We start from the raw sequence: 57,671 nt of genomic DNA, 5'->3' as shown, positions 1-57,671 counted from the left end.
TCGGTTCTTTCGTGTCCTTGTAGATTTCCAGAAGAGAACCTTCCGCTTTTCTATCCTTATTCTTCCCGAAAAAGAGGGCGATCTGTGCGCGGATTTCCGGGTCGTTGAAGTTTTCGTTCAATCTCGCGAGAAGAAAGGTCGTCGCTTCTTCTTGCGGTGGAAATTCTCCGAGTGCGTCCAAAACTCCGACGGTAAGATTCGAATTTTTTGTGAAGTCCTGCGTTCTAAGAATTTCAAAAAGAATCGGGGCTCCCTTTTCGAGTTTGAGTTTTTTTGTCGCGTAGATCGATTCTCTCTGAATATCCGGTTGTTCGCTCTTTAAGAGTTTCAGGATTTGATCGCTGAACTGAGTCAGCTTGAGTTCGGAAACCGTTCGAATTGCATAGACCTTCATCATCCAATCCGGATCTTTTTCCAAAATTTTTCCGAGTTGATCGATGAGAACTCCGGAATGTTCGGAAGGGAAGTCTTCCAATTCCCGAAGTGCCATGGCCCTTTCCTTGGTCGTTCCGAACTTCAATACTTGAAGTAGGATGTCCTTCTTCTTTAGGATTTGTTCTTCGGAGAGTTTTGTAGGTTTGGATTGGGGCGCGGAAGAAATCGTCTGATTCACAAATAAAATCAGAAGAATAGTTGCAAAAAATGGAATGTATTTCACGAGGTTTCGAACGATCTTTTTCGAATTATTTCTGGAGTTTGGAATTTTGTTCTTCCAGTTCTTGGATTTTTCTGTTGAGTTCATTGATTAAGTGTTGGTTTTCTAAATTTTGGCGGAACTTTTCGATCAGGAATCGAATGTCTCCGGTGAGTTCTTCGATATTCCAAGGTTTCTCCACATATCGGCTCAGTCCTCCGTAATTGATCGCGTGAATCGCGGAATCCAAACCTGCCTGACCCGTGAGCATGATCTTGATGGAATCGGGAAGTCTTCTGTGAACTTCCTCTAAAAACTGAGACCCTTTCATTCCCGGCATCACCTGATCGGCGATGATCACTTCGATCACAAAGCCGGACTGTTGGATCTCTTCCATCAGAGCCAGACCTTCTTCCGCGCTACTCGCGGTTTCGATTTCGTGACTCTCTCCAAATTCGTTTCGGAGTTGCTGTTGGATCGTTTCCAAGACCGATACTTCATCATCGACACAAATGATATAACCTTTATTCATAATCCCGTTCCCATACCGGAAAGTCTCTTCAGAAAGAGAATTGCGTCGCTTTCTCTGGAAATGTCAAGAGGTTATATCGATCGTAGCGAGAATTACAACGAAGGAAAATCGGACTCACTCCGAGACGATCGCTTGGATCCGAGAAGAAATGGAGTTCATTCCGTCGAATTCCGGATGTGCGTTGCAAAATTGGATCCAACGTTGCCTGTCGATTCGAAGAGGATCGTCCAAGATCAAACCGGAACGAACGTCCTTTTTTTCCACGTCCGAAAGGTCAGACACAGGATCGGATCGAAAAAGTTCCGGAGACTCCCGTTTCAGAATTTCTAAAATGGAGAATCTTCGTTCCCAAGAGTTCGATTTCTGATAACGGATTCCCAAAAGGCTTTTTTTCCTGGAAAGTTGGACACGATCGAAGGCTTCGTAACCGGTCGACCGACAGTGAGTTCTGCCTCCGCTTCTCTGAAAATCCACACCTTTGAAAATCATTCTTCCGTATGCGAGATGTTTGGCGAAGGAGACGGCGATCCCGGCCATATTGAGGGACGGGTTTTCGAAAATCGGAGCCTCAGGAAAGAAGAGGGAGCGTAACGTTTGATCCAAAGGATGGGTTGAAAAATAAATCCACTTCGGATTCGGAAGATCAAAAAGATAAGAAGAACCACCAAACCAGGTAAGAATCGGAACGTTCGGAGGAAGAATGTTTCGAAAGTGAAATAACGTTCCTCTGGAAGAATCGATGCTCAAAACAAGGTCCGGGAGAATGCCCGAGCTGATGAGCCAGCCAAGCGAAGTATCGGAAGCAAGGAGATGAAATCGATTTCGGTTTTGAAGAATCCAATCGGTCTCTCCTTCCAAAGAAGGACTCGCTCCGGTGAAGAGTAAGGTCTGGTCTTGGAAAAAATTCTTCTTTGCTCCGGAAAGAATTTTGGAAGAATTCAGATTCTCGAAGAGACTCAAAACGTTTCGGATCTCGTTTCGAACCCAGATTTTTTGAAAGTACGTTTTGGCGCTTTGATTCTGAGTCGTTTGAGAATTTTGTTTGAGTGAATCCAAAAACCGAAGCGCGAGATCCGGAAATTTTCTGCTATAGACCGGATGTAAGAAGGGGGTGACCTGGTTCGTGTTTTCGAAAAGCCAGTGCGTGAGGGGTTTTTCTAAGAACGTTTCCAGACCGAAGATCATTCGAATTTCATGGCCGTTTTCCGAGTAAGAGCGTAAGAGACGCTCGAAGAATTTTTCCGCGATCGGTTTGAGAGAAGAAATCGGTTCTACGATGAGAAGTCGAACGGGTGTTTTTCGTTTTTTGAGATAGGATTCTACGTGATAACCGAGAGCAAAACCGAAGACAAGAATCGTCTCATAAGGAGAATTCGGAACCGGGATTTGTTCGGAGAGACGTTCTCCTTCCGATGTAGGATTGAATCGAGAATGAAAAAGGAAACCCGATTGGGTTTCCTCTAAGTTCAGGGTTCCGTTTGGATTGGAAACGAGACGGTAGATAAGCGAAAGACCTCTTAGTCCTCTTTTTTCTCGGCTACTTCTTCCTCTTCGTCGTCATCGTCGAGTTTTTCCTCGTCTTCATCCTCATCGTCGTCCTCGTCATCATCCTCGTCTTCGTCATCATCCTCGTCTTCATCCTCATCTTCGTCGGAGTCGAGACCGTCTTCGTCTTCGTCACCGTCTAAAATTGGGCGAGGGGCTTCTTCCGGAATGAAATCTTCTTCGGTGTCTTCTTCCGCGATCGGAGCTTGAGGAGCTTCGAAAAGTCCGTTAAATTTAGAATAAGACGCATTTGTAATGTTTGCTTCTTGATCGAGCTGGATTCTTTCTTCTTTTGTGAAGTAGGCATACTGAACTTCTTCCGTTGCGAGGGCAAACATCGCCTGAACGGCTAATTTTCTTGCTTTGATCTTTTTGGGGAGTTCCAATCTCTCGATTCGGTCCAATGTATGGAATCCGGCAACGGCTTTTTCGTATTTGTTGCGTTTGGCGAGTTCGATGAGAGTTACGATGTCAAATTCAGGATTAAGTTGGTTCATTCGGATTCCCTGGTAGATTCGAAAGGACGTTCAAAATACCAGGAAATCAAGGGTAGAGGACTTGTCAAACGCTTATCGTCCTCATTTCAGAGAAAACTCTTTTTTGGGAACCTCCAAAAAAAACTGTGAAACTTGTTTAATTATGTCGCATTAGATGTTCCTCTCACTGTCTTTCCACTTGGTAGAAAGTGTGCTTGGGAGATTCTTGGGGTCTCGGTTTATTCCTTGAATTTAGAGGCGGAACGCTTTCCTTTGGTATTATCCATGAATTCGGAACCAGATTTCCGTCCTTTCTTTCCCTTCTTTACTGGAAATTATGTAGCATTGATGAAACGATTTGCCCTTTTTATACTTTTAACCCTTTTGACACTTCAATGTGCGCCCTCCGAACAGCCGAACTTGGGAATCCAAAATTTCCAGGGGATGACTTTGGACGGAAAAACGATTCAACTTTCCGATATAACCGCGCCTCGTTTGGTTTTGAATGTCTATGGCCCGAATTGTGTTCCTTGTATCAAAGAACTCCCAGCGCTCAACTTTCTCTATCAAGAAATGCAAAAGGATCCCAAGATCCAATTCTATATGGTCGTGGATCCGGCTCTTTTCTTCGATGACCCGGAAACGATGTCGGAAGAGGAACTTCTCACAAAAGCAAAACCGTTGGTTCAGGAAGAGGCTCGTAAGTTTGGAATTCAAGTTCCGATTCTTCTGATGAAAAAACCGTTCCGTGTGAGTCGCTCCAATTCGATCGTAACGGGAACTCCGGAAACCCTTCTTTTCAAAACAAAACCGCTCGTTCTCTATTATAATTTTATTGGTCCGATCAGCGAAGAAGCGAATCCAGCCAAACTCTCTACGGATCAGAAAGTTCTCTTTTTCAAAAGGATGGCCGGGTCTTCATGAGAAGTTTGATCGTTCGTTTTAAGGACTGCGAAGGTCCTGGGATTCTCTTGGATTCTTTGAAAGAAAGAAATTATAGAATTTCGTATCACAACGCGTACGATACAAGAATTCAACCCATTCCCGACGCTCACTTGATTTTCGACCTCGTTGTCTTATTGGGTGGCCCGCAGTCGGTCGCCGATCCCGCTCTTTTTTCCTTTTTCGAACCTTGGTTCAATCTGGTGCGTTATGCGTCCTCTATGCCCAACCGAAAGGTGATCGGAATTTGTCTCGGTTCTCAAATCATAGCAAAAGCGTTAGGTGGAGAAGTGAGTGTAGGAGAGAAGGGACCCGAGGTCGGATTCTCCAATGTGAGCGTCCAAGAAGCGCATCCTGTTTTGAACGGAACTTCTTCCTTTCCCGCCTTTCATCTTCACGAGGACGTTTTTACGATTCCGAAGGGCGGCAAACATCTTCTAAAAAGTGAGATGTATCCCAATCAGATGTTTTCCTTCCAAGATAGAATTTTCGGAATTCAATGTCACCTGGAAGTTACGGCTCCTATGCTCCAGGTTTGGAAGGGAGTTCACGCGGATTTTATTCGTTCTGCGGGTTGGGTTCCTGGACCCGATACGGAGTCTTTGAGGTCTCAGATGGAGACTTCAGGACGTAGCATATTCAACGCGATTCTCGACCTATGAAACTCGAAAATCCAAAAGTAACATTTCAATAACGTAATACGGAAAACTGATATGATTCAAAGCATTCTCCGGGTAATCCTTGGAAGTAAATTCGAAAGAGATATAAAGAAACTCATCCCGATCGTTCAACAGATCAATTCTCTGGAAGACAAGATGAAAGCGTTGAGCGATTCGGATCTTTCTTCGCAGACGATTCGGTTTCGGGAAAGACTCGAGAAAGGAGAAACGCTCGACTCGATTCTTCCGGAGGCGTTCGCCACGGTGAGAGAAGCGTCTCTTCGTACGATGGGAATGCGTCACTTCGACGTTCAGATGATGGGTGGGATCGCGCTTCACGGCGGGAACATCGCGGAGATGAAAACGGGTGAAGGGAAAACTCTGACTTCCACTCTTTCGGTTTATCTGAACGCACTCGCAGGACACGGGGTTCACGTAGTTACCGTTAACGATTATCTCGCAAAGCGGGACGCGAACTGGATGAAGCCGATCTACGACTTTCTCGGGATTTCCGTCGGTGTGATTCAACACGATATGGATCACGAACAGAGAAAGATCGCTTATTCTGCGGACATCACCTACGGAACGAACAACGAATTCGGTTTTGATTATCTCAGAGACAATATGGTTTCTCACAGGGATCACAAGGTCCAGAGATCTCATTTTTACGCGATCGTGGACGAGGTCGACTCGATCCTGATCGACGAAGCGAGAACTCCACTGATTATATCCGGTTCCTCGGATGAAACCACGGACAAATATGTTCGTATCAATAAGATCATTCCTAAGCTAATCGAAGGCGAGGACTACGAGGTCGATGAAAAGGCGCGTAACGTGCTTCTTTCGGAAAGAGGGGTTTCTCACGTGGAAGAAATCCTCGGGATCGACAACCTCTACGCTCCCGAAAACGTGGATTTGGTTCACCACGTTCATCAGTCTCTCAAAGCCCACAAGATCTTTCAGAAAGACGTGGACTACGTTGTCCAAGGCGGTGAGGTGATCATCGTAGACGAATTCACCGGACGTCTTATGGCTGGAAGGAGATATTCCGACGGTCTTCACCAATCTCTCGAGGCAAAAGAAGGCGTTACGATCGCAAAAGAATCTCAGACCCTGGCTTCGATCACGTTTCAAAATTATTTCAGAATGTATGACAAACTCGCGGGGATGACCGGAACCGCGGACACCGAAGCGGAAGAATTCAGAAAGATCTACAACCTGGACGTCATCGTAATTCCGCCTAACGTGACGGTTCAAAGAAAAGACTTTCCCGATCGAGTTTACAGAACCGAAAAGGAAAAGTTCGAAGCCATCCTCGGAGAAATCCGCGATCTTCAGAGCAACAAACAACCGGTTCTTGTGGGAACGATTTCCATCGAAAAGTCCGAAGTTCTTTCCAGAATGCTTTCCTCCGCGGGAATTCAACACAATGTCTTAAACGCAAAGTTTCACGAAAGAGAAGCTGAGATCGTTGCAAACGCGGGAAAACCGGGCGCGGTCACGATCGCTACCAACATGGCGGGCAGGGGAACGGATATCGTCCTCGGTGGAGCGCAACTCTACAAAGAGAATCTGGAAACCTGGAAAGACGAAGACGATCTCGTACGACAATTCAAGGAAGCCATCTTAAAACAAAATCTGGATCTGGCGGAAACGATCGCGCAGAAAATGGATTCCGGCGCGAAACAAAAAAGAGCCTCCGAAATTCTCGGGTCCATCAAAATTTGGAAAAAGAACCACGAAGAAGTTTTGAACGCGGGCGGTCTTCATATCCTCGGAACCGAAAGACACGAAGCAAGACGGATCGACAATCAGCTTCGCGGACGTTCCGGTCGTCAGGGAGATCCGGGTTCCAGCAGATTCTACCTTTCCCTCCAAGACGATTTGATGAGAATCTTCGGTTCCGATCGTATTTCCGGACTGATGAAATGGGCGAACATGCCGGAAGGTCAAGAGATCGAGAGTAAGATGGTGAGTAACGCGATCGCAAGAGCTCAGAAACGAGTCGAAGGTCATAACTTCGATATCAGAAAACATCTTCTCGAATACGACGACGTCATGAACCGTCAGAGAATCGTAATCTACAAAATGAGAAACGAAGTCCTCGAGAACGAAGACATCGCTCCTCTGATTCTCGGGTTTATAGAAGAATCCGTCGAGAATCAAGTCGTCACTCATTGCGAAGGAAGTAATCCTTCGGCGTGGAATCTGGAAACACTCAACGAGTGGCTGGAAGGTCTGGACCTCGACGTCAAAATCAAAGAAGAAGATTTCAAAAAAACGAAGAATCCACAACTCGCACTTTTTGAGACGATCAACGCCGCGGCGAAAAAACGTTACGAAACGAGAACGGAAAGTATCGGAAAGGACATCTGGAAACTTTTGGAAAGAAATATTTTCCTCGATATCCTCGATCATCGTTGGAAAGAACATCTCTATTCCATGGATCATCTCAGAGAAGGGATTTGGACCGTAGGTTATAGCGAGCGCAATCCACTCGTAGAATACAAACTTCAAGGTTTTAGAATGTTCGACGTCGCGATTGAAAATCTAAAAAACGAAGTCGTCAACTTTCTCTTCCGTGTGGAAGTAACGGAAAATTCTAAACTACCTGAAGAGAAAAAAGAATATAAGAAAGTAGGTCAGGAAGTGACCGGTGGATTTCCGACCTTACAAGGTGGGAACCCGAATTCTTCCCGCTCCAATGGAGCAACGGTTACGGTGACGACGAGTTCCGGCGGCGGAACGGAACGAAAGACGAGCCGGAGAAGAAAGAGGTGAGTTCTTTCACGAAGATTCTTTCTTTTCTTTTGTGGACAACTCTTCTCGTTTCCTGCGTAACTCCTCCACCTCCAAAAGGATCTGCAAAACAGATCTTTGCGGATTGTATGGAAACCTTCGGAGATAAGGAGAAGTGCGAAAAGCTGGTTCTGAAACAACTCCTTGGATCCGGGCAAACTACGAATCCCGAAACCGGCGTTGTGGAAAATCAGACCGCGACCGAGCCGGCTCTGGACCCTGAAATTGAAAAGAATTTGCGCCTTCGTTCCGAAATCAAAGACACTCTCCAAGGACAAAATCGGATCTTTGTAAAAGAGTATTTGGGAAATCCGGATCAGATCCAATTTCGGACCAATAGTATCGAAGCATTTCTCTACTTTCGTCCCATCAGTCGGTTCAAACCAGGCGCAAAACCCGACGTAGAAATTCGAGTATTGATGCGAAATGGGACCGTAGTTCGCGTGGAACACGTAGCGCCTTAGAAATTCGACCCAGTGAAATACGCGGCGGTGCGCTGATTTTAGACAAATCGATCGAAAAACGATTGTAGAGGCATTGCTACCTAAGAAATGTGGACTTTAAATGCAGGTCCACTGGCTCACCAGACTTTTGATCCTGATTCTTACTGCGGTAATCGTATTACCCTGTGAAGAAGACGGAACGTTTGACCTCGCATTTTTAGATGTCAAAGGTACGGAAGCGTATTCCACCTTTTCAAAACGGATCGAAAAAAAAGAAACCAGAGCCGAATTTCAGTGTGAACTGGATTCTCAAGAATTTGCGATTCGACTCAGAAGCCGTTACGACTTTTTAGATCTCGTTTTTTCCGGTTTTTTCGAACTTACAAAATCGGAAATCGAATTCTTTCAACGAAACTTCTTCGCTCCTAAAACTCAGTACAATTATCTCCTCTCCTCCTTACTCTTAAATCTTCCTCCACCGATTGCTTAATTAGAAAAATATAATATTCTATCGTTAGAATTTTATCGAATGATGAGTCTCAATTTAGTGCGCCGCACTGAGTTGAAATCCAAACTCACTAATGAAGACAGATTTGATCCTGGAGAACCGTACAACTTGATCCGCAAACATACAAAACTGGAAAACTTATGAAAAAGATTTTCACGCTCATCATTCTGCTCTCGCTACAGCCGATTCTTCCGGAAGAATCAAAAACGGCCATTTCCTCTTCGAACGGGGAGCAACCCAGTCTTGGTATTCCCGCGACTTCGACTCAATCGGAGAATCCGATCCAAGCGGAGGCCCCGAACGGAATTCCGGTCGAATTCACTCTTGATCTCAAAACCGCGGAAGAAAAGCTCTGGAGAAACAACCTTCTCTTACTCGCTTCTCGTTTTAACATCGACGCGCGAAAAGCCGGTATCGAACAAGCCGGACTTTATGCCAACCCGAACATCTTCATCGATCAGAGTATCTTTGCGGAACCGACTCAGAGATATTTCGACTTCACTCGTTCCGGACAAACCGTCGTTCAGATCCAGCAGTTGTTTTTACTCGGCGGTAAGATCGGAAAGAGGGTTCGAGTCGCGGAACTGAACGCTCGTATGAGTGAACAGGAATTTTACGATCTCGCGCGCGGTCTCGTCACCAAGTTAAGAAAACTTTTTTACGCGATCTATTACTATCGTCAGGCGATCACCTTTTACGATCAAAGTTTGGAAGCCCTCGGTAGAACGGTTTCCTCCGCGGAGATGGGTTATAAAAGAAGAGCGATTCTACAGGCTGAAGTTCTGCGTCTCAAGGCCCTTTATTTCTTTCTCAAAAAAGAAAGAGAAGATTTGAATATTCGAATTTTGGAAAGGGAAGCGGACTTGAGGGTTTTGTTAAACGACGACTCTCTTCGTAGTTCGGAAGTTAAAATTGTTCCCCAGATCAATGAAGATCACTTGGACTTTTTGGAACCGGCGAAATTAAAACGGGACGAACTTTTGGAACTCGCAAGAAACAAAAGACCCGATCTCAAAAAAGCGATCCAGGCGCTTCGATACGAAGAAGCCAACTTGGAATTGCAACACGCGAACGCGATTCCCGATCTCGCCTTCGGTCCGATGTACAACCGGGGTGGAACGGCCTTTCAAAACTATTGGGGGATCACCGCTCAGTTGAACATTCCTATCTTTGATAGAAATCAGGGAAACATCAAGGCTTCCGAAAAAGCGATTCTTTCCAAAAAGCAGGAATTGAAGAACACACTTTTGGAAGTGGAAAACGAAGTCGCCGTTTCGATCGAAACCGCGAGAGTCAAAGACAATCTCTACAGAAAATTCAGAAATACTTATACCAAGGAATATCTGGATCTTTCGAAAGACATGATTCTTAGTTACGAAAAACGTTATATAACGATTTTGGAATTTGCCGATTTTTTTGAAACCTATCGTTCCAGCGTCGTAGAAATGCTAAAACTGCAAACGGATCGTATGGACGCGATCGAGGGAATCAATTACTCGGTCGGTCAGGGAATTCTCATTCCGAAATTATCGGATCCCGTTACGAATCCAAAGAAGGAAGACTGATTATGAAATTACCCTTTACGAAACGCACCACATTCATTCTTGGAATCGCGGCTTTTATCGCCATCGTTTCCCTCGCCGTTCTCGGACTTTCCAAACGTGGAAAACCGACGATTCATCTTCCTAGCAAAGCGATCGTTCACGATAAAGGAGAATGGATCGAATTTAAGGAGAACAGCCCCGGTTTGGAAATCATTAAAACCGCTCAGATCGGCAAAGAAGGAGAATTCGTCGAGGTGGAAGCACCGGCTCGTTTGATCGCTTCCTCTTCTCCTTCCATGAGCGGCGGTGAAAAAATCATTCTTTTCGAATCGGCAGATTTGAACGACCTTTATGTGGGTTATATTCATTCGAAGAATAGTCTGAACCGTTCCCGTAAGAATCTCGAGCGGATCAAGGATATGTTCAAACACAGGGTCGCGACCGAAAAGGATCTGATCGAAGCGGAGACGGAGGCGGAAAACGACGCGGCTGAACTCGCGGAATTCGAAGGAAAACTTCGAGCCGTAGGTTTGAATCCGGCAGAACTCAGAAATGCAAGCGCGCTGAGCGCTTGGATCATTTGCGACGTTCCAGAATCTCAACTTCAAAGTTTGAAAAAAGGGAAGAAGGTGAAACTGAAATTCTCCAGTTTCCCTGAAATCGCTTGGACAGGAACCGCAGAAGCCTTAGGAGACAACGTGGACCCAACCACTCGTACGGTAAAAGTTCGGATCGCGGTTCGAAACGAAGGTTACGTTTTAAAACCCGGTATGTTCGCTACGGTCCGTTTTCCGGAAGATAGAAAAGGAGATACCGTAGTCATTCCTTTTACTTCCGTGATCACCGTTGAAAGCAGAAGTTATGTTTTCGTGGAAGAATCTCCTCGCGAATTTTACAAAAGAGAAGTGATCTTAGGAACGTCAGGCGAGGATCGAGTCACCGTTGTGGAAGGACTTACCAAAGGCGACAAAGTCGTAGTGGAAGGAACCATTCTTCTCAAAGGACTCAGCTTCGGTTTCTAACATGAAAGATTTTAAACTTATTAGTATACTTTTAATATCAGTTTTTTTGAATGTCTCACTTTTGGGGCAGACTCAAAAAAAAGATTCCAAATCGGATCCATCTCCGGAATGGGTGGAAGAACCGGACGGAAAAACCCGGATCGGAAAAGAAGGCGCGAATGAAGATTCGCTCAACGGGAAGGCGCTTCCGAATTCTACAAACTTTCTCGTCTACGGCGCAAGTATCGGTTCTCCTGGAAGTATCAACTTCAATGTAGGTTATTATTACAAGGACGTCGTTCTTCGAGCCTCCGGTGGGAAATGGAATCCGCACTGGTGGGGTGGTCAGGTCGATATCGGTTACAGTTTTTGGAAAACGCCGGTTGTCGCACATAGCGTTTCCCTTGTATTCGGAAAATTTGAAGTGGATCCGTTTCAACCCGAGGTGGGGAGGGGTGGACAAAATTCTTATCCATCCGGTTCGTCCTTTCCCGGTTACAGTCATCGGGACCCGACGTACGAGGACCTGATCATTCGTTCCTATGTCACGGATCAAAACCCGACCTTGGCCTTATATCTCGAACACGAAAGCAGAGACAGACAAAAGGTCCACTTGAATCAACAATACGTCGGTTTGACCTATGATTTTTTATTGGGAAATTTTTTCCTTCAGTTAGGCGGCGGGATCGGGAAAGGAGATTATAAGAATCCGCAACTCCTGATCCAAATCGGTTATCTTTTTGATACGAGGTCTTCGGAATGATTCGGAATCTTATCGAAGTTGTACTTCGTTATCGTATCGCCACTCTCGCGGCGACCATGGCATCGATCGTTTTCGGGACTTGGGCCTGGATCGATATTAGAAAAGAAGCATATTCCGATATCGCCGACACACAAGTCCGTCTGATCGCGAAGTTTCCGGGAAAGGCCGCGGTAGAAGTCGAGGAGCGTGTCACGATTCCGATTGAAAGGGTTTTGAATGCGATTCCTAAGGTTGCAGTCAGAAGATCCAGAACGATCAACGGTTTGGTCGTATTTCAATTCGTCTTTGAAGACGGAACGGACGATTACTTTGCGAGAACAAGGCTTCTGGAAAGAGTCCGGGACGCGGACATTCCTGCGGAAGTGGAACCTTCACTCGGACCGATGAGTTCTCCCGTTGGTGAAATTTTCAGATACGTCGTTGAATCCAACGCGAACCACACACCGATGGAACTTCGGACGATCCAAGACTGGGTAATCATGCCGAAGATGTTGCAGATCCCGGGAATCGCAGACGTGGTCACATTCGGCGGTTTGCCGAAACAATATCACGTCGTAACGACTCCGGATAAGTTGATTCGTTACAAACTTACGATCAACGACGTGATCAAGGCGATTCAGGAAAACAACCTAAATACGGGAGGAAATCTCCTCCTCCAAGGGGAACAAGGTTTTCCGATCCGTTCTTTGGGTGCGATTCGCGATCCGAAACATATCGAAAACATCGTAGTAAAAACGGTCAACGGGGTTCCGGTTTTCATTCGTGATTTGGGAACCGTAGAAATTTCACATCCGATTCCGAGCGGGGTTCTCGGTTATACGGTTCAAAACGATCAAGAAGGTCTGATCGACGTGGATTCTTCCGTTCAAGGTTTGGTCGCGATTCGAAGATGGGGCGATCCGAATATTATGGGAGAAAGAATCAAAGCTCGAGTCAAAGAGATCAACGAGAACTATCTTCCGGACGGAGTTCAGATGAGAACTACGTACGACCGAACCGATCTCGTAAACTATACGTTACGCACCATCGGGAAAACTTTGATCGAAGGTGTCGTGGTCGTCAGTTTGGTTTTGATCTTTTTTATCGGAAGTGTTAAGGCGTCGATGGTAGTCGTTGCCACGATTCCGTTCGCGATGTTGTTCGCGTTTTTGATGATGAATCTCACAGGGATTCCGGCCAGCTTACTTTCATTAGGCGCAATCGACTTCGGAATTATCGTGGACGGTGCGGTGATCATGGTGGAGAATATCATGCGTCGTTATCGGGACGCTTCCCCTTCGGATAAAACGAAAGGAATCATCCGTTTTACCGTGGACGCGGCTTCGGAAGTGGGAACCGAGATCATATTCTCCATTTTGATCATCGTACTTGCGTATCTCCCGATTTTTTCTTTTGAGAGAATCGAAGGACGTCTTTTTAAACCGATGGCGTTTACGATTTCCTTTGCGATTCTCGGTGCTTTGATTTTTGCGATGACCGCGATCCCGGTGATGATGTCCTATATTTATCGAAATTATTTCGAATCGGCGAACCCCGGTCCGATCGAATGGCACAACCCGATCTACGAATGGGTCGAGAAAAAATACGAAAGACTGATCGAATATCTCGTCGAACGTTCGAAACGGGTCGTCACGATTTGTTTCTCTGTGGTTGGGACGTTACTCGTCGTCGGAGGCCTTTCTCTGGGAACCGAATTCTTACCTGAGATGGACGAAGGCGGTTTTAACCTTAGAATTTTCTTTCCTGTTGGAATCTCCCTGCCGGAGTCCAGAAAATTTATCCCGAAGATCAGACAGATGATCTATAAGAATGAACAAGTCAACGTAGTCATTTCTCAGCTTGGAAGAAACGACGACGGAACGGATCCGCTTCCTCCGAACCGATTGGAAGTTCTCGTCGGTTTAAAAGATTACGACGACTGGAAGGAAAAGATCACCAAACAAGAGTTATTGCTTCGGATGAGAAATGACTTGGAAGCGGGTCTTCCCGGTGCACGGGTTAGCTTTTCGCAACCGATCATGGATAACCTTTCCGAGGCGATCATGGGAACGATCGCGGATCTCGCGGTCTTCGTTTCCGGGAATGACTTGAAAGTGATGCGACAGATCGGAGAAGAGGTTCTTGATATCGTAAAAGACATGAAAGGTGCGAGCGAATTCGGAATCGAACAGGAAGCGGACAGCTCTCAGTTGACGATTCGAATCGACCGAGAAGCCGCGGCGCGTTTTGGAATCAACGTAAGCGATATTCAACAGATGGTCGAAGCCGCGATCGGGATGCAGAGAATCGACACTCTTTATGAAGGACCTTCCGATATTCCTCCAAAAACTCCGGCGCGGTTTGGAATCGTAGTCCGCTTCTCAAAAGATTATCGAACCTCTCAAAGAGCGATTGAAAACATGCCGATCATTTCTCCAAAAGGGGAACGGATTCCTCTTTCCGAAGTCGCTCAGGTTACTTTAGAAGAAGGCCCGACGATGATCTTTCGTCAAGAAGGAAGAAGAACCGTCACCGTTCGAACCAACATTCGGGGAAGAGACCAGGGCGGTTTTGTCGCCGAGTTGCAAAAACGAGTCAAACAAAAAGTCAAACTTCCGGACGGATACGAGATTCGATACGGAGGACAATACGAGAATCTCTCCCGAGTTGGGACTCGATTGATGATGGTGATTCCAGTTACGATCGCGATCATCTTTGCCGTGCTCTATCTACTTTATAAAAACTTTAAGTATGTCTACGTCGCGCTTGCTTGTTTGCCTCTTTCTTTGGTGGGCGGAATTTATGCGCTCCTGCTTCGAGGTTATTACTTCAACGTTTCCGGAGGTGTGGGATTTATTTCCTTATTCGGAATCGCGACGATGTCGGGGGTTCTTTTCGTCTCGAGGACCAATCACATATTGATGGAAGACGACGACCTGAGCGTTCGCGAAGCCGTTAAAAAAGCGGCGGTGATTCAGCTTCGACCGATGCTCATGACGATGCTCTTAGCGCTTCTTGGTCTGATTCCTGCAACCCTCGCTTCCGGCGTCGGTTCCGATGTGCAAAGACCGTTGGCAACCGTGATCGTGGGCGGGTTGTTTTCGGCGCTACTATTGGTTCTTACCGTTCTTCCTTCTCTCTATCTAATCTTAGTTGGAGAGAGAAAGACATACGGCGCTTCAAAGAAAACCAGCGAACCTTTGGAGCCGTATTCTTATCTGGATCAATATTCGATGGAAGAATACGAGGAAGAAGAATTGGAACTCTCCAAAAGCAAGGTCAAAAAAACATCTGCTTCGAAGGAACAGAAGGGGAAGGCCTCGGCGACAAGGAAACCGAAAAAGAAATAGAACGACCGTGTATTCAATTCGAATGTGAGAGGAAGCGAATACTTACATTCCGAATTGAATCCTACTGGAAACCATTCCTTTTTCCGGTTTACGCATCAGAAGGAGGAGATTCTCCTCCTTTCTTCCGAGCTGAACGCAGAAACGTCGTTTCATAAAGATCATTCTAAATCACAAACCCAATGTGAGAATGTGGTCCATCGATTCAGTTCCCGTTTTCGAAATTTGCACGGAAGCAAAAAAAGATAAGGAATGGGATGTGCGTTCTTATCGAAGATTTCATTTTGCAAATGCGAACGAAAGAAGAATGCAAAGCCACTCTCCTTCATTGAAATTCAAAGAAAGAATCCAGTTGATTTGAAAAGAAGGAAAATCGTAGTTTATGGAAGAGAAAAAAATTTTTCTTTAAAGAAAAAAGGCGGATCTTAGCGAAGCGCAAGATAGTATTCGGAAATATAAAGAAGTTGCTGTTCCGTCAAAAGATTTTCCGTAAAAGGAAGGGAAGAATCCAAACCTTCGTTCTTGGAGCGTCGCCGCGCTTGCTCTTCGAAAGAAAGCGTTTTGGTCGAAACGGAGTTTTTCCATGATACGTTTGCTTTTTGTAAGATTTCACTGAATTTCATACTGCTCTTTCTCTTTTAAAAAAGGCGCTCCTGATAAGAGCGCCTTTTGATACATCAAAACTAAGGATATTGTGAATCTAAGTTTTAGAACTTCGCAACGATACCTAAAGTCAGACCGTTTTGGTAATCTTGTTTGTCACCTTTCTGATCAACGAATTGTTTACCGGACGCCCAGTCTCTACGAAGATCCAATTTGATTAAGAGGTTCTCGGTAAAGTTCCACACAGGAGTTACAGTAAAAGTTTTGTACTGTCCCGCGTTTCTGGTTCCGCTGTAATCTTTGTAATCGTCGCTCATAGCTTGGAGAATTTGATCTTTGCTGATCGCAAACGCTCCCAAATTCGGGTCTGCCGCAAGCGCAGTTGCAATGGATTCCGCAATGATCGTATCGTTCGCCTTTTTGTAATCACTTACGTAAGTGTTCGGGCCCATGAAAGGGTTAAACGTAGTCAAAGCTCCGTTGTTGTGTTTGTCGTCAATGTACTCGGCGCGAACGTTTACGCCCCAAGCTTCATTGATTTTAAACTTCGCCCAAATTCCGTAAGCTTTGTAAGTGGATTTTACGTCTCTTTTGTTGTTCAGACCGTAGAAAAGAGTATCCTTGTTGAAAACTTCAGAACCGGTAGCGTCCACATTGTAACGTTTTTGATCCAAGCCATTGTTCGCAAGACTTCCCGATTTTTCGCTCCAAGTGTAATCCAAGTCGATTGTGATCTTGTCCGTAGGAGTGATGGAAAGGATTGCATGGTTCATAAACCAATAGTCCTTGTTGTATTTCGCTCTTTCCGGATTCGAAACATTGTATTTTCCAAGCGCAGGATCTCCGTTGTTTGCCAATTCCGTTGCGAAAGCCGCTTTCAAGGGATCGACGCGGGCGCCGGAGTTGTCACTTGAATACAAAGTGTTCCATGTGATCGTGAGTTTATCCTCGATCAAAGTTCCTTTGATTTGAGTTCCAATTGCCTTTCTTTCGGTCGCTCCTTCCAAGAGGAAGTTCTTAGAAGACGCGAAAGCCGCATTCTTTGTAGGATCGCCGATAGCAGTCTGCGGAGAAGTGTAGCCGGTGCCGATTCCACTGTTGTAGATATAAAAGGTTCCAGCCCATTTATCCGTAAACTGTGTTGTTAAGCGAGCACCGGTGTGAATGAAAGGGATCGTGTTTTGGAAGATGGCCCCTATCGAGTAGTTCGGATTACTCATGGATTCGAGAACCTCGTAACCGATATGTGTAGCCATCTTACCGACGTCCAAAGTCATTCCTTTCAGAACCGGAAAATACATACTGATATATGCTTGTTTTAGCATATTGTAGTTGTAAGTCGCGTTATTCTGAGTGTAAGGGTTTTCTTGATACGGGTTGTTGAGACCGTTCTGAAAATCCACACGAAATCCCCAAGGGGAACTTTTCTCTGCGGCCTTTTGGACCGTGAGAGCCGCCGCGTTTACTGCGAAGTTCTTATTGTTCGTCTCGAATGCGCGAGTAGAATCGATATCATTTCCTTGTTTCGGGTTCAGGTTGTACATGTAATACACGTCAACAAACCCGGAAAACTCAACCTGATCATACCATTTCTTATCTTCTGGCTCGGCCGCTTTGGCCGGCGCGGGTGCTACTGCCGCTTCTGTTGCAGGTTTTTTCCCAGTCTGGGCAAAGACTTGGGAAGTTCCTACAAGGCAGAGGACAGAAGCAACGAGGCTTAATGTTTTTATTCTCATCATTCTCCTAAATCTCCTATGCCCTTTCTATGCAAGATGCGTGCCAAGGCTTAAATTAGGGAATTTAGCTGAAAAAAGTGCAGATTTCTTTAGATCTAAAGGGTTAGAGTGTTTATAAATTGAGATAAAGGTGAATGACGGGACTTTTTATTGGGACAAATGCTTAAAAAAGATGCAAATTTGGAGAAGGGATTAGACAGGAATTCTTTGGAGAAGAATTTCTTTTCGATTTTCCAAAGGATTTTCCAAGACATAAATCAGAAGACTGGAAAGAATGCCTCCTATTTCTTTCGGAGGAAGTTGGGGCCTGTGTTTGAGAATGTCTTCCCCTCGAACGGCGAGTTCGGTCACGAGTAAAGCTTGCGGCTCTTTCGCCAAAGCAAGAACGCGAGAAGAATGCAAGACCGAACGAAGAGAAGGCTCATACACAAAACAAAGTTTGAGGATATGTTCGAGGACGATCAAAAGATTCTCCCGGGTTGCGTGAACACAGGTCGGATGAAGAAGAATTTTACGGATTTCCGCGTCCGAGATTTCCTTCTTTTCTTTCCAGGCAAGAATCTCGTAAAGAATTCCCGCAAAGAAAATCGAATCCTTTGTGTTGTGATTGGAATAACGAAGATCTTTCAAGAATTGTTTCGAATGAGTTCCCACGGCAAACGAGCCAAACAACCAGGCGTGCAAAAATGTTAAACGAAGACTCAAAGGAAACGTAGGAATCTCCTTCATTCTTTCCGCGGCGGGTTCGTTCTCGTTTGGGTAGAGGGCAACGTTTGTAAACAATTCTAAGATTTGGAATTTTTTGAAAAGCTGGAGAGAGGGAAACGGATCTTTGCTCTTGAGTGTTTTGTTGAGTTCGTCGTGAACTCGTTCGCGCGAAACCTTCGCCGTGATGTTTCTACAAGTGCGGATCGCTTCGGCCGTATGAGGATCCAAGGAGAATCCGAGGCTACTCACAAAACGGAGAGCGCGGATGGGTCGGAGTCCGTCCTCTGTAAATCTTCCGATCGGATCTCCGATCGTTCTTATGATTTGGTTTTGAATGTCTTTGATCCCGTCGTGTTCGTCGATGAGGAGTTTTCTTTCCAAGTCGAGCGCAAGCGCGTTCATCGTGAAGTCTCTGCGTTTCAAATCTTCACTCAAGGAAACTCCGAATTCTACGCTTTCGGGTCTTCTTCCATCCACGTAGTCGGCGTCTTTTCGAAAGGTCGTGATTTCGTAGGCACGATCGTGAAACAAAACCGTCACGGTTCCGTGTTTGAGTCCGGTCGGAACGGTTCTTTTGAAAAGAAAAAGAATCTGTTCGGGCAAAAGAGACGTCGTGAGATCGAATTCTTCCGGTTTGACGTCGAGGACTAAATCTCGGACGGAACCTCCGACGACGTAACATTCTCCGCCTGCGTTTCGGATCGTTTGTGTCAGAGAAAGAATATCGGAACGAAAGGGTTCGGGGATTTTCCCGATCAAAACGGAAGGATCCAGTTCAGTCATTTTGAATCATTTTTTTCCAGAGATTTCCGTATCGTTCGCGAAGGGTTGCATTGTTCTCCAAGATCCGATCGATCTTTTGTTTCCATTCCGGATCCACCGTGATCTGGCTAAAGGGAAGTTCCGTTTTTTCGGAAAGGATTTTGTCGATCCCAAGCGCGGTTTTCTCTGAAGCAAGCGCGCAGAGTTCTTTGGTATCCGGGGTTTCCTTTTCAGAAAGACAGAGAAGAAGCATCTCTTCGAACTTTTCTTCCTTTTGGAGAGAAAGAAGTTTGTTTTTGAGGGAGTTCCCACATTCCCAATAAAGTCCGAATACGAAGAAGAGAATCCAGATTCTTCTCAAAAACGAAACGTTTGCGGGGAAAAGCCGATCCGTTTTATTTCGTAAAGGCTTCGTTGGCGAGTCGATCGGCGAGTGCGTTTTTTTCACGGGGAACATGGGTGATCTGGAAAGATTGTAACGTGGAAACGAGTTTGTCCACTTCCTTTTTGTATTCCAAAAGATTGGGATGTTTTACCTTGTATCTTCCCGTCACTTGTCGAACCACGAGTTCGGAATCCATAAACGCGTGAACGGATTCGTGTTTTCTGCGAATACATTCTTCCAGACCTCGTTTGAGCGCCGACCATTCAGCGACGTTATTTGTGGTTTCTCCGATCTTTTCGGAAAGTGTGAATTCTTCTTTGTTGTCAATAAGACCGGCGACTCCGATCGAGGACGGACCGGGGTTTCCCTTGGACGCTCCGTCACAATAGATCTGGATCAAGAATTCTTATCTCCGCGAAAGAGATCCATCACGAACAAAACCGGTTTCCAGATCAGAATGTAGAACAACAAAAGTCCTCCTTTTACAAAGGCGCTCAAGAAATTTAGAATGAATTCTAAGCTCCAGCTTGTAAAAGAATAGGTGGCTTCGGGGAATAAAAAGGTGAATCCAAAAAGAAGAATCCCGAGTCCGAGAAGGACAAATTGTAAGACCGCGTTTCCGAGGAGAAAGGACGTAAGACTGGCCAGAGTGAAAAATAGTGCTAAGCGAAGTCCGCGTTTTTTGATTTCGAAGTTCATAAAAAGACTGTGCATTTCCGAGTTTTTTGATCCTTGCACGAAATTGAGTTTCTTTGCCATGTTGAAAACAACCGCGTCTTTCGTCGAGTTTTCCCTAAAAAACTTTACGCGTCGGGTCGGTCCCTCCATTCTCTTCCCAAGATGATCCGACAAAAACTCCAAGACATTGTGGATTCTCTTCCGATCAGTCCGGAAAGAAATTGTTCCTACTATTCAGATCGTCCAAGCCATATTCAATATCTTCCGTTTCAAGGAGAGATCGCCAAAGAAGCCCTTCAGTTTTTTTTCGATTCCGGTTTTCGAAGAACCGGAAATATTCTCTACCGAGCTTCCTGCAACGGTTGTCAGGATTGTTTGAGTTATCGAATCCCCTTGGATCATTTTGTTCCCAGTCGCAATCGGAGAAGGCTTTTGAAAATCAATTCGGATCTGATGATTCGATTCTCCCAACCCGAACTCAATTCTGAAAAAGAAATTCTTTATCTTCGTTATCAAAGATCCCGCTATGAAACATTTGTGAGAGAAGAATCCGATCAGGAACTCTTGGAAGGAATGCGCTGGAATCTTTTCGGTCATCCCGAAAATTCTGTGGAGATGTCTCTTTGGTTGGAAGAAAGAATTCTCGGATTTATGATCTTGGATGTAGCCTCGGATTCTCTTTCCGCGGTCTATTCGGTTTACGATCCGGATTTTCCACAGAGAAGTCTGGGGAGTTTTGCCATTCTTTGTTCCATTCTCCACGCGCAGAAACTTGGGATGAAATACTATCACCTTGGCTATTATCTTCCGGGACATCCCGATATGGATTACAAAAAGTATTGGGGGCCTTCGGAAATTCGGGAACCGGACACAAATCTTTGGATCCAATCCGAAGAGTTTCAAAAAAAGTATCCGGACTTTCCTTGGAGTTAGAATTCCCACTCTAAATCATACTTGTCAGTTCCGTTTCTTCCCGTAGAACGGATGAATATGGCAAAAAAAATCATCGTCGTCGGTGCATCGAGCGGAATCGGAAAAGAACTCTCTATCCTTCTTTTGGAACAAGGACATACGGTGACTCTGGTCGCCCGTCGTGATAAGGAATTGAAATCCATCGCGGCTCCTTTCAACACTTCCAAGGAAACAAAAGCCTTTATTATCAAACAGGACGTTACAAATTTTGATCAAGTGGACTCCGCGTTTCAAAAAGCGGTAAAATCCATGAAGGGTCTCGACGAGATCTACTACGCATCCGGAATCATGTATGATATCAAACCGGAAGAATTCGATACTACAAAAGACATCGAGATGTTAAACACAAATCTTCTCGGTTGTGTCGCTTGGTTGAATCCGGCGGCGTTCTATTTCCAAAATCAAAAGAGCGGAAAAATCATCGGAATCTCTTCGATCGCCGGAGATCGTGGAAGAAGAGGGAACCCGGTTTACAACACTTCGAAAGCGGGAATGAATACCTATCTCGAAGCGCTTCGCAATCGCCTCGGAGTTTTGGGGATCCAAGTGCTCACAGTAAAACCCGGTTTTATCGATACGGCGATGACACAGGGATTGAAAGGACTCTTCTGGTTGATCTCCGCAAAAGAAGCGGCGACGATCATTCTCAAAGCGGCGGACGCTGGAAAGGAATGTATCTACGTTCCTGCACGTTGGGGGCTTGTGGGTTTGATCATACGGATGATTCCATCTTTTATCTTCAAACGTCTTTCTATCTAAACCTGGATCGATTGAAAGGGTAAACACTATGGCAACCGCAACCAAATCTTCTCCTAAGAAAAAGTCGGCTTCTTCCAAAACGGCGAACACAAAGACCACGAAGACAAAGAAGTCTTTCGTTGACATTCATCTTCCGGAGGCGACGAAAGTAGAAGCCTGGGGAATGAATCACCATTCGATCTCTCCGGTTGTTTTTCCGGAAAAGGAAGACGATTTTAAAAACCTCTTCGCTTACGCGGAAGAGAAAAAACTCAAGCTGACCTTTCGCGGAGGCGGGTGCAGTTACGGAGACGCGGCGACGAACACGAAGGGTGTCGTGATCGATATTTCGAAATACAATCGAATCTTAGAATTCAACGCAAAGACCGGAATTCTCAAAGCCGAATCCGGTGTAACGATCAAACAACTCTGGGAATTCGGAATTGAAAAAGGATATTGGCCTCCGGTCGTAAGCGGGACCATGTTCCCTACGTTAGGCGGAGCTCTCTCGATGAACATTCACGGAAAGAATAATTTTGCCGTGGGTCCGATCGGAGATCATGTCCAAGAGTTCACCTTCATGACTCCGGACGGAAAGGTTCTTACCTGTTCTCGAAAGAAGAATCAGGATCTATTCTTCGGAGCCATTTCCGGCTTTGGAATGTTAGGCGCTTTTTTGACCGTCACGATTCAGTTAAAACATATCTACGCGGGTAAGATGAAAGTTTGGCCCGTGGTCAGTAAAAATCTCCAAGATATGTACGACTATTTCGAAAGGGAATATAAGAATTCGGATTATCTCGTCGGTTGGGTGGACGCGTTTGCATCCGGAAGTTCTCTGGGAAGAGGACAGATTCACAAAGCGGTTCATTTGAAGAAGGGAGAAGACCCGGAGTTTCCCGAAAATTGTAAATTAGAAAATCAGAATCTACCAAGCACGTTTTTGGGGATCATTCCCAAATCCTGGATGTGGATTTTTATGCTTCCATTCTCCAATAATTTGGGAATGCGTCTTGTAAACTTTGCGAAGTTCATTTCGGGTTATCTTACGAACAACAAACCTTACATGCAAGGCCACGCGGAATACGCTTTTCTTTTGGATTACGTTCCGAATTGGAAGTTTATGTATAAGCCCGGATCGATGATCCAATATCAGAGTTTTATTCCAAAGGAGAATGCGGTGGATGCGTTCTCGGAAATTTTGAGAATCTGTCAAAAAAGAGGAATCATCACTTGGCTTGCCGTATTTAAAAAACACAAACCCGATCCTTTTTTACTCACACACGCATTGGACGGATATTCGATGGCGATGGATTTCCCTGTGACTTCCGGAAACAAAAAGAAACTCTGGGAACTCGCGGGAGAGTTAGACGAAACCGTTTTGAAATTCGGCGGTAAGTTTTACTTTGCAAAGGACAGCACACTTCGGCCGGAGATCGTGCAGAGAGCGTTCCCAAAAAAGAACCTGGAAACGTTTCACGCGCTGAAGAAAAAATACGATCCGAAAGGAATCCTCGAGACCGATCTCTACAGAAGAATTATGGGAATTTGGTGATCGGATGATTCGTCTGAAGGGCTTTTTCGAAGAGGTAAAACGAAATTCCGAGCTTAGAGTTTTTCTTTTTATCTTTGCGTTAGGCGCCTTCTTTCGTCTTTTTAAGTTGGATCTTCAGAGTCCCTGGGAAGACGAGCTCTTTTCGATTCGGGCCTCTTCCGAATCTTCTCTGATCAAACTTTGGGATTGGATGAAGAACGATCCGCATCCACCGTTATATCAGACACTTTTGTTTTTTTGGTTTCAGACTTTTTCACCGACGGTTTTCTTCGGGAGATTGCTCAGTGCGATCTGCGGTCTTCTGGTTCCGCTTGCATTCTATGTTTTCGTCCCAAAAAAATTGAGTGGTAGAATCCGGGTTTCGGTCGCCGCGTTACTCGCGCTTTCCACCGGGCTCATCTATTATTCGCAGGAACTCAGGTCTTACAGTCTTCTCGTGTTGTTTTGTACGATCCAACTAACGTTCGTTCTGCGTTTCGTCTATGAAACGGAACAAAAACGTAGAACCAAAATTCTTTTCGTGGTTTTGGCCGTTTCTCTCCTTGCGTCTTATACACATTTTTTCGGATTCATTTGGTCTGCGTCCGTCTTTCTCGGAATGTTCGTTTCGTCTTGGATTTTTACCAGAAAATTTCCAATCACTGAATTCCTTTTTGGAATCGTCTTCGGGATTTTGTTTCTCCCGGCTTTGTATCTTCTGTTCAACTCGGATAAAATCGGGATCGCCTCTTGGATCCCGGAAGCGGGTTTGACCGCGTTTGTGGTCTTCTTCGATTTGATCTTTCACTCCGGAATTTTTAAAAAGTTCATTCCGGGAATCGTCGCTTCTTTGGCATTATTCGTCGGTTTTGCATCCCTTTCTTTCCCCAGGAAGAATGGTGATGCTCATTCGGTGAGTTTAGATTCCGAACATAAGAAATCGGTAATTCTTCTTGTCCTCGTCCTAACGATTTTTTCAATCGTACTCGGAATTCTTTCCTCCATTCAACCTTTGATTACCGCGAGAAATCTTTTGGTCACGGCGCCCGTATTGTATTTTTTGATCGCGACCGGCTTTTCTCTGTTTCCGATTTATAAAGGAAAACGTCTGGAATCGATCCTGATTCTTATTTCCTTGGTTTCTCTTTTTTATTTCACGCGCTATTATTACAAACCGTATAAGGAGCAGTGGAGAGAAAGTTCTCAATACATTCTTTCGGAGATCAAGGATCATCCGGAAGAATACACACTTCTCTGTTCTTCTCATTCGTACAATATGGAATATTTTCTAAAGACTGCAGGCATTACAGGAATTACTCCGAAAATCTATAATAGAGAAGAGGCGGAACTTTTTATCAAGGATCCGAAGAAAAAAAATCTCGTGATCTTAGAAACCTCTTGGAAATATCTTGATTCGCAAGAAGTCGATTCTCTATTTCATACGAAGAACTTTGAACGAAACGATCGACTGTTCTACGGAATGAAAGTGATCGTGATTCATAAGTAAAGATCGGAATCATAAATATGAAGAAAAAAAATATTACCTATGTTATCCCGTGTTTAAACGAAGAAAAAACACTCCCCTTGGTTCTTGAAAAGTTGGTGAAACTCAAGAAGGAACTAAAACAATACAATGTTGAAATTCTTGTTTCGGATAACGGAAGCGAAGATAAGTCGATTGCGATCGCGAAGAAATTCGGAGCAAGGGTCGTTCATTGCAAAGAACGCGGCTACGGAGCCGCCCTCAATTTCGGTATCACAAATGCCACCGGCGAGATCGTCCTCTTTGCGGATGCGGATAATACGTATGATTTTCTCGAATCTCCCGCTCTTCTTGCCGAAATGGAAAAGGGTGCGGAGTTTGTAATCGGCTCCCGTCTGAGTGGAACGATTCATAAGGGAGCAATGCCGTTTTTACATAGATATCTCGGGACACCGGTAATCAACTGGATTATCAATCTATTATATTCAAAAAAAGGAAACCGTGTGCTGGACGCCAATTCCGGTTTTCGCTGTTTTTTAAAGAAGAAATATTTGGAATGGGAAATCGAGAGCACGGGTATGGAATTCGCCTCGGAAATGCTCGTCAAAGCTCTGAGAAGCGGCGTGAAACTTTCGCATGTGCCGATCAGTTTGTATCCCGATGTAGCAGGCCGGATCCCACATCTTAGAACCTGGAGGGATGGAATGAGGCATCTTTTGCAGATTCTCATCCATTCTCAACAGTTGTTTTACTATTCCGGTTTTGCGCTTTTCTTCTTCGGTTGGGCTGTGACACTTCTCGGATATTTTACGGGAATCATTGCGATCGGTCCGTTTCATATCTTCGGCATTCATTCTCTCACCGTTTCTTTGTTAGTCGCGACGCTCGGGCAGACGGTCTGGGCTATCGGATTATTTTTGGCCGCGAGAAAGAGTTCCGAACTGAGTCTCTATTCTAAACTGAATCATCTTTCGGAAGATCTTTTGTTCTGGTATTCGGCTCGGATGATCTTGTTTGTAGTATTACTTTTCGCATTTATTCTGTTTCGGTGGTGGAGAAATTCGTTTCAAGTTTTAGACTTGGAGAAAGAAATATTGATGATCAGTTTTCTGAGCGTTCAAATTCTCAACCTCATAGGACAAACCATCACCGCACATTTGTTGAAAAGAACCTAACTCGCGACCCATAGGGAGCGAGTTAGCCAATACCGCGCAACGCGTGGAATTGGCTTTTGACGTAGTCAAAAAATATCGCGACAAGATTTACTGCAATTCGCTCGCGCAACGCGTGGAATTGGCTTTTGACGTAGTCAAAAAATATCGCGACAAGATTTACTGCAATTCGCTCGCGCAACGCGTGGAATTGGCTTTTGACGTAGTCAAAAAATATCGCGACAAGATTTACTGCAATTCGCTCGCGCAACGCGTGGAATTGGCTTTTGACGTAGTCAAAAAATATCGCGACAAGATTTACTGCAATTCGCTCGCGCAACGCGTGGAATTGGCTTTTGACGTAGTCAAAAAATATCGCGACAAGATTTACTGCAATTCGCTCGCGCAACGCGTGGAATTGGCTTTTGACGTAGTCAAAAAATATCGCGACAAGATTCTACTCCGATCTTTGTGATTTTGTCGCCCTGACACTTCTGCGCGAGCCGCGAATTATGAAATTAAGTTCAAAATTAGGAAAGAATCTGTTACAAAGAGAAGCCTGATTCTTCTTTTCTCAAGCTTTAGAAACGTCTTACCGGATCAATGTGAAACGTTATCCGAAACAGAGGAAAGACTCGGAATTCCATTTTTATCGCAAGGAATATGTTTTCAGAGTGAAATCCAAAATCTTCTTCTCATCCTTCTTCTTGTAGAAACGATCCGGATCCGGAAAACGGACCGCAATCTTTTCTTGATACTGTTTCTCGGGGAGATTTGGATCTCTTGGTGGTATTAGGTCATATTCTAAAATCGAATACGATTCGATGTTTTGCTTTTTTAGAATCTCTTCCAAGTCCAATGCGTCTTTGGATGAATTCACAGAAAGATGGATTGCGGTAAGATAAGAAGAGCCGATGAGGTAGTTCGTAAACTGTCCCTTGTGAACGATCATTTTTCTTTTCTGAAATTCGTTTTGTATTTCGTTATAGGGAGTGATGGCCCCGAACAAAATTTTAAAACCTTCTCGCGTGAACTTATAATTATAATACAAACTGACCACGGTCAGAAGAACGAGAACGATGCCCGCCTTTGGGAATTCGATACTTCTATGATACAAAAATATAAAAATTCCAGCAGAAAGAAAGAGATAACCGGATTCTAAATAGCGCAGACCAAAGTGATGGACCCCGGCCGTATACGGACTTAAGAACGATATAGAGAATACGGTTCCAAGCCCGACGAGACCGAGCAACGATTCGCCGGACAGTTTCTTTTTGCGGATCAAGTTGGATAGAATTCCAAGGATTAAGATCGTATAAGGCGCGGCCTTGAGAAATCCGGTTTTCGTTTCGTCTCCGAAAAGATATCCTTGAAAGATGGAGATCTGTTTAGGAAGGGAAAACTGACTGACTGCGTCACCCGAACTTACCAGAAAACGAATTCCCATCGGATGTCCCGAATACGCGAAGTTCAAGATTCCGATCGTTACGATCCCGATAGCGGCGCCCGAAATAGAAAAAATAAGATATTCTTTTAGATTCTCTCTGCTTTCTTTTTGGAAAAAAGAAAAGATACCGAATAGGAAGATCGGAAAAGCGGATTCTGTTCTCAGAAAAAAAGCGATTACCGCTATCAGACCTGAACAAAAAGAGAATATTCTAAAATGTGAATCTTCTTTTCTTCTTTCGGAATCCACGAAATCAAAATAGACGGATTGAAGTAAGAGAAGCCCGAAAGAAAGAAGCAACAGGTTGTTTAAGGGAACTTCCGAAAATTCTTCTGAAGAAAGGATTGGAAAACTGATTCCGAAAGGAACCAAGGTTCCAAGTAAAACGGCCCAGTCGTATTTGATAAATAAGGAAAGGATCCGATCGAACACAATCATACAGGCAAACAGACACAGAAGCGGAAAGAATGTGATGATCTTGGGACCGAATAGATAGGCCGGTATCCCGTTTGCCATCGCGAATAGGGCAGGATATTGAAACAAACATTTCCCTCTGTTCGTATTTTTTAAAAACGCCCAGGGATAATCAAAAGGAAAAAATCGAAAATCCGGATCCAAGTTCTGCCCAGGGTAAATACATTCCGATTTTGTTATGGCATCCATTCCATTCTGCGCGAAGGAAATGGTCTGATAGTATTTGATCTGCGAGTCGCTGGATACGAAAGGAAAGAATCGATCCAATTTTGATCGATTGAAAAGGAGAAATCCGAATACGAACAGATAAAGTATGTATCGAGCATAAGGATGAGTCAGTCGGTTTAACATCTTGGATTTATTCCGTGAAAATGATATGAAATGGATCTGTTTTTTTAGCGTCTTCGAATTCTTTTTCGATATTCGTGTTTCCGTTTTTCTTTTTTAGAAAGTCGGCCTTTTCTTTTCTACACACGGAAGAATACGGATTTTGGTGGATACATCTGTCCAGTAAGGATAAAGCAAGCGTTTCATACTCCGGCTTTTTACGAAGAATCAAAGAAGCTAAAATAAGACCTTCCTCCGAACGAATCCATTTTTCGCTTTTCGCGACTTCCTCGATAGGGTAGGAAACCTTTTTTCGATTTCCGGGAATATTCTTTTCTTTGTATATAAAAAAGTTATCAAGTTCGATTTCGTTCTGGACGGACACAAGGATGAGATTTCTGATTCTTTGCTCCCAGATCAGTTGGAAACTCAATAACCCTAAGAGAAATAGGCCGACGTAGAAAGAAAGTTGAAAGCTACGTTCTTGGGTTCGAATCGTAATTCCCTTGAATCCGAATCTAAGTTGTAATAAAGATAAGGAAACTGCGACGGGAATGAGAAAGTGCTGTTCTCCTAAATTGAAATCAAAAAATTCATGGAACGCGATAAAGATCAGAATGGAAGAAAGAAACATTCCTATATTAGCGATTTCTTTATTTCCGACGCGGATCATTTTCAAGGAGAGATAGACGAGTTGACCTGCGATCCCAAGAAAAACGATCGAACCTAAGATTCCGAAACTCGAAAACATTTCCACATAGAGGTTGTGAGCCTGCGGATAAGAACGAAACGAATGTAAGAAAAGATTGAAATCCGAATAACCGATCGTGCCCGGATGAACGTTCGGTAGATGAGCCAGAAGAGAATCTGCGTCCGGACCCAAGCCGAAGACGGGAGCATTTTGCAGGACGGATTGAAAGTGGAACGCCCAAAGTGAGAATCGAATCCAAAGTGTTTCCGGATTCAAATACTGAGGGATCGACTCCTTTGTTAGGAAAAAAAACATTCCCGTTGCGACGACCGTAACTACGAGCCCAGTCGATACGATCCCCTTCGTAAGATTGGTCTTCTTTCCTAAACGGAGTAGGATTAAACTCAATACGGCGACAAGAAACGCGAGCATACTCGCTCTCGAATGATTGAGAAAGGTTAGATAAATCGCGAGGATGGCACTGGGGATCAGAACGATTGAATAACTTGGAAATCGGAACGCAGAATACAAAACGACGAGCGCTGTGAACGCGGAAATGACCGCGATCGCGGAAACCGGAAAACCGGCGTAGGTCAGAAGAAGAGGAGGCTCCAATATGGAAAAAGGCCAGATCATATGAATCGCCGAAAAAAGATTCAACGTATTCAGAAGAAGATCGAAGGAAAGGATCAGTAGGAGTCCTTTTTTGATTCCTCTGCTTGGATAGGAAGAGAGTAAGACAAAGATTCCGATCGAGGAAAGAAGAAGGGATAGTTGTAAAAAGCCCGATTGCGATTTATACGATAGAATCGAAGAAATCAAAACGAAAAGAAAGAAGACGCCTAAAATTCCGTGAAATTTTTGAAAACGAATTCGTTTCGGGACAAGATACAAAAAAGAAGCGAGTACAAAGATCAAGAGAGGGATCGACTTGATGCTAGAGAAGAGAGGAGGTGAAGAAGCAAAGACTACCGTATGAATGAACAAAAAAATCGGCGAAACATTTTTGAAATACAGAAAAATGGAAAAAGAAAACGCAACAACGTAAAGAAGTTTTAGATTCAGCTTTTGGGGAAAATAAACGACCGGCGCTCGATTGATCCCGTTGATCGTCGAAATTCCGATTAGAAAAAGACAGGCTAAGAAAAAGAACGGATCAATTCGGTTTAATTTTTTCTTCCAAGCAAACCCAACGCAAAAAACCCAGACGAAGAGAGTGAATACGAGACTGTCTCTGGATAGAGCCGGATTGGATGGATCGAAAAAAAACAGAAAGCCGAAACAAAAACTAACTAAGATGAGGGGTACTATTTTTAAATTGAGAAAATGACTCATTTAAGTTTTTGTTTAGTCAATGAAAAGAAGATATATGCAGGCTATCTTCTCACCCGGATTTTAGCAATCAAGATTCTCCCGAAGGACGGACCTTGGGTCTACGCAAAAATCACAAATTCTTCTGGTACCATTTTTGTCTATTTTTATCCTTTGCATTGGCGAAGTAGTATTCCTCGAATTCGAGATACTTTTCCTTTCTCAAAGTCGGGGAAAGATTTTTGAACTTCTCTTGATAACGATCCAAATGTTCTTCAAAATCGACGAAGTTGAAGGAAGGAATTTTTCTCAATTCTTTCATCAACTCGGGTGAGTAGCGAAGAATTCTCCAAGTGATCCCAAGATCGGGAATGGTCAGTGCGTCGTATTCGTTTGTCTGATTTTGTGCATTCGTAAAAAGGAGAAGTTCAACTCCTCTCTTTTTTAAATAGCTACGGGGAGTCGATTTTTCATGACCGATTCTTCCCCGTCTTTGAGAGACTAAACGTGCAATGTATGGGTCCGTTAGACCGGCCTCCGTTTCGATCGCCAACGCCGGATTGAGATAATAGATAAGAATGGCTTCGGAGCCGGCAAACGCCACTTTTACGTTGTTCGTTTCAAAAACTTCTTTCCATGGAGAAAAAAAACTTTTTGTTCTTTCGGATGTTTCTCTTTTGTAGATCTGATTCTCATCCGCTATGTCTCGCAAAATTGGAATCGTGGTTCCTTTATAGAAATCAAAGCGAAGGAGAAGTAAAAGAGGAATCAAAAAGGGGACTCCCTTTCGAAATCGCATCACAACGAAATCGGCGCTCGGAATTCCTCTTTCTACCCAAACAAACAAGATGGGAAGAATGGGGAGATAAAACCGAGCGAACATAAAATCTCCGCCGATCCAAGTGTAATATCCAGCGTATAAAAAAGGGAAAACAAAAAGAAGAATCCAATCCAGACTCTTTTGTTCGCTCTTTGAGCGAACAAACTCCTGAAACTTCCGAAAGAATAGGTAAACGGAAAACGCTAAGACAGGAATCAAAGCGTAATACATCTTTAGAAAAAGAAAAAAATAGACTAAACCTTGTTCGAGATAAACACTTCCTCCCGACTTTGCATAGAACGTATTCGGCAATAGGTTTCCGTAATATTCTAATTTCCAAATATAGAATAGGGCGGGGGTAAAGTAGACGAAGAGAAGAATGAGGAATTCTTTCCTTCGATACCAATCCTTCCGGAGTGAAGCGCCTTGTTCCTGGAGAAAGGTTGCCCCCATATAAATTCCCGCCAGTCCGTGAAACAACAATCCGTCGGGTCGATTGAGGCAAGCCAAGGCAGACAAAACGATCGCAATGGTCCAACCCTGATACGTTACTCGCTTATTGGAGAGAAGGTGGTAGGAAGACGCGATCAATAAGAAACCGTGTAAGGAGGTTTCAAGGCCTCCCGTCGCGAAAACTCGATTGTGGTGCATGGACACAAAGCAGGTTAGTGCGAAAGGGATTGAAGAAGTTTGCGTCTCCTCCTTTAAATTCCAGAGTAATAGATAGATACAAGTACCTAAAAAGGAAAGGATGCCAAGTGTGTATGTTACGGAGACCGGATCGATCGTTTTTGTGAGATGGGGGAGAGTTAAAAGAAGAGTCCATAAAAAATTTGTATAACCTTCGACCCGTTCTCCGACGTTGAACACCAAACCCTTTCCATCAGCGAGATTCTTCGCATAACGTAGAGAAATGAATGCGTCATCCGAAATCCAACGCATTTGGTAAGCGGAAAGGATTCCGAGTAAAATCAGCAGAATGCTGAATGTGAAATACAAATTGCGCTTCAAAGTTACATCCTATCTTTTATTTGGAAGAATGAAGTCTGCCATCATGACTCATGTTTTTTTACGCGGTTCGGAATTTCCTTGTAGGAATGAGAGATCCGAAAAAATTGTAACTGCATGATCAAGCCACTTGGCACGCTTCCGAAAACGAAATTAGAATGGGATATTTGGTTCCAGTCCGGAGAGATCATTCCTTATTTTCAACCTATCCTTTCCGTTGAAAGGGATTCTATCTTCGGATATGAAACTTTAGGAAGGTTCAGGGATCAATCCGGAAATGTCCATTCTCTTGGACCGTTTTTTCTGGATGCAGAGACGGGGGTTTTGGATCCAAACGAGCGGAAAGAAATTTACAATCTCAAAAGGGAAGTCGATCGGGACCTTCGAAGAAAAGCGATTCTTCATCTTCTGAAAAAGCAAGATCAGTTTCCGGAAGCCAAACTCTTCTTGAATATTTCACCAGCGTATATGAGAGATCATATCGAAGAGGAAGCCGAAGATTCTTATACGATTCGTCTTGTGAAAGAGCTCGGATTGGATCCTTCTAAGATCGTCATTGAAATCGTGGAAGAACATTTTGACGGAAGTTTAGAAAGTCTTCGTCCTCTCATCTCGCGTTATAAGAAAGAAGGTTTTTTGGTCGCGATCGACGACCTCGGCTCTCGTTCTTCGAATTTGGATCGGATCGGAATCTTTCACCCCGATATTTTGAAAGTCGATCTGCAGATGCTCCGTCAATCGGTGACTTCCAGAAACTTTCAGGAAATTCTTTTTACGATCTCGAGACTTTCGGAATCTCTAGGCTGTTCGCTTCTTTTCGAAGGTATCGAAAACGAAAAGGAACTCTTTCAATCTCTTACATACAGCGCTCGTTTTTTGCAGGGATTTTATTTCGCCGAAGCTCTTCCCGATATGATTGGGCAAGAGGAATTAAAGCTCAGATTCTCCACCTTACACGAACTCTTCTTCAATTACAAACGTTACCAGTTGATGAAACAGATCAAACAGGAAAATGAACTGGAAGAAAAGTTGAATCTTTCCGGAATCACGGTTTATGAAGAAGGGGAACTTCACGGCGTTCAAATTCAGAATCCGAGCGCTCTGGGGGATTTTGTTTTTAGAATCTACGTCACGAGTCTCACCGGAAGCCAGGTTTCGCCCAATTATATGAGAATCGGAGAGGTTTCCATGGATACCGATCATTCTTTTATCGGAAGGAACTGGAGTTGGAGACCGTATTTCCTCGAACAATTCTACAAATCTATGAAAGACACAAGAGCGGAATGGATTATCAGCAATCCGTACTACGATATCAGCTACGGAATTCTACTCATTACCTATAGCAAACGGTTGCCGGACGGGCATGTCCTTTTTGTGGACGTGCAAGTTCCTGAATATTAAGAAAATATAAAGTCATTCTTTTTAAATTACGTCTGGGCTTGATTTGCTTCGGCAAGAAGTCTATTCACGTTGTCGATGTATTTTTTTCTTTCTCCCGGACGGGCAGAATTTCCTTCGATCGAAAGTCCGACGTATAAGTTACCGTCCGCGTCTTTTGTTACGGAACGAATGACCCCGAATGCGGTAAGAGGCGCCTGCATTTTAAAGAAAATGTCAAAGGTAAATCCGGCTCTTTTGGTGAGATCCTGGTTCAGGTCAGGATGGTTGATTTTCGCTTTGAGTCCGCCTGTGGAAATATTTACGATCGGAAATCTTTCTTTAACGAGTACTGTGTTGGATTCTCGGATTCGATCCACCATTTCGAATGTGAGAGTTTTGATTTCCATCACTTCGAGAATGTCGATTTCACGGTTTCGATTTTGCGCGTGCACGTAACCGATCGGAATTGCTTGTTCTTCGTGGTTGAGATAAATAACGGGAACGATCAGTTCCGATTTGATCTTTTGATTCGCGTATTCGATGATTTTTTTTCTGATATCGTCCTTGTCTCCGATCTCGGCCTCGTAATCGATAAAACCTTCCTGGTCGAAAGGCGCATAACTGGAAGGCTTTTGCGTATCGGGGATAAAAAGAATCTTTCTGGTCTTTTTCACTAAATCGAACTTGTCCCCGATCGTACGAAAGACATCGATTTTCAAAATATCGTATTTGGATTTCAACTTTGTTTCGTAGTCGGCGAAGTTGACCTTGACCGAGGTCGGAATATTGAAAAGATTCGCGTCGATCGTTGTCTTGCTCGTGCGGATATTGGTTATCCAGACGCTTCCTTCCGGAGGTGCGATTCGGTTGAGACTTCTTTCCTTGCTTGCGATCGAGATATCAGAGACGCCCAGGATCAATTGATTTCCCGGTTTTTCGTCCAGGACTTCACAATCCAATTCCACATACTTAGCGAGAAGTTTTGTCAAGATGACGTGACTGTTCAAAGGAAACGCGTTGGGCGTTTGGGTTTGAATGAGAATTTTTGTCGCGTCTTTGGAAACTTGTAAAATTTTTACGATCTGTTTTACGATGCCGGGGGACTGCGCGACGATGTCGGTTTTTACGAGAAATTTCGAAATAATGTGAAACTTTTTAGCTGGGTCGACGACCGTTTCTTTATCTCTTTTTTTTCTCTGAATTGTTTCCATAGTTTTTCAAAGCAAAGGAGGGGAAATTCTCTTGATCTCAGTTCTCTGTTTACCTTTTATGTACTAGGTAAGGAATAAGAATGTCAAACCAAACTTACCGCGACTCCGAATATTTAGACGGACTATCCGGAGATGAACTCTTTAGTCTTCAGATCGGTCTAACCTACAGAGATTTTCTCGTCCTCCCTGGATTTATCGACTTCCATCCCTCCGAAGTTGAGCTTGAAACCAGACTGACTCGAAATATAAAACTAAAAAGACCTTTTATCAGTTCGCCAATGGATACCGTAACGGAATCCCAGATGGCCATCGCACAAGCGTTGATGGGCGGGATCGGAATCATTCATTACAACAACACGGTCGAAGAGCAGGTAGCGCTTGTAGAGAAAGTGAAACGTTTTGAAAACGGATTCATCACCGACCCTGTAATCCTCGGACCAAAGAACGTAATCAAGGATTTAGATTGGATCAAAGAGCACAAAGGCTTCACTGGAATTCCAGTCACAGAAGACGGAACTAGAAATACGAAGCTCGTAGGGATCGTAACGAACAGAGATATCGATTTTGAAAAGAACAGAGACATCACACTTGATAAAGTGATGACTACAAACGTAATCACCGGGAAAGCGGGAATCACTTTACAAGAAGCGAATGATATCATCAAGAAATCGAAAATCGGAAAACTTCCGATTGTGGATTCCAATGGAAAGTTAGTGTCACTTGTAAGTCGATCCGACTTAAAGAAGAATAAAGAATTTCCGGATGCCTCAAAGGATGAAAGTAAAAGACTCCGTTGTGGTGCCGCCGTATCAACCTTGATGGAATCCAGAGAAAGAGTCGCCGCACTTTACGAAGCCGGAGTCGACGTGATCATCATCGATTCCGCACAAGGAAATTCGAACTATCAAATCGAAATGATTCAGTTCATCAAAAAAGAATTTAAGAATCTGGATGTGATCGCAGGGAACGTAGTGACTCGCGGACAGGCCGAGAATCTCATCCAAGCGGGCGCAGACGGGCTTCGCATCGGTATGGGGCCTGGATCCATTTGTATCACTCAAGATACGATGGCGGTCGGACGAGCACAAGCAACCGCAGTTTTTCAAACCGCCAAACATGCCGCAAAATATGACGTTCCTGTCATAGCGGACGGTGGAATCTCGAATATCGGAGATATTGCGAACTCGCTTGCGATCGGTGCGTCTACTTGTATGATGGGATTTATGTTTGCGGGAACGACCGAAGCGCCGGGTGAGTATTTTTATGAGAATGGAATCCGTCTCAAGAAATACAGAGGAATGGCTTCGATCGAGGCGATGAAAGCCGGTGGGGACAAACGTTATTTTAACGAAGGTCAAAAAGTGAAAGTAGCTCAGGGTGTGAGCGGTTCGGTTGTGGATCGTGGCTCGATTCTCAACTTCATTCCGTATTTGTCGCAAGGACTCAGGCTTTCCTTTCAAGATATGGGATATAAATCCATTCCTGAAATACACAAGGCGCTTCGAAGTGGGGCGATCCGTTTCGAAAGGCGTTCCGAATCCGCGCAGGCGCAGGGCTCCGTTCACGGACTCTATTCTTTCAGCGCGCCGACGATGAGGGCGGAGTAAGTTTGATTCGGATTCTTGCGTTGTTCGTTTGTTTGTTGGCGTTCACTATTCCCCGCCAGGAAACAAACCCGCAAGGATCCGCCGGTCCGAGAGTCGCGCAGGAATTGGTCGCTAGGCTCGACCAGGCTCTTGCGAAGTCGAATCAAGGATTGATCAAAGGAAATCTAATTCTCATTCGAAGATCCGGAGAAACCTGGAGCTGGGATGTAAGCATCTTTCGAAAAGACGAAGACACTCTTTATCTTTTTGAAAGTAGGGGTAGAGGACTCGAATACAAAATCCTGATCAAGGATGAAGGCGAACAAATCTACGCGTTCAACGTTCTATCCAAAAAGATTTTTCGAAAAGTGGACGAGGAAAAATACGAACAACACCTTTCTACCGGTTTTAGTTTTATGGACCTTTCCGGAGTTTCCTATCAGGCCAACTACAATCCGATCGTGCAGAGCGACTTAAAAACTTCCGATCATTCCTTTAAAAGAGTCTCTCTCAAGCCGATCATTCCTTACTTCTATTCCAAACTCATTCTTTTGTTGGATTTGGATTCTTTGAAACCCACACGTCTTGATTTTCACGACAAGGACGGAGTTCTTTTTAAGACGATGAACATCAAATACGGGCCTATAAAGGTAAAGCAGAACCAAAAGCTCGGAAAGGAAGAACTCGCCAATCGCCTGGAGATGTTGGACCTGAATACAGGATCCATCAGTGTATTAGAATATACTGAAATTGATAAGGAAGTAAAACCGGATCCTTCCTTGTTTGATCTCGCCAATCTAAATCGATAGGAACTCGTTTTGGAAGAAACGATTCTATTTCGAAGAGACTGGAATTCCGAAAAAGAATTCGTATTGAATCGAGAGGAAATTTCCCATCTCAAAGCTCTTCGTATTTACACCGAAAAAAAAATCCTTCGCGTCCTGAATGGGAACGGATCGGAGTGGATTTACGAAGTTGGAGAAAATTCCGATCAAGGTTTATTGAAAGAATCCAAAAGCCATCCGAAAAGAAAAAGTATTTCCGGAATTGCAACCGCGATTCCCAAAGGGAATCGTTTGGAATGGCTTTTACAGAAAGGAACTGAACTCGGTCTGAGTCATTTTTACTTTTTAAACTTCGAACAATCCGATCGAAAGGATTTTAATCTGGAAAGGGCGCAAAAGATCACAGAAGAAGCGGCGGCTCAATCCAAACAGATGTTTCTTCCGGAAGTTTTCGCTCCCGTTTCCCTGAAGGAATTCTTAAAAGCGCAGGAAGGAAAAGAACATTCTTACTTTTTTTTAGATCCGAGGGGAGAAGCCGAACTGAAAGCGGAATCGTTTCAGAATTCGATTTGGATCATAGGACCGGAAGGCGGATTTCGAGAAAAGGAAATCCTTCTACTCAAAGAGAAAGGAGTTTTGGGAGTCAAAGCGGGAGATTCGATTTTGAGGATCGAGACCGCTGGAATTTTTGCGGCCTCGATGTTTCGATACTTTACTTGTTGAGGGCGCTGTATTGCAGATACAAACTCACGATATTGCAGTTTGTGGAGCAAGCGCTTGTGCAAGTATTGAGGTTTTGCAAGTTTGCACTGGTAGCGGTCGCGCCCCAACGTTCTGCACAGACCGCGTTGCAAGAATCGATCGATCCGCCCGGACCACAAGCAAGGATATAGTTGAAAACGGCCTTATCAGTGGTCTCGTCGTGTCTCGAATGACATCCACTCAGAACAAGGAAGAACAAAAGGGAAATAAGAATGATTGAAGACAGTTTCCTCATAAGGTTAGATTCCCTACGAAGGAATTCTTCGTAAATCAAAAAAGATTGGACAGGTACGGATTCCAACACAAACTTTTTTTGTCATCCCTATGCAAGTGAACGGAAAAAAACTTCCCCTTTCCGAATTGAAATCGTCCCAGATTCCAGCCCTCTTAGAACACCTCAAAATCAAACCGGAAATGGTGGCGATTCAGAGAAACGGAAACATACTCAAGAGAGAGTTTTGGGAGCAAACTGAACTATTCGAAGAAGACCAGCTCGAAATTCTTAGGTTTGTCGGTGGTGGTTGATCCTAACGTCTGGAATCATCCGGGCTTGTATCCGATCCTCGATCTGGATTTTTGTAAAAAGAAGAATCTCAATTTTTTTGAGGTCCCGAAGCTTTGGATGGAATATCGGGACTTGGTGCCTTGGATCCAGATCCGCGCGAAAAATGTTCGTTCGGAAGAGTTGAATTCCCTCGTAAAAACGTTGTTAGACAAATACCCGTCGATCCCTTGGATACTAAACGATGATTGGAAGGAAGCGATCCGGCTGAATTGTTTTGGAGCTCACCTAGGAAAGGAAGATTACGAAGCTCTCAAAGACGAAGAAAAAATCTCACTTCGAGAATCGAAATTATTTTTAGGAACCTCGTCTCATACAGTGGAAGAGGTGAATTCCCTGGATTCTTCCCTTTGGAATTATACCGGTTTAGGCCCGATCTTCTCCACCGAAAACAAGTACGACGCGAAGTCCGCGATCGGAACCGATGTTTTGGCGAATCTTTCCGGATCCGCTACGACGCCGGTAACTTTGATCGGTGGAATCCAAGTTTCGAATTTGGATCAGATATTAGAACAGGGTTCGTTTCTCCTTTCCAGTATTTCCATGGTTTGTTTAGAAGAAGAATTCCGAGCCGCCGCCGAAAAAATCCGAGCCAGAAAGCGGTAACTTTCAATTGACTCTGAACTTATGTCGTATAGGATGCCTTTAGGATGAAAAAGCCTGGCGAAATCATACATCTCTCTGCGAAAGACGATCGGGATTACCTTCTCGATTACCAAGTCATTCAAACGGAAACATTAGGAAAAACGGATATTCTCGGGGTTCCATTCGACAATGTTTCGCAAGACGAAGCCGTCGCGAAGATATATCGTTTATTGGAAGAAAAAGAAAGGTTTCATCACGTTCTCTTCTTGGATCCGATCAAAGTGATGTCGGTTCGAAAGGGTAAAAAGCTTCACCGAATTACGGAGAAGGCAACGTTGATTCTTGCAGAAGGCGCCGGTCTTCAGTGGGCCGCGACGAGGCTCGGAAAAAATCTCAAGGAAAGAATTTCTCCGATCGCTTTGATGATGGACTTGGTTCGTCTTTGTGAACTCAGAAATTATTCGATCTTTATGCTCGGTGGAAAGGAAGACGTAATCGAAAAAGTCTACTTTACACTTTCCCGTCACTTTCCAGGAGTCAGAATCGTAGGACGTCACGCGGGTTATATGAATCCGCAAAGAGAATTGATGGTCAAAGAATCGATTCGTAAGACCAGTCCGAATATTATCTTTCTTGCAATGGATTTTCCGGAACAAGAAATCTGGATCGAAAATAATACCGCCTTTTTTGGTCATTCCGTGATCATCGGAGTGAGCGGCTCGTTAGACATTCTTTCCGGAAAAGTAAGAAAAGCTCCGAATTTTTTCAAACTTCGAGGATTGATCTGGGTTTGGAGAATTATCAGTAAACCTTGGAGACTCTTTCGTCTATTTAGAATGTTTCAGTTTTTTACAGTCGTATTTTTTAAATCCCTCTTTCGCAAAAAAGCGTAGAATCATTTGGTTCAACAAACTTACTGAAAGTCGAATTCTCGCTGTATGCGGAAAGTGTTATATTCTAATATTTCAATGTGCTTTTGAAAAAATAACTTGATTTTAGCCCATTTTGAAGTAGCATTCAGGAATGATGGATTATAGTTTTATCACGTTGTTTTTGACGATGCTCTTTGGTTTTGGATCTCTCTTTGGTATTTTGCATCTTGTATGGAAACAGCTTTTCTCCCAGTTGGAAGAATCCGAAAAGGAAAGAAAGGCGGATCTTTTAACGGTGCGCACTGAAATACGATCCGATCTGATGAATGTAAAGTCGGAGTTAAAAACCGAGAGTCTGAGGCTGGAATCCAGATTAGATCGTTCTATTTCGGCACTCGGAGAAAGAATCGATATACTCGTGGATCACTTTTCTCTTCGTTTGATGACGGAAACCCCCAAACGGAAAAAACGACTTCAAGGTTGAGTTTTCAATTTTCCTACTTTCGACAGTCTTTCGTAATGCTCGTAAAAAAACTCGGAAATGATCCGAGTTTTTTTATACGATTTCAATGTTCAAATATCAAATTTGATCTTCGTGAGATTCTCAATCATTCCGGACGCATCAGAGGAAAAAGAATCGTATCACGAATCGAATGCGAATTGGTAAGAAGCATCACCAAACGGTCAATTCCGATTCCTAAACCGCCCGTAGGAGGCATTCCGTATTCCAAAGCGCGGATATAGTCCTCATCCATCATAAACGCTTCGTCGTCTCCTGCTTCTCTTTGTTTTACTTGTTCTTCAAATCTTTCTTTTTGATCAAAAGGATCGTTTAATTCCGTAAATGCATTTCCGATTTCTCTTCCAGCCACGTAGGGTTCGAAACGTTCCACAAAACCCGGTTTTTCTGGATTGGATTTTGCGAGGGGAGAAAGTTCCGTCGGATAATCGGTGATAAAGACCGGTTGAATGAGATTCGGTTCGGCCTTGTCGGAAAAAACTTCGTCAGCCACTTTCCAAATGCTGTTACATTTTGAAACGTCCACTTTCAACTCGGCGGCTTTCTTCTTTGCCTCTTCCAAAGTTGTGACCTGACTAAAATCGATTCCGCTGTATTCTTTGATGATGTCTACATAGGTAACTCTTCTCCAAGGCGGGGAAAGATCGATCATATCTTTTCCATATTGGATCTTCAGAGTCCCACAAACCTTTTGCGCTAAATATGTGATGAGTCTCTCGGTCAGATCCAACATCGACGCCATGTCGCCGAAGGCCATATAAGCTTCCAGCATCGTAAATTCCGGATTGTGTTTGGTGGAGATTCCTTCGTTTCTAAAGTTTCGATTGAGTTCGAATACCCGATCCATTCCACCTACGATGAGTCTTTTGAGATAGAGTTCCGGTGCAATTCTTAAGAATAATTGCATATCAAGAGTATTGTGGTGTGTGACAAACGGTCTCGCCGCGGCCCCACCGGCGATCGGTTGCATCATCGGAGTTTCCACTTCCAGAAATCCTTCGTTGGTCAGAAAACTTCTGATTTCAGAGACGATCTTACTTCGGGTGATGAATGTTTCTCTGACAGCGTCGTTGACGACTAAGTCCACATAACGCATTCTATATCTTTGTTCTACGTCGGCGAACGCGTCATAGATGACACCGTCTTTTTCTTTTACAACGGGAAGAGGTCGAATACACTTTGCGAGAAGTTCCACCTTCGTTAGATGTAAGGTGATTTCCCCTTTCTGAGTCGTAAAAAGGTATCCCTCCAATCCGATGATATCGCCCAAGTCGAGAGATTTGAAGATCGCATACGGCGCTTCACCGAGGTCGTCTCTGGTCGCATAGAGTTGAATGATTCCTGTGCTGTCTTTGAGATGAGCAAAACTCGCCTTTCCCATAACTCTTTTGGAATGGAGTCTTCCACCTAGTTTGTAGATCGTTTCCGGTCCCGTCGGAGATGTTTCAAACTTTTCTACGATCTCTTTGGATTTAGAATCCGGAAAAAAACGAACCGGGTAGGGATTGATTCCCTGTTTTTTGAGTTCCTCGATTTTTTGGATTCTTTGCTGAATGAGCTCGTTTGATTCTTTTGCGTCTAACATTACGATTCTATTTTCCTGGGAGTATTTGATAAAACGTTCTGGCTAAGTTTGTAAACACGAGTTCGAATCCTTCTTCGGTTAAAAACCAATTGGAGAGATTCGTCCGATCCGCGAGAGGAACGATATGGACCTTGAGACCGGCTGGTCCTAAAACGGATTCGTAGATTTTTTGATTCAGTGACGATTCGAATCTTTTGGAGAGGATCAGAATATTCTTTAATTGTCGATCCAGACAAATTTTCAAAAGCGATTTCGAAAAATTCTTCGCGCCCGCAGGGTATGGTTCGAGTTTATAGATGAGAATTTTGGATTCATCCACACCAAGCTCCACCAGAGAACTTTGGATTTCCTGGGTAAGTTCCAAACCGATTCCTACATTGGAATTTGCGGTGGCAGGAGAATAGAGGACGATCAGAATCCCTGCGTACCCTTTTTTAAAACCATCGGCCGCATTTTTGAGAATGTCGCGCGGAAGTGTTTCCTTTACTTCCAATACGAGAGCGTCGCTTTTGGGAAACGGGCTGTCTTTGATTAAGAAAAGAGGGGAGAGAAAAACGAATCCAGAGATCAAAAGAAGACAGAGGAAAAATCCGGAAAAGAATAACCGCGCTTTGTACAAAACTTCCTGTACGGATACCGGTCCTGGATTTGCAGACATATAGAACGAGAGTTTTTCCCAGGAACCAAATTACAAGAGGAATTTAGAGGCGCTCAAGTCGGTGCTTCCCACAAAGGGTTTCCTTTTGGAAACTTGCAGAGATACAACACCCGAAGTAAAAAAAGTCGGGATCAATGAATCTGATCTTTTTCCGATGAATCGTTTCCGTAAAGCATGGCGGCTTCCAGTTCGATTGTAACCCTCGGTTCAACGAATTGGGCGACGGTTTCCACGATTTCGGCTGGCGGTTTGTTCAGTGAAAGCGTCAGATCTTCCCAACTAGCCCTGAGTCCGATAAACTTCGCGATCGCGTAACCTAACATCAACGCGTTTGCGAGGTTATAAAAAGAATAAGCCCAGTTTCTATGGAGGTAATTCGTAACAAAGCCGAAGAACAGCTGAGCCATAAGCGCGTATTCCGCGATTACATACAGAGCAGGCATTGCGGTTCTTCCGATGACCTTCGGCGTTCTGCTGAATGGGATTTGTTTTCCGGTAACCGCTTGGTTCAAAGACATCAAAACTCCGGCGAGATTCACGGGAATGAGAAGTAAATTGAGGGCATAAACGCGGAAGACGTCCATCCAACGATAACCCATTTCCACGAGATCCATTCCGTAGAGAAAAAAGTATGGAAGAGAAGAGATGGCAATCCAATAGGTTTCCATTCCTTCTCCGAGTGGACTTCCCATTAAAATGACCAATCCAATATTCACCGCCGCGATCGAACCGAGATAGTGAACCCGAAAGAATGCTTCGACAAATTTTGGAAGACTCCAAGGCCATTGAAATACGTGGCGTAAAAGTTTCGGAAGAATGATCAATCCACCGTTTGCCCATCTTCTTCTTTGGATCAAAAGAGAACCAAAATCCGCCGGTGTTGCGCTATAAGCAAGACGTTCCGGATAGTTGTATAAATTCCAATTTACGTCTAAAAGATCGATACTGGATTCGGTATCTTCAATGACTGTATTGTCTTGGATATAACGATGAATTTTGTATCCTCGTTCTTCATAGACGGTGCAGATATCGAGAAGTGCTTTGTATCGGAGCATTGCGTTGGCGCCGACCCAAAAGGTCGCTCCAAAATGAGTAAACCCTTGGTGAATCTGATACTGGATATCGGTGGTCGCTCCTGCCATTTGTTCCAGAAGGTTAGGGGCTCCGGGAATTGCGCTATAAGGAGTTTGTGCCACTGCAACTCGTTCGTTCTTAGGAGAGGCCATGACCTTCGCCAATTTTAAAACGTAGTCCGGAAGAAGAGCGCTGTCCGCGTCCAGAGTAATTAAAAATTCAGCGGAAGGGATTTCAAAAGAAGCGTTCGCTTCCTCCGTTTCTTCCAGAAAAGTTCCGTGCGATTCTTCTCTTTCCTTCCATTTCTTTCCTAAAAGATAGATGTAACTGTTCAAGTTCATCGCTTTGTTCGGAAGGTGGGAAAGGTTGAGATATTTTTTTCTTTCAAAGCTCGTGAATTCTACGGAAAAAAGACAGGAAAGGCGATTGTATTCCTTTTCGATTCTTTCGAGGGAAGCTCCGCCTTGGGAAAGAAGATTCTCCAATTCTAAAATTCTTTCGGAATGCAATTCTTCCCATTTTGCAAAAAAACGGTCCCGCATAAAGACGCGGGTATGTTCCGGGAGTTCTCTTTTGATCGAATGATCGTCATAGTTTAGAATCCGATTTTGAAACCAAAGGGAGACGTTTTGGTAGTGACGAATCAGCTCTTCGGTCTCAATCGAAAAATCAAGAGAACCCATACGTTTGCGTTTTAAGAATTCCGCTTTCGCTGTTGCGAACGGAGCGCACGCTTCTTCGAATTCTTGTTGAAGCGAAGTCGGAAGATTTCTCATCTTCTGAAGGGCTTCGAAATCGGAATAGTTTTTCGGTTGTGGAGGATCGTCGATCAGGAGAACCACTCTTCGATTCGGATAGTCCTGGAGTGCCGCGGACAAGAGAGTTTCTCGAACGATATCCAATTCTTCCTTATAGGAAGGCACCAATACCGCTAAGGGAGGGGAATCGACCTGGTAGATTTCTTCTAATTCTTCCCGTTCCGGCGGATTGTGTTTTAAAAGCCTTTTGAAATATCCGAGACGGGTAAATTGATAAACGAAGTTCCCGTAAGTGAGCAACGTGATAATGACGATAAAGGCGATTTGGCCGATGGCGGCAAAAGGCCTGTGATCCAGGATTTCTTCCACGAGAATTTGAAACATCTCGATGCACGCAAAGACGCAGGAGACGATCGTCAGAAAAAGGAAAATGCGTGTGATCCAGATCTGGTTGCTATAATACCGATTTGTCTTCAAATTCATGGATTCTGCTACGAGAGCCGGATTCTTTCTCATCTAAATTGTACTGAATCTACTATATCAAAAATTACCCTTCGTTATGTAATTCATAATTATTTTCGAGTGAAGGAAATTTTTATCAAGTTTCGTAAATTTAAAGAATTCTAATAAGAATAAGGTGAGTTTCCTTGCGTAGACTTCTGTGTCTTTTGACATACGATGTAACGTGGATTTTCCAATTGTTCAACAAACGTTGCTAGATCGCATTGTCCATCGATGAAGATTCTTTTTACGTGAAACGGATCGCCTCCCGGGACATTGGCGCCGTCTTTTGTTGTGAGGAGCGCTTTGTAACCGGAACGTTTTGCCAATTGAACTAAGGTTTCATTGTACCAACCGCAAGGCCAAGCCAGATAATCGATTGGAATTCCTAACTTTTCTTCTAAGATCTTTTTGGATTCTCTGAGTTCAAAGAGTGCTTCTTTGTTTCCCTTTCCAGGAACCTTCTTATCGACCCAGGTCACAAGATTGTCCTTTGGATTCCAAGGATGACTATAGGAGTGGGAACCGATTTCGAAAAGGGGGTTTGCAGAGAGTTCTTTGATATCGGACCATTCTAGATATTCGCCATTTCCGATTCCTTTGGGTCCGGAGATGATCCAGAAAGAAGCCGGGAACGAATGTTTTTTAAGAATCGGGACCGCGTTTAGGACATTCTTCCAGCCGTCGTCAAAGTTAAGGACGATCGAACGATCGGGAAGAGTTGTTCCCTTCTTCATATAAAGAAGGAGTTCCTTCATGGAAATCGGATGATATCCGTGTGAGGAAAGATATTCCATCTGTTCCTCGAACTTTTTTAGGGAGATGACCGTTTCTCCCGGTTCCCGATCGTTTTCCGTTACAATTTCGTGATAGATCAGAACCGGGATTCCTTTGGGATTTGATTCTTTCGACGTGTTCGATTCTTTTTCAGGAGCACGGCAAAAGGTATGGAAAGAAAGTAAAATCAAAACAAGCCACAACCAAGGGAAGTTAAGAATTTTGGGTACGATCGAATTCAAAGATTACCTCGTGTTTAGATGATTCTAGGATCAATTCTTAAAGGGCATATCACCCAGATAATTCTTCTTTCCGATATCCACTCCGTTGTGACGTAAGATAGAATACGCGGTTGTAATATGAAAATAGAAATTCGGGATGGCGTGTTGGATTGCAAATTCTTTTCCGGTGAGATACTTTCCTTCCCAGCGTGGTTGTGAGATCCTACGATCGATGGCTTCGCTAAAATCCTTCTCCGTAAACGTTCCGAGATAAGAGAGGACGGATTGAATTCTTTTCTGAAGTTCGGGAAGTGTTTTTTCCTGGTCGTCGTGTTTGGGAGCTTCCTTCCCGGTCAAACGAGATACGCCTAATTTTGCCGTGTCGCAGGCGATCTGCACTTGTTTGATCAGATGAAACTGATCAAGAGCAAGCCTTGCATTCAGAAGAATCTCGACGTCGACTTTTTTTGTTTCCGCGTAGGAGGCCCCTTTTTCCAAGAGAACGCTGAGATTTTTAAGCATCTTGGAGAACTGAAGAATTGTGATTTCGTAGAGCATGATTTTCCTATTTGAAGAACGTGGTGATTTCTCAAAGCTTTTGAGATGCTTCCAATTCTGATAGAATTTTTCAGAAGAGAGGACTGGACGGGGATTTTTATAAGAAGAAAGTGTTTTCGTTCGGATTCCTTTTTTGATCGTGCGGTATTTCGCAATCTCTTCTGGAATACGCTTATGCACGAAGAACCAAAGTTAGTTTATCGAAAATCGAAATCTTTCTAAAGTCCGAAAATCCTCTGTGAAGCGGCGCTGTGCCTGATGTTCCGGGATGAACATTTTTTTGGTGATGGAGGAATGTTCCCGGAAACTTTTTCGAAGAGCACAAAATCGTGGTTTCACGAGGACCTTTCTATTTTGTAGGAGCTCACACAAATCTGCCTATTTTCGTTTTGAGTTTTCTTTCTAAACAAGGCAGTAGTCAAAACAAGGAAAGACACTTTCGTTTTAGGAATGGATGAGCTATAACGCGCGGTTGCAACCTGCAATTCTGACCAAAGCTCGCTTCGAGTCCCGATTCTTTGGAAATGGATTGAATGATTTTAAAAAAGAGGAAAGATTCTTGCTCGAGTAAAACTCAGCAAATTTCTCCCTATGGGTCGAAATTTGAGGGGACTCGCCGTTACGCAGTCTCGCATCCTGCGCGACTTAGCTCCACGGAGTCTCGCTTTGGCCTCGGAACATCCTGTTCCTCAGAATCGTTTTTCGCTTTTTACGAAAGCTCAAAACGATTTACCGAAGCTCGCTTCGAGTCCCGATTTTTTTGGAAATGGATTGTATGATTTTAAAAAAGAGGAAAGATTCTTGCTCGAGAGGGGACTCGAACCCCTACACCTAATCGGCACAAGCACCTCAAGCTTGCGTGTCTACCAATTCCACCACCCGAGCGGTTGCAAGGGACAGGATGTGAGAGGACTCTTGGGAGTCAAGGAATTCCGATCAAACGAGTTCGTATTTCTTTCGAGTCTTTCTGTCGTCCGGATCGATTTGAATTTTTTCGGGATGAAAGACGATATTCCAATAACGCTTGGAATAAGCAAAAATTCCAATGGAGAGAATGAGGACTAGGACGTATCCGGAATATTCAGGATGTTTTAGAAAACTCTCTCCGTCGATCTGCATCTCGATCAAAGGAATGCACATATACCAGAGAACTGCGATCGCTACGAGTCCAACTCCGAACTTTCCCCACCAATTCGGTTTTCCCTGAATTCCTCTCTTGAGGTAGAGAAAACTTCCCAACCAAACCCCCAAAATTTCTCGGATCACATAGGCAATGAGAATCCAAGAAGGAAAACGGAAGTAGTGAACGATCACCGAAAGCCCGCCAACCGTGACGATCTTATCGCAGACCGGATCCAGATAACGTCCCAAGACGGATTCTTGGTTGAGAAGACGTGCCAAAAAACCGTCGAGATAATCAGTGATCACCGCAATGATACAAGTAAAGACAGCGTAGAGTAGGAATTCCGTTTTTTCCGGATCTTCCATATAAGTCTTTGTAAACGTGATAAAAAAAGGCAGAAGGAAAACCCTGCTCACGGAGAGAAAGTTCGAGATCGTAAAGATTCGATCTTCTAAGAGTTCCTTTGGCTTTTTTTCCTGAATGATCATTCTTGTTTCGTTCCAATATTTTTATCAGAAGAATTTTGTATTCCAGTAAATGAAAGATTAGAATTCCGGACCAGAATTTTTCGGACTTATTTGTTTGAAATCGGTTGACCGTACACCTTCGTTTGAAAAAGTATCAAAGGAACAAGGAGCTGTAGCTCAGCTGGTTAGAGTGCCTGCCTGTCACGCAGGATGTCGCGGGTTCGAGTCCCGTCAGCTCCGGATTCTTCCATTTTCCAAACTCAATTTTCAACGAATATAAACTTGGACTCGAAGCTTTCGAGCGAGAGCGTTTTTCGCTTTCGTAAAAAGCGCAAAACGCGATGCGAATCCATGGATGGATGAGCACGCGAGGAAGACGCCGTGGAGCTTAGTTTTGCAGGAAGCAAAACTGCGTAACGGCGAGTCCCGTCAGCTCCGGATTCTTCCATTTTCCAAACTCAATTTTCAACGAATATAAACTTGGACTCGAGGCTTTCGAGCGAGAGCGTTTTTCGCTTTCGTAAAAAGCGCAAAACGCGATGCGAATCCATGATAGGTTTCGACCCATAGGGAGAAACTTGCTGAGTTGATGGATGAGCACGCGAGGAAGACGCCGTGGAGATTAATTTCGCACGAAGCGGAATTGCATCGATTGCGATCCGTAGAGAGAAATCTGCTGAGTTCTAATAGGTGAATCCTATGCAAGGCAACTCTTCAGGAACGATCTGCTCAAGTATCAAGCTCCAAGATTCATCCCTTCTATAATTCTCCTTCATTCCTATAGAATAATCACTCGAAGCTTTCGAGCGAGAGTTTTTAGATATATTCTTCCCCGTCTTTTTTCACAAAGATCGTTCCTTCTTCTTCCAATTCTCGGACCAGGTTGAGAACGATATTTCTTGCGTCGTTGATTTCGCGTAAGGTGAGTTTTCCCCGGATGTCCATCATATCCATGATTTCGGCAGCGCGATTTCTGGACATAGCGTTTAGGAAGTGATTTCTGAGTTCGTCTCCGGAGCCTCGAAGTGCCATACTCAGGGTTTCGTCGTCGCTTAGTCGGTTGATAAGAATCCGCATTTCTTTCTGATCCAGACCAAGAACGTCTTCGAAGGTGTATAACTTCTCTTTGACTTGTTTTGCGAGTTCCGGAGAATTTGCTTCGAGTTCTTTGAGGATGTTTTCCTCTTGGGATTTGTCCATGTGATTGAGAATGTTCGCCAAGGCTTCCGCTCCGCCCGCTTCGCTGTATTCGGAACGATCTCTCTGCTCGTATTTTTTCTTTAGGACCCTGGCGATTTCTTTGATCGCATCGGGATGGGTCTTTGTCGTGTTCGCCAAACGATAGGCGACACTGGCCTGCAATTCCCCCGGAAAGAATTTTAAAATATCGGCGGCTTTTTTTGGAGTCATAAAGGCGAGAGTGACTGCGATCGTCTGAGGAGATTCGTGTTGGAGAAGACCCGCGAGAACTCCCGGTTCCGCTTCGCTTAAAAAGGAAAAATCGTCTTCGATATCTTTTCGGGAAAGTTTTCCCAAAATATTCTCCGCTTTTTCCTTTCCCATGGAGTGCTGGAGAATTTCTCTCGCGGCGTCCATTCCACCTTTGATTTCCCCTTCACCGGGCAGAACCGAATTCTTAAATTCTAATAGAACGTCTTCTTTTTCTTTTTTGGAGATGGTCTTGATCTGCGCCATCTCGAGGATGATCTCTTCGATCATCGAGTCGTCTAATTTGGAAAGAACCTTGGCGGCGTCTTCTTTGTTCAGCGACAAGAGGAGAAGCGCTGATTTTCTGATTTTTTCTTTTCTTGCACCGGAAGCTGATTCTTTATCCACAAAATAAAATCCTTAACCTGTTAGTAGGCGAAGGGGATGTTCCGTAAATTCTCGAAATGAAGAAAGAAATCTAGCTCCGGTGGCGCCGTCGACAACTCTGTGATCGCAGGAAAGAGTGACCGTCAAGGTCTTTCCGGCGATGAGATTCCCGTCCCGAATCACCGCTTTTTCCACAAGAGCGCCTACCGCAAGGATAGCCGCTTCCGGTTCGTTGATGACCGCAGTGAAGGAAGAAATTCCGAACATTCCGAGGTTGGAGACGGTAAAGGTTCCGTCCGTGTATTCCCCCTGTTTGAGTTTTCTTTCTCTTGCTCGGGAAGCAAGTTCTTTTATCTCGTGACTGATCTCTGTTATCGTTTTCTGATCCGCGTTTCGAACATAAGGAGTGATGAGGCCGCCGTCGATCGAAACCGCGACACCGATATCGATTCTTCCGTGTTCGAGAATATGATCTTCTCTCCAAGAAGAATTGACCTCGGGAACTTCCTTCAAACACAAAGAACAAGCCTTGAGAATGAGATCGTTGACGCTGATCCTCTCGTGACCTTCGAGTTTTAGATCCTTGTTGATCGAATTTCTGAGCTTGTCGATCGGATCCGCGTCGACTTCCATCGTAAGATAAAAATGAGGAATTGTGGAAGTGGAATGCGCGAGTCTTGTCGCTATGGTCTTTCTCATTCCGGTGAGTTCTAATTTCCGATCTTGGCGTTTTACAAAACCGATCCCTTTTTTTCCTCCTGATTCTTGAAAGGAAAGAATGTCTCGTTTGATGATTCTTCCCCCGGGACCGGAGCCGATCACTTCGTCTAGATTGACTCCGTTTTGAAGTGCGAGAGTTTTTGCAAGTGGAGACGCCTTGATCGGAGCGCCCGCGTTTGTACGTTCCAAAAATTCTTTTTTTTCTCGGGATACGTTTTTGTGTCCTGGAGAATTTTGTAAACCGGTATCAATCGATTCTTTACCGGAAGAAGGAGTGGAAGCGGAGACCTGTGACTTTACCGGCAACGTTACGGATTGGGAAATATCGGAGGACGCGTTCGAAGTTGAAGTCGGCGGAGGGTTTGAAGTCGATGCAGGTTCTTTTTTTGTAGGAATCGCTTTCTTTGCGGTTTCGACTAACGCGGAAATGTCCTCTCCTTGTTTCCCGATGATCGCTACCGGGGATCCAACCGGAAGAAGAGATCCTTCGGGAGCGAGAATTTCAAGAAGAACTCCGCTTTCAAAGGCTTCCATCTCCATGACCGCCTTATCGGTTTCCACCTCCGCCATAATTTCACCAGGAGAAACGGAATCTCCGTTTTTTTTGAGCCAACGGACGATCTTTCCTTCGGTCATCGTCGGACTGAGTTGAGTCATTTCAGCAATTTTAGCCATTTTGAATATTCCTTGCGCTCGTTTATTCGAGCATTTCTCGAACTTTGGCGATGATCTTTTCCTCGCTCGGAAGAGAAGCCTTTTCCAAGTTGGCGGCGTAGGGCATGGGAACGTCTTCTTGTGTGATTCTTTCGACAGGAGCGTCCAGGTGATCGAACGCATTCTTCTGAATCAAATATGCGATTTGCGAACCGAATCCCGCGACTTCCCAGCCTTCTTCCACGATTAAGGCTCGGTTCGTTTTCGCAACGGAAGCGTAGATGGCTTCTTCGTCCAAAGGACGAATGGAGCGGATGTCCAGAACTTCCACGGAAATTCCTTCCTTGGCCAGTCTTTCCGCGGCGGGAAGAACATACATCAGAGCGCGAGACCAACTAACAATTGTTATATGAGAACCTTCTCGTTTGAGATCCGCTTTTCCGAAAGGTATCGAATATTCCTGCTCCGGCACTTCTCCGCGACTTCCGTACAAAACTTCGCTCTCGATAAAGATCGTAGGATTGTTATCCCGAATCGAAGTTTTTAAAAGTCCATAAGCATCAGCGGGAGAATAGGGTGCGATGACCTTGAGACCGGGGATATGTGCGTACCAACTTTCGAAGGACTGGGAATGTTGAGCGGCGAGTCTTCCACCCGCTCCACCCGCTCCTCGAAATACGATCGGAATCGGAAATTGTCCCGCACTCATATAATTCATCTTCGCGGCCGAGTTGATGATCTGATCGATCGCGACGAGGGAAAAGTTCCAGGTCATAAATTCGATGATCGGACGTAAGCCCACCATCGCCGCTCCGATTCCGACTCCCGCGAAGCCGTTTTCGGAAATCGGTGTATCGATCACTCTTCTTTCTCCGTATTTCGCGAGCATTCCCTGCGAAACCTTATAGGCTCCGTCGTAGTGTCCGACTTCTTCTCCCATAAGAAAGATATTCGGATCCTTATCCATTTCTTCGCACATCGCACGGTTGAGCGCTTCTCTGTAAGTGAGGATCCCCATTAGACATTCTCCGCGTAGACGTTTTTATAAAGCCAACCTAACGGCGGTTCTTCGCTCTTTTCGGCGAAAAGGATCGCTTCCTCCACTTTTGCCTGGAGATCTATATCCAGTTTTTCTAATTCTTCTTCCTTCCATTCCGCGTGAAGAAGATCGTCCTTTGCTTTCAAAAGCGGATCGCTCTGTTTATATCGATCCAATTCTTCTTTGGTTCTGTATTTCGCGGGATCGGACATCGAATGACCTCGAAAACGATACGTGGAAATTTCCATCAGAGTCGGGCCTTCTCCTCGACGAGCTCGTTCCACGGCGACGCTCACATGAGCTCGCACCTTCCGAACCTCGTCTCCTTCGATATGATCTCTTGCGATATCGTAAGCGCCCGCTCGAACGGAAACGTCCTTTACGGAGAGTGCTCGGTATTCCGGAGTTCCCATCGCGTAGTGATTGTTTTCGCAGATCATCACTAAAGGAAGTTTCCAGATCGCGGCGAGGTTCATTCCTTCGTGGAAGGACCCGATGTTCGCGGCACCTTCTCCAAAAAAACAAATCGTAACCGCGTCCGTTCCTTTGTATTTAGCCGCGTAGGCGATTCCGGCCGCAAGTGAGATATGTCCTCCTACGATTCCGTGTCCACCCATGAAATGTTTTTCTTTATCGAAGAAGTGCATGGAACCTCCGTAACCTTTGGAGATTCCCGTTTTTTTTCCGAAGAGTTCGGCCATGAGTGCGTTCGGATCCAAACCTCTTGCGAGCGCGTGTCCGTGATCTCGATAGGTGGAAACGATGTAATCTTGTTCTTTGAGGGCCGCGATGGAGCCGACTCCAACCGCTTCTTGACCGATATAGAGATGGCAGAAACCTCCGATCTTACCGGTGCTATAGGATTTTGCCGCCCCTTCTTCGAATCTTCGAATGAGGAGCATCTGCTTGTAGAGTTCGTAAAGGTCTTGGGTTTCTTTTTTGGTTTTTGGTGAATTCATTGATACCCGATTTCTGAAAAGAAGATTGATCCAATTTCAGCGCAAAGTATAAGAATGGATTTTAGAAGAGCAAACGGAATTCCTAAGAATTCGGAAAAATTTCTCTTTCTAAAAAGAAATCGGAAAGTGATCGTATCTCTTCCCATAAGGGTCTGTCTCTTCGGATCGGTTCAAAATCGGGAAGGAAGAATTTGGATTTCATTTCCGGTTTTAGATTTCGATTCAAAGACGAAGAATTTGAAAAAAGAAAATCATATTGTCCTAATGCGATCCAAAGTGAAGCCAAACAACCGCTCGCGAGAAGAGTTTGTTCATAGGCTTTCCGACTTGCAAGTCCCGCCATCGAAACGATATCCTGATTTCCTCCGTTTGTAGGAATCGAATAATTCGCAAAGTTTCCCGAATTCGAACGTAACTCGGCGAGGAGCGCCGTAGCCGTGAGTTGAACTCCAGCAACGCCGCTTTCGGCACCCGGTTGAGGAGACAATAAGAGAGGAAGACCTCCGTTCCGGTTCGGGTCGATGAGAAGATCCAAAATTCGTTCCGCCAAGATCGCGCATTGAACCACGCTCGTATTGATTCTATCCGAAAGAAAGGAGAGATGTTGTCCCTGAAAATTTCCTCCGTGAACCGCGAACGAAGCGCCGTCCTTTTCTCTAAAAAACAAAGGGTTATCGTCCACACCTTGGATCTCGAGTTGAAGCATGTTTCGAGATTCTTTCAGTTGATCCCGAACCGCTCCGATCACTTGCGGCGCCGTTCTGAGCGAGTAGACTTCCTGAAGATTTTTAGAAGAGCGAGAATCCGAAAAACAGAGCGCAACGGTAAGAATATTTTTTGCGCTTACAATTTGTCCGGGATGAAGACGTGCTTCGTGCAATTCCGATCGTAAGTGGCTTTTATTTGCACCTAAGAGTGCATAGACGATTCCGACCAAAGTTTCCAAGTTGGAAAGAACTCTTTCCGCGTTTACGAGCGCGAAAATGGCGTAGGATTGGGAAAAGGAAAGTCCGTTAGTAAACGCCAGAGCTTCCCTGGATTCTAAGATACGATCCGGAATTTTATTTCTTTTTCTGTATTCCTCCGAGGAAACTGTTCCCGTGTCCGTTCGGATCGAAGCATTGTTTAGAAAAATTCTTCCGAGAAAGGAAAGAGGAATCAGATCCCCCGAGGCGCCCAAGGACCCGATCTCGGGAATAGAAGGAAGATCTCTCTGCATTAGAATATTAGAATATGCAAACCAAGTCTCCGGACGAATTCCGGAAAATCCCTGGGCCAGAGTCGATAAACGAAGTAAGGCCGTTGAAAATACGATCTTTTCCGGTGCGAATTTCCCAAAGCCGACGCCTAAATGATTGAGAAGACTTTCCGCCTGTTTTGTCGTATCGGAGTTGGATTCAAAACGGACGAAAGGACCGAACCCGGTTGTAGTTCCGTAAACCGGTTCTCCGTTCGAAACCAATTCTTCGAAACGAAGTCTCGATTCTTCGACGACGGTTTTTCCCTTCTCGGAAAGAATGACTCGAATCCCTCCGTCCTTTTCAAAGGACTTATAGAAAGATTCGATATCTTCCGGTAGAAGAGGTTGGTCCGGTCCGAATGAAACAGTTTTCAATGAAGGATCAATTCCCTTTTTTATAAAGAATCTGAAAAGGTTCCTCGCTTCTGATTTCGATTTTCCCGTTTTCGATCAGGATCGAGTCTTTCATTAAATCATAATATTCACGAAGTTGCAAGTCCATACTTTCCACGAGATCGGGTATTTCGGAAAGTTGTCCGACTCCGAGTTTCGTGAGTAAACTTTCCTTTTCTCCATAGAGATCGTTTAGCTGTAGATCCAAACCTTCTACAATGGCGACGGGGGAACTTTCCGATCGTTCCCTTTCTTCGGAAAGTTTTGCAGTTTCTCCCAAGAAGACGTTGATCTTATCCCGGGTCGCGTTCGGAATAAATTGTTCGATGCCTTCTAAAAACATACTCGTAACCGAGGCTTTGTAAGCGGTTGCGCCGATCTGTTTTCCCTTTGTGAAATACTGATATTGAATCTGCGTATTGAGGTTGATCCAAAGACTTTTGAGTTCGATGTATTCCACGGCGATCAAAGATTCCCAGTCTCCGTCCTCTCCGACTTCGTTTAACATTTCCAAAAATTGGTTTCGTTTGTTTTTGATGAAGTCCAAGAGATCTTCTCGATCGTTGATTTCGGAATCATCCCAATAGGTTAGGGTTTCCTTCCAGGTTTGTTCTAATTTAGGATTTTGGATCGATTCCAAAAGGGTTTGATAGTTCATGAATGAAGCCACCTTTCTACGTTTGATTTTGAAATGGATCTAAGAATTTCACCCTTAGCCGAAAACGAAACGATGTCCTGCGGTGCAAAGAAAAGTTCCTCGATCCAGGGAAATGTTTCTTTCCATCCGGAAAGAATTCGATCCTTCCTTTCGGGCGATGTATCGTCCGGAAGAATGCAGATCGTCTTTAGGTCCTGCGACTGAAAGACAAAAGCCCAGGGAAGATCCAAGAGTTCGGTAATCGAAGATTCGATCGGAAAGGGGGAAAGAAATGTACCGTTCTGTAATTTGAAATGATCCGTTGTTCGCCCGATAAAAAAATAACCGTCCGATTCCTTACGAACGATATCCCCCGTAGCTCTCCATTCTTCCGGAAAAAAATAATTTACACACCCGGAAGAGTCGATCTCCAACGAAGAAGCGTTCTTTCCCCGAAAAAGAAGCGAGCCCGATTCCGAATCGATTTTCACCTCGCATCTGACTGGCTTACCCAAATATCCGAAATCGAAATCCCCCGGTTCTCCTAACGTGATTCCGGGACCGGCTTCCGTTTGTCCATATCCGACTCTGAGTTTTGTGTTTCGAAGATGCTTTGCGAGTGAGGAAGAAATTGGAGCTCCGCCGACGATACCGGATTCTAAACTTTCTAAGAATTCGGAACCACCTGGTAAATTCCGGATTCTTGAAAAAAAAGAAGGAACTCCGGAAAGGTGCCGAATCGGAAAGGAATTCAAAAATTCGAAACATTCTTCCAAATCGAAGGAAGAGGATACATACTTGATCACCGTCGAGGAACGGAGAAGAGAGGGAAAAAAATCAAGAACCAGCCCGAACGAATGAGTCCAAGGCAAAACGGAACCAACCGTGGATCCTTTTTTTGGAAAGGCTTCGAGATGCGTTCTTAAATTGTGAAAAATGGAAGAATCGGAAAGACCCACCCACTTCTGCGCACCGCTTGTGCCCGAGCTTTTGAGAAAGAGACGCACGTTATCCGAAATCTCTCTTGAGAATGCAATCCTTCTAAAAAGATGAGCTCTTGAATCGGGTACGGAAGAATTTAGAACTCTTTCGTATCCGATCTGTTTCAAACTTTCATTCGAATCCTCGTCCAAGGTGACGATCCATTTTGGACGCAACGAAACGATCGAAGAATCGAGTGATCCTTTCCCAAAGGGAATACACGCCACAGAAAGATCCTCCCAGAGACCCGCGAGAAACGAACCCAGAAAAGAAGAATCCGTTGGAAGATGAATTCCTATCACTTCTCCGGAAGAAAGATTCAGTTCTCTATAGAATTCTTTCCAGAGTTTCAGGTAGGACCAAATCGAAGCGCCGGGAATCATTTCATTCGGAAAAACGAAAAGAGGATTCGCACTTTCCGGAAGAATCGAATAGAGGATCTCTTTCCAATTCTCTTTTTGGAGGAGCTCCTCTGTCGTTTTCGATTTTGTGTGATGTAAGATATCCATTGTGTGAATTCGTTATCTTACTTCCACTTTACGAAGATCCAATTCTTCTTCGAAGCTTTGCTTTTGTAGAGATGTACGACAACCGGGGTAGGTCGCATCTTATACGTGAAGGTATAAGGAAAGATCAAATCCATTTCCCCTAGTTTGACGCCCTTTTCAAAACTCCCCCAAAAAATCGCATTGTTCGTGCAAGGCGCGACTTGAGTAAAAAATGTTTTTCCCTCCGCGTCTTTTACTGGAACGTTCGCTTTTTCGGATTCGAATCGATTGAAGATCAGAATTTTTCCTTGATCGTCTACTTGGATCACACCGTAAGGCAACGAATCGATCTCCGCTCTACTCAAACCGTCGATTTTTGAAACCGTTTCATCCTCCACAAAACGGATCATGGACTTTGCCCAGAATGCGGCCTGCTCTTGCAAGCGTTGGATCATACTTTCAGTTCCCATTGAATCGATTTACTCCTGTTTTTTTGATAATGATTTTTTTCGGCCCGTGGATACGGAGACGATTGCCTTGAACGACGATCGAGTTCTCTTTTTCGTTATAGAGTTCTTTCAGTTGTTCTTCCATGCTTTGAACCAATTCTATGATCCTTTCCGGTTCGGAAGTCCCAAGATATTGATCTAAGATCGTTTTTTCATCGTATAGTTGGATCAGCTGAAGCTCCAGACTATCGATGAGCGTTTCTTGTTCGGAATCCATATCGAGTCACCGTTTCCTAAATGAATTGGGTTTC

The 57,671-nt window shown here is 44.3% G+C and carries 52 protein-coding genes, 2 tRNA genes and 1 pseudogene (1 of these 55 cut by a window edge); 23 read left to right on the top strand and 32 right to left on the bottom strand.

Features of this window, described 5'->3' with window-relative positions; all coding sequences use genetic code 11:
* The 4 genes and pseudogenes from DLM75_RS09860 to DLM75_RS24420 form a co-directional block, all read right to left on the bottom strand.
* A protein-coding gene (locus DLM75_RS09860) for a HEAT repeat domain-containing protein (RefSeq protein ID WP_118968334.1) crosses the window boundary here: on the bottom strand, positions 1-742 show its 5' portion. It extends 578 nt beyond the left edge of the window; only the first 742 of its 1,320 coding nucleotides appear in the window; it begins with the start codon at positions 740-742; its stop codon lies beyond the left edge, outside the window.
* Positions 684-1,166 (bottom strand): response regulator, encoded by a 483-nt coding sequence (locus DLM75_RS09855; protein ID WP_118968333.1) that lies wholly within the window; start codon positions 1,164-1,166, stop codon positions 684-686. Before DLM75_RS09855 ends, DLM75_RS09860 begins: the two co-directional genes overlap by 59 nt.
* A 114-nt stretch (positions 1,167-1,280) precedes the next feature.
* Entirely contained in the window at positions 1,281-2,669 is a 1,389-nt protein-coding gene (locus DLM75_RS09850) for a 6-hydroxymethylpterin diphosphokinase MptE-like protein (RefSeq protein ID WP_118968332.1), read from the bottom strand.
* A gap of 14 nt (positions 2,670-2,683) precedes the next feature.
* Positions 2,684-3,276: pseudogene (locus DLM75_RS24420) on the bottom strand (DNA primase).
* A gap of 196 nt (positions 3,277-3,472) precedes the next feature.
* Between DLM75_RS24420 and DLM75_RS09845 the strand changes: the two are divergent.
* The 9 genes from DLM75_RS09845 to DLM75_RS09805 all read left to right on the top strand — a co-directional run bounded on the left by DLM75_RS09845 (position 3,473) and on the right by DLM75_RS09805 (position 15,175).
* Positions 3,473-4,111: a TlpA family protein disulfide reductase gene (locus tag DLM75_RS09845; RefSeq protein ID WP_118968588.1), complete on the top strand. Its 639-nt coding sequence runs from the start codon at positions 3,473-3,475 to the stop codon at positions 4,109-4,111.
* Positions 4,108-4,791 carry a type 1 glutamine amidotransferase gene (locus tag DLM75_RS09840; RefSeq protein ID WP_118968331.1) on the top strand — a complete coding sequence of 228 codons (684 nt, stop codon included), beginning with the start codon at positions 4,108-4,110 and terminating at the stop codon, positions 4,789-4,791. The genes DLM75_RS09845 and DLM75_RS09840 overlap by 4 nt, the downstream gene beginning before the upstream one ends.
* A gap of 51 nt (positions 4,792-4,842) precedes the next feature.
* The gene (gene secA, locus DLM75_RS09835; RefSeq protein ID WP_118968330.1) at positions 4,843-7,569 is read left to right on the top strand and encodes a preprotein translocase subunit SecA; all 2,727 of its coding nucleotides are present in this window, start codon (positions 4,843-4,845) and stop codon (positions 7,567-7,569) included.
* A 29-nt stretch (positions 7,570-7,598) separates the two neighbouring features.
* Positions 7,599-8,051, top strand: a complete 453-nt coding sequence (locus DLM75_RS09830; RefSeq protein ID WP_118968587.1) for a hypothetical protein — start codon at positions 7,599-7,601, stop codon at positions 8,049-8,051.
* Positions 8,052-8,151: 100 nt separating this feature from the next.
* Complete coding sequence (locus DLM75_RS09825; protein WP_118968329.1) at positions 8,152-8,520, top strand: hypothetical protein; 369 nt, start codon at positions 8,152-8,154, stop codon at positions 8,518-8,520.
* A gap of 158 nt (positions 8,521-8,678) precedes the next feature.
* The gene (locus DLM75_RS09820; RefSeq protein WP_118968328.1) at positions 8,679-10,103 is read left to right on the top strand and encodes a TolC family protein; all 1,425 of its coding nucleotides are present in this window, start codon (positions 8,679-8,681) and stop codon (positions 10,101-10,103) included.
* A 2-nt stretch (positions 10,104-10,105) separates the two neighbouring features.
* Entirely contained in the window at positions 10,106-11,104 is a 999-nt protein-coding gene (locus DLM75_RS09815; RefSeq protein WP_118968327.1) for an efflux RND transporter periplasmic adaptor subunit, read from the top strand.
* Between the two features lies 1 nt (position 11,105).
* Positions 11,106-11,846 carry a hypothetical protein gene (locus tag DLM75_RS09810; RefSeq protein WP_118968326.1) on the top strand — a complete coding sequence of 247 codons (741 nt, stop codon included), beginning with the start codon at positions 11,106-11,108 and terminating at the stop codon, positions 11,844-11,846.
* Positions 11,843-15,175 (top strand): efflux RND transporter permease subunit, encoded by a 3,333-nt coding sequence (locus DLM75_RS09805; RefSeq protein ID WP_118968325.1) that lies wholly within the window; start codon positions 11,843-11,845, stop codon positions 15,173-15,175. The genes DLM75_RS09810 and DLM75_RS09805 overlap by 4 nt, the downstream gene beginning before the upstream one ends.
* Positions 15,176-15,597: 422 nt before the next feature.
* Here the strand turns inward: DLM75_RS09805 and DLM75_RS09795 are convergent, their stop codons facing one another.
* The 6 genes from DLM75_RS09795 to DLM75_RS09770 form a co-directional block, all read right to left on the bottom strand.
* Positions 15,598-15,795 carry a hypothetical protein gene (locus tag DLM75_RS09795; protein ID WP_118968323.1) on the bottom strand — a complete coding sequence of 66 codons (198 nt, stop codon included), beginning with the start codon at positions 15,793-15,795 and terminating at the stop codon, positions 15,598-15,600.
* Positions 15,796-15,879: 84 nt separating this feature from the next.
* Entirely contained in the window at positions 15,880-17,511 is a 1,632-nt protein-coding gene (locus tag DLM75_RS09790; protein ID WP_118968586.1) for an outer membrane beta-barrel protein, read from the bottom strand.
* A 192-nt stretch (positions 17,512-17,703) separates the two neighbouring features.
* Positions 17,704-19,002: a CCA tRNA nucleotidyltransferase gene (locus tag DLM75_RS09785; protein WP_118968322.1), complete on the bottom strand. Its 1,299-nt coding sequence runs from the start codon at positions 19,000-19,002 to the stop codon at positions 17,704-17,706.
* Entirely contained in the window at positions 18,995-19,333 is a 339-nt protein-coding gene (locus tag DLM75_RS09780) for a hypothetical protein (RefSeq protein WP_118968585.1), read from the bottom strand. Before DLM75_RS09780 ends, DLM75_RS09785 begins: the two co-directional genes overlap by 8 nt.
* Positions 19,334-19,376: 43 nt before the next feature.
* Positions 19,377-19,766 (bottom strand): ribonuclease HI family protein, encoded by a 390-nt coding sequence (locus DLM75_RS09775; RefSeq protein ID WP_118968321.1) that lies wholly within the window; start codon positions 19,764-19,766, stop codon positions 19,377-19,379.
* On the bottom strand, positions 19,763-20,080 hold the full coding sequence (locus DLM75_RS09770) for a hypothetical protein (RefSeq protein WP_118968584.1): 318 nt from the start codon (positions 20,078-20,080) through the stop codon (positions 19,763-19,765). The genes DLM75_RS09775 and DLM75_RS09770 overlap by 4 nt, the downstream gene beginning before the upstream one ends.
* A 126-nt stretch (positions 20,081-20,206) precedes the next feature.
* Here DLM75_RS09770 and DLM75_RS09765 point away from each other — a divergent pair, with 126 nt between their 5' ends.
* The 5 genes from DLM75_RS09765 to DLM75_RS09745 are packed head-to-tail and all read left to right on the top strand — an operon-like array spanning position 20,207 to position 25,946.
* Positions 20,207-20,977, top strand: a complete 771-nt coding sequence (locus tag DLM75_RS09765; protein ID WP_118968320.1) for an arginyltransferase — start codon at positions 20,207-20,209, stop codon at positions 20,975-20,977.
* Between the two features lie 57 nt (positions 20,978-21,034).
* On the top strand, positions 21,035-21,775 hold the full coding sequence (locus DLM75_RS09760) for an SDR family NAD(P)-dependent oxidoreductase (protein ID WP_118968583.1): 741 nt from the start codon (positions 21,035-21,037) through the stop codon (positions 21,773-21,775).
* A gap of 28 nt (positions 21,776-21,803) precedes the next feature.
* Positions 21,804-23,309 (top strand): FAD-binding oxidoreductase, encoded by a 1,506-nt coding sequence (locus DLM75_RS09755; protein WP_118968319.1) that lies wholly within the window; start codon positions 21,804-21,806, stop codon positions 23,307-23,309.
* A gap of 4 nt (positions 23,310-23,313) precedes the next feature.
* The gene (locus DLM75_RS09750) at positions 23,314-24,795 is read left to right on the top strand and encodes a glycosyltransferase family 39 protein (RefSeq protein ID WP_118968318.1); all 1,482 of its coding nucleotides are present in this window, start codon (positions 23,314-23,316) and stop codon (positions 24,793-24,795) included.
* 17 nt (positions 24,796-24,812) lie between these two features.
* A complete protein-coding gene (locus tag DLM75_RS09745; RefSeq protein WP_118968317.1) occupies positions 24,813-25,946 on the top strand; it encodes a glycosyltransferase family 2 protein in 1,134 nt (377 codons plus the stop codon).
* A 22-nt stretch (positions 25,947-25,968) separates the two neighbouring features.
* On the opposite strand, the gene DLM75_RS24110 is transcribed toward DLM75_RS09745, so the two are convergent.
* The 4 genes from DLM75_RS24110 to DLM75_RS09725 all read right to left on the bottom strand — a co-directional run bounded on the left by DLM75_RS24110 (position 25,969) and on the right by DLM75_RS09725 (position 32,003).
* Positions 25,969-26,331 carry a hypothetical protein gene (locus DLM75_RS24110; protein ID WP_147456622.1) on the bottom strand — a complete coding sequence of 121 codons (363 nt, stop codon included), beginning with the start codon at positions 26,329-26,331 and terminating at the stop codon, positions 25,969-25,971.
* Positions 26,332-26,571: 240 nt separating this feature from the next.
* Complete coding sequence (locus DLM75_RS09735; RefSeq protein ID WP_118968315.1) at positions 26,572-28,194, bottom strand: LA_3751/LA_3752 family putative glycosyltransferase; 1,623 nt, start codon at positions 28,192-28,194, stop codon at positions 26,572-26,574.
* Positions 28,195-28,201: 7 nt separating this feature from the next.
* Positions 28,202-30,196: an O-antigen ligase family protein gene (locus DLM75_RS09730; RefSeq protein WP_118968314.1), complete on the bottom strand. Its 1,995-nt coding sequence runs from the start codon at positions 30,194-30,196 to the stop codon at positions 28,202-28,204.
* A gap of 109 nt (positions 30,197-30,305) precedes the next feature.
* Positions 30,306-32,003: a hypothetical protein gene (locus DLM75_RS09725; RefSeq protein WP_118968313.1), complete on the bottom strand. Its 1,698-nt coding sequence runs from the start codon at positions 32,001-32,003 to the stop codon at positions 30,306-30,308.
* A 114-nt stretch (positions 32,004-32,117) separates the two neighbouring features.
* Between DLM75_RS09725 and DLM75_RS09720 the strand changes: the two genes are divergently transcribed.
* Positions 32,118-33,401 carry an EAL domain-containing protein gene (locus DLM75_RS09720; RefSeq protein WP_118968312.1) on the top strand — a complete coding sequence of 428 codons (1,284 nt, stop codon included), beginning with the start codon at positions 32,118-32,120 and terminating at the stop codon, positions 33,399-33,401.
* A gap of 26 nt (positions 33,402-33,427) precedes the next feature.
* Here DLM75_RS09720 and DLM75_RS09715 read toward each other — a convergent pair whose 3' ends face one another.
* Positions 33,428-34,591, bottom strand: coding sequence for a DUF1577 domain-containing protein (locus tag DLM75_RS09715; RefSeq protein ID WP_118968311.1), 1,164 nt, complete (start codon positions 34,589-34,591; stop codon positions 33,428-33,430).
* Between the two features lie 80 nt (positions 34,592-34,671).
* On the opposite strand from DLM75_RS09715, the gene guaB reads away from it, so the two are divergent.
* From guaB to DLM75_RS09700, 3 genes are read left to right on the top strand one after another with little or no spacing between them, the layout of a single operon-like run.
* Positions 34,672-36,198, top strand: coding sequence for an IMP dehydrogenase (gene guaB / locus DLM75_RS09710; protein ID WP_118968310.1), 1,527 nt, complete (start codon positions 34,672-34,674; stop codon positions 36,196-36,198).
* 2 nt (positions 36,199-36,200) lie between these two features.
* Positions 36,201-36,986 (top strand): outer membrane lipoprotein-sorting protein, encoded by a 786-nt coding sequence (locus DLM75_RS09705; RefSeq protein ID WP_118968309.1) that lies wholly within the window; start codon positions 36,201-36,203, stop codon positions 36,984-36,986.
* 9 nt (positions 36,987-36,995) lie between these two features.
* Complete coding sequence (locus DLM75_RS09700) at positions 36,996-37,685, top strand: 16S rRNA (uracil(1498)-N(3))-methyltransferase (RefSeq protein WP_118968308.1); 690 nt, start codon at positions 36,996-36,998, stop codon at positions 37,683-37,685.
* On the opposite strand, the gene DLM75_RS09695 is transcribed toward DLM75_RS09700, so the two are convergent.
* A complete protein-coding gene (locus DLM75_RS09695) occupies positions 37,675-37,959 on the bottom strand; it encodes a hypothetical protein (protein WP_118968582.1) in 285 nt (94 codons plus the stop codon). The two genes, DLM75_RS09700 and DLM75_RS09695, sit on opposite strands and share 11 nt — an antisense overlap.
* Before the next feature lie 89 nt (positions 37,960-38,048).
* Here DLM75_RS09695 and thiS point away from each other — a divergent pair, with 89 nt between their 5' ends.
* From thiS to DLM75_RS09675, 4 genes are all read left to right on the top strand, one after another.
* Positions 38,049-38,249, top strand: coding sequence for a sulfur carrier protein ThiS (thiS, locus tag DLM75_RS09690; protein ID WP_118968307.1), 201 nt, complete (start codon positions 38,049-38,051; stop codon positions 38,247-38,249).
* Positions 38,239-38,892 carry a thiamine phosphate synthase gene (locus DLM75_RS09685; RefSeq protein WP_429945454.1) on the top strand — a complete coding sequence of 218 codons (654 nt, stop codon included), beginning with the start codon at positions 38,239-38,241 and terminating at the stop codon, positions 38,890-38,892. Before thiS ends, DLM75_RS09685 begins: the two co-directional genes overlap by 11 nt.
* A gap of 44 nt (positions 38,893-38,936) precedes the next feature.
* Positions 38,937-39,764 (top strand): WecB/TagA/CpsF family glycosyltransferase, encoded by an 828-nt coding sequence (locus DLM75_RS09680; RefSeq protein ID WP_118968305.1) that lies wholly within the window; start codon positions 38,937-38,939, stop codon positions 39,762-39,764.
* Between the two features lie 130 nt (positions 39,765-39,894).
* Positions 39,895-40,227, top strand: a complete 333-nt coding sequence (locus DLM75_RS09675) for a hypothetical protein (RefSeq protein WP_147456621.1) — start codon at positions 39,895-39,897, stop codon at positions 40,225-40,227.
* 124 nt (positions 40,228-40,351) lie between these two features.
* On the opposite strand, the gene lysS is transcribed toward DLM75_RS09675, so the two are convergent.
* The 7 genes from lysS to DLM75_RS09640 form a co-directional block, all read right to left on the bottom strand.
* Positions 40,352-41,848, bottom strand: coding sequence for a lysine--tRNA ligase (gene lysS / locus DLM75_RS09670; RefSeq protein WP_118968303.1), 1,497 nt, complete (start codon positions 41,846-41,848; stop codon positions 40,352-40,354).
* A gap of 7 nt (positions 41,849-41,855) precedes the next feature.
* Positions 41,856-42,506 (bottom strand): hypothetical protein, encoded by a 651-nt coding sequence (locus DLM75_RS09665; RefSeq protein ID WP_118968302.1) that lies wholly within the window; start codon positions 42,504-42,506, stop codon positions 41,856-41,858.
* 131 nt (positions 42,507-42,637) lie between these two features.
* Entirely contained in the window at positions 42,638-44,815 is a 2,178-nt protein-coding gene (locus DLM75_RS09660; protein ID WP_118968581.1) for a glycosyltransferase family 2 protein, read from the bottom strand.
* Positions 44,816-44,961: 146 nt separating this feature from the next.
* The gene (locus DLM75_RS09655; protein ID WP_241547893.1) at positions 44,962-45,819 is read right to left on the bottom strand and encodes a polysaccharide deacetylase family protein; all 858 of its coding nucleotides are present in this window, start codon (positions 45,817-45,819) and stop codon (positions 44,962-44,964) included.
* Positions 45,820-45,888: 69 nt separating this feature from the next.
* Entirely contained in the window at positions 45,889-46,395 is a 507-nt protein-coding gene (locus tag DLM75_RS09650; protein WP_118968301.1) for a DUF1993 domain-containing protein, read from the bottom strand.
* Positions 46,396-47,197: 802 nt separating this feature from the next.
* Positions 47,198-47,280, bottom strand: a tRNA-Leu gene (locus tag DLM75_RS09645).
* Positions 47,281-47,331: 51 nt separating this feature from the next.
* Positions 47,332-48,006, bottom strand: coding sequence for a CDP-alcohol phosphatidyltransferase family protein (locus DLM75_RS09640; protein ID WP_118968300.1), 675 nt, complete (start codon positions 48,004-48,006; stop codon positions 47,332-47,334).
* Positions 48,007-48,151: 145 nt separating this feature from the next.
* On the opposite strand from DLM75_RS09640, the gene DLM75_RS09635 reads away from it, so the two are divergent.
* A tRNA-Asp gene (locus DLM75_RS09635) sits at positions 48,152-48,225 on the top strand.
* Positions 48,226-48,801: 576 nt separating this feature from the next.
* Here DLM75_RS09635 and fliG read toward each other — a convergent pair.
* From fliG to DLM75_RS09585, 9 genes are all read right to left on the bottom strand, one after another.
* On the bottom strand, positions 48,802-49,821 hold the full coding sequence (gene fliG, locus DLM75_RS09625; RefSeq protein ID WP_118968299.1) for a flagellar motor switch protein FliG: 1,020 nt from the start codon (positions 49,819-49,821) through the stop codon (positions 48,802-48,804).
* Between the two features lie 12 nt (positions 49,822-49,833).
* Complete coding sequence (locus DLM75_RS09620) at positions 49,834-51,195, bottom strand: dihydrolipoamide acetyltransferase family protein (protein WP_118968298.1); 1,362 nt, start codon at positions 51,193-51,195, stop codon at positions 49,834-49,836.
* 22 nt (positions 51,196-51,217) lie between these two features.
* On the bottom strand, positions 51,218-52,192 hold the full coding sequence (locus DLM75_RS09615) for a pyruvate dehydrogenase complex E1 component subunit beta (RefSeq protein ID WP_118968297.1): 975 nt from the start codon (positions 52,190-52,192) through the stop codon (positions 51,218-51,220).
* A complete protein-coding gene (gene pdhA / locus DLM75_RS09610; protein ID WP_118968296.1) occupies positions 52,192-53,172 on the bottom strand; it encodes a pyruvate dehydrogenase (acetyl-transferring) E1 component subunit alpha in 981 nt (326 codons plus the stop codon). The genes DLM75_RS09615 and pdhA overlap by 1 nt, the downstream gene beginning before the upstream one ends.
* 82 nt (positions 53,173-53,254) lie before the next feature.
* Positions 53,255-54,787, bottom strand: coding sequence for an aromatic amino acid ammonia-lyase (locus tag DLM75_RS09605; protein WP_158586460.1), 1,533 nt, complete (start codon positions 54,785-54,787; stop codon positions 53,255-53,257).
* 7 nt (positions 54,788-54,794) lie between these two features.
* Positions 54,795-55,463, bottom strand: coding sequence for a hypothetical protein (locus tag DLM75_RS09600; protein WP_118968294.1), 669 nt, complete (start codon positions 55,461-55,463; stop codon positions 54,795-54,797).
* Positions 55,460-56,932 (bottom strand): AMP-binding protein, encoded by a 1,473-nt coding sequence (locus DLM75_RS09595; RefSeq protein ID WP_118968293.1) that lies wholly within the window; start codon positions 56,930-56,932, stop codon positions 55,460-55,462. The genes DLM75_RS09600 and DLM75_RS09595 overlap by 4 nt, the downstream gene beginning before the upstream one ends.
* 17 nt (positions 56,933-56,949) lie before the next feature.
* Positions 56,950-57,381: a PAS domain-containing protein gene (locus tag DLM75_RS09590; RefSeq protein WP_241547873.1), complete on the bottom strand. Its 432-nt coding sequence runs from the start codon at positions 57,379-57,381 to the stop codon at positions 56,950-56,952.
* Positions 57,371-57,637 (bottom strand): hypothetical protein, encoded by a 267-nt coding sequence (locus tag DLM75_RS09585; protein ID WP_118968292.1) that lies wholly within the window; start codon positions 57,635-57,637, stop codon positions 57,371-57,373. The genes DLM75_RS09590 and DLM75_RS09585 overlap by 11 nt, the downstream gene beginning before the upstream one ends.
* Between the last annotated feature and the right edge of the window lie 34 nt (positions 57,638-57,671).

Source organism: Leptospira stimsonii (assembly GCF_003545885.1).
Taxonomy (GTDB): Bacteria; Spirochaetota; Leptospiria; order Leptospirales; family Leptospiraceae; genus Leptospira; species Leptospira stimsonii.
The sequence above is the reverse complement of the archived record's forward strand: the minus strand, read 5'-3'. Positions and strand labels throughout refer to the sequence as shown.

What these genes read in the sequence shown, in the direction of transcription:
- DLM75_RS09785 (WP_118968322.1), bottom strand. Translation starts at nt 19,002, where the DNA reads ATGACTGAACTGGATCCTTCCGTTTTGATCGGGAAAATCCCCGAACCC.
- DLM75_RS09795 (WP_118968323.1), bottom strand. Translation starts at nt 15,795, where the DNA reads ATGAAATTCAGTGAAATCTTACAAAAAGCAAACGTATCATGGAAAAAC.
- DLM75_RS09665 (WP_118968302.1), bottom strand. Translation starts at nt 42,506, where the DNA reads ATGTCTGCAAATCCAGGACCGGTATCCGTACAGGAAGTTTTGTACAAA.
- DLM75_RS09745 (WP_118968317.1), top strand. Translation starts at nt 24,813, where the DNA reads ATGAAGAAAAAAAATATTACCTATGTTATCCCGTGTTTAAACGAAGAA.
- DLM75_RS09765 (WP_118968320.1), top strand. Translation starts at nt 20,207, where the DNA reads ATGATCCGACAAAAACTCCAAGACATTGTGGATTCTCTTCCGATCAGT.
- pdhA (WP_118968296.1), bottom strand. Translation starts at nt 53,172, where the DNA reads ATGAATTCACCAAAAACCAAAAAAGAAACCCAAGACCTTTACGAACTC.
- DLM75_RS09615 (WP_118968297.1), bottom strand. Translation starts at nt 52,192, where the DNA reads ATGGGGATCCTCACTTACAGAGAAGCGCTCAACCGTGCGATGTGCGAA.
- DLM75_RS09590 (WP_241547873.1), bottom strand. Translation starts at nt 57,381, where the DNA reads ATGGGAACTGAAAGTATGATCCAACGCTTGCAAGAGCAGGCCGCATTC.
- DLM75_RS09760 (WP_118968583.1), top strand. Translation starts at nt 21,035, where the DNA reads ATGGCAAAAAAAATCATCGTCGTCGGTGCATCGAGCGGAATCGGAAAA.
- DLM75_RS09820 (WP_118968328.1), top strand. Translation starts at nt 8,679, where the DNA reads ATGAAAAAGATTTTCACGCTCATCATTCTGCTCTCGCTACAGCCGATT.
- DLM75_RS09600 (WP_118968294.1), bottom strand. Translation starts at nt 55,463, where the DNA reads ATGAACTATCAAACCCTTTTGGAATCGATCCAAAATCCTAAATTAGAA.
- DLM75_RS09810 (WP_118968326.1), top strand. Translation starts at nt 11,106, where the DNA reads ATGAAAGATTTTAAACTTATTAGTATACTTTTAATATCAGTTTTTTTG.
- DLM75_RS09730 (WP_118968314.1), bottom strand. Translation starts at nt 30,196, where the DNA reads ATGAGTCATTTTCTCAATTTAAAAATAGTACCCCTCATCTTAGTTAGT.
- DLM75_RS09825 (WP_118968329.1), top strand. Translation starts at nt 8,152, where the DNA reads ATGCAGGTCCACTGGCTCACCAGACTTTTGATCCTGATTCTTACTGCG.
- DLM75_RS09840 (WP_118968331.1), top strand. Translation starts at nt 4,108, where the DNA reads ATGAGAAGTTTGATCGTTCGTTTTAAGGACTGCGAAGGTCCTGGGATT.
- guaB (WP_118968310.1), top strand. Translation starts at nt 34,672, where the DNA reads ATGTCAAACCAAACTTACCGCGACTCCGAATATTTAGACGGACTATCC.
- DLM75_RS09640 (WP_118968300.1), bottom strand. Translation starts at nt 48,006, where the DNA reads ATGATCATTCAGGAAAAAAAGCCAAAGGAACTCTTAGAAGATCGAATC.
- DLM75_RS09720 (WP_118968312.1), top strand. Translation starts at nt 32,118, where the DNA reads ATGATCAAGCCACTTGGCACGCTTCCGAAAACGAAATTAGAATGGGAT.
- DLM75_RS09770 (WP_118968584.1), bottom strand. Translation starts at nt 20,080, where the DNA reads ATGCACAGTCTTTTTATGAACTTCGAAATCAAAAAACGCGGACTTCGC.
- DLM75_RS09585 (WP_118968292.1), bottom strand. Translation starts at nt 57,637, where the DNA reads ATGGATTCCGAACAAGAAACGCTCATCGATAGTCTGGAGCTTCAGCTG.
- DLM75_RS09790 (WP_118968586.1), bottom strand. Translation starts at nt 17,511, where the DNA reads ATGAGAATAAAAACATTAAGCCTCGTTGCTTCTGTCCTCTGCCTTGTA.
- DLM75_RS09735 (WP_118968315.1), bottom strand. Translation starts at nt 28,194, where the DNA reads ATGTTAAACCGACTGACTCATCCTTATGCTCGATACATACTTTATCTG.
- DLM75_RS09805 (WP_118968325.1), top strand. Translation starts at nt 11,843, where the DNA reads ATGATTCGGAATCTTATCGAAGTTGTACTTCGTTATCGTATCGCCACT.
- DLM75_RS09680 (WP_118968305.1), top strand. Translation starts at nt 38,937, where the DNA reads ATGAAAAAGCCTGGCGAAATCATACATCTCTCTGCGAAAGACGATCGG.
- DLM75_RS09620 (WP_118968298.1), bottom strand. Translation starts at nt 51,195, where the DNA reads ATGGCTAAAATTGCTGAAATGACTCAACTCAGTCCGACGATGACCGAA.
- thiS (WP_118968307.1), top strand. Translation starts at nt 38,049, where the DNA reads ATGCAAGTGAACGGAAAAAAACTTCCCCTTTCCGAATTGAAATCGTCC.
- DLM75_RS09675 (WP_147456621.1), top strand. Translation starts at nt 39,895, where the DNA reads ATGATGGATTATAGTTTTATCACGTTGTTTTTGACGATGCTCTTTGGT.
- lysS (WP_118968303.1), bottom strand. Translation starts at nt 41,848, where the DNA reads ATGTTAGACGCAAAAGAATCAAACGAGCTCATTCAGCAAAGAATCCAA.
- DLM75_RS09650 (WP_118968301.1), bottom strand. Translation starts at nt 46,395, where the DNA reads ATGCTCTACGAAATCACAATTCTTCAGTTCTCCAAGATGCTTAAAAAT.
- DLM75_RS09845 (WP_118968588.1), top strand. Translation starts at nt 3,473, where the DNA reads ATGAATTCGGAACCAGATTTCCGTCCTTTCTTTCCCTTCTTTACTGGA.
- secA (WP_118968330.1), top strand. Translation starts at nt 4,843, where the DNA reads ATGATTCAAAGCATTCTCCGGGTAATCCTTGGAAGTAAATTCGAAAGA.
- DLM75_RS09715 (WP_118968311.1), bottom strand. Translation starts at nt 34,591, where the DNA reads ATGGAAACAATTCAGAGAAAAAAAAGAGATAAAGAAACGGTCGTCGAC.
- DLM75_RS09815 (WP_118968327.1), top strand. Translation starts at nt 10,106, where the DNA reads ATGAAATTACCCTTTACGAAACGCACCACATTCATTCTTGGAATCGCG.
- DLM75_RS09855 (WP_118968333.1), bottom strand. Translation starts at nt 1,166, where the DNA reads ATGAATAAAGGTTATATCATTTGTGTCGATGATGAAGTATCGGTCTTG.
- DLM75_RS09755 (WP_118968319.1), top strand. Translation starts at nt 21,804, where the DNA reads ATGGCAACCGCAACCAAATCTTCTCCTAAGAAAAAGTCGGCTTCTTCC.
- DLM75_RS09695 (WP_118968582.1), bottom strand. Translation starts at nt 37,959, where the DNA reads ATGAGGAAACTGTCTTCAATCATTCTTATTTCCCTTTTGTTCTTCCTT.
- DLM75_RS09750 (WP_118968318.1), top strand. Translation starts at nt 23,314, where the DNA reads ATGATTCGTCTGAAGGGCTTTTTCGAAGAGGTAAAACGAAATTCCGAG.
- DLM75_RS09595 (WP_118968293.1), bottom strand. Translation starts at nt 56,932, where the DNA reads ATGGATATCTTACATCACACAAAATCGAAAACGACAGAGGAGCTCCTC.